Source organism: Rhodococcus sp. NPDC079359 (genome assembly GCF_040702585.1).
Classification (GTDB): Bacteria; Actinomycetota; Actinomycetes; order Mycobacteriales; family Mycobacteriaceae; genus Rhodococcoides.
On the sequence record NZ_JBFBLH010000007.1, the window covers coordinates 1 to 57,671 of the forward strand.

At 65.7% G+C, this 57,671-nt stretch carries 47 protein-coding genes and 1 pseudogene (1 of these 48 running past the window's edge); 21 read left to right on the forward strand and 27 right to left on the reverse strand.

Annotated elements, in window-relative coordinates:
• Positions 1–83: 83 nt before the first annotated feature.
• A pseudogene (locus tag AB0362_RS17120) lies at positions 84–602 on the forward strand (GNAT family N-acetyltransferase); the annotation flags it as partial.
• A 34-nt stretch (positions 603–636) separates the two neighbouring features.
• Here AB0362_RS17120 and AB0362_RS17125 read toward each other — a convergent pair.
• The 8 genes from AB0362_RS17125 to AB0362_RS17160 form a co-directional block, all read right to left on the reverse strand.
• The gene (locus AB0362_RS17125; RefSeq protein WP_068047669.1) at positions 637–1,830 is read right to left on the reverse strand and encodes an N-acetylmuramoyl-L-alanine amidase; all 1,194 of its coding nucleotides are present in this window, start codon (positions 1,828–1,830) and stop codon (positions 637–639) included.
• A 136-nt stretch (positions 1,831–1,966) separates the two neighbouring features.
• Positions 1,967–2,299: a thioredoxin gene (trxA, locus tag AB0362_RS17130; RefSeq protein WP_068047667.1), complete on the reverse strand. Its 333-nt coding sequence runs from the start codon at positions 2,297–2,299 to the stop codon at positions 1,967–1,969.
• A 34-nt stretch (positions 2,300–2,333) separates the two neighbouring features.
• Positions 2,334–3,323, reverse strand: coding sequence for a thioredoxin-disulfide reductase (gene trxB, locus AB0362_RS17135; protein WP_094638551.1), 990 nt, complete (start codon positions 3,321–3,323; stop codon positions 2,334–2,336).
• A 126-nt stretch (positions 3,324–3,449) separates the two neighbouring features.
• On the reverse strand, positions 3,450–4,178 hold the full coding sequence (locus AB0362_RS17140; protein WP_317532995.1) for a hypothetical protein: 729 nt from the start codon (positions 4,176–4,178) through the stop codon (positions 3,450–3,452).
• A 59-nt stretch (positions 4,179–4,237) separates the two neighbouring features.
• Entirely contained in the window at positions 4,238–4,819 is a 582-nt protein-coding gene (gene sigM / locus AB0362_RS17145) for an RNA polymerase sigma factor SigM (RefSeq protein ID WP_094687344.1), read from the reverse strand.
• Positions 4,820–4,918: 99 nt separating this feature from the next.
• Positions 4,919–9,112, reverse strand: a complete 4,194-nt coding sequence (locus AB0362_RS17150; RefSeq protein WP_317532996.1) for a lipid II flippase MurJ — start codon at positions 9,110–9,112, stop codon at positions 4,919–4,921.
• The gene (locus tag AB0362_RS17155) at positions 9,109–11,520 is read right to left on the reverse strand and encodes a glycoprotein (RefSeq protein ID WP_317532997.1); all 2,412 of its coding nucleotides are present in this window, start codon (positions 11,518–11,520) and stop codon (positions 9,109–9,111) included. Before AB0362_RS17155 ends, AB0362_RS17150 begins: the two co-directional genes overlap by 4 nt.
• Positions 11,517–12,077, reverse strand: coding sequence for an NUDIX hydrolase (locus AB0362_RS17160; RefSeq protein ID WP_068047657.1), 561 nt, complete (start codon positions 12,075–12,077; stop codon positions 11,517–11,519). Before AB0362_RS17160 ends, AB0362_RS17155 begins: the two co-directional genes overlap by 4 nt.
• 103 nt (positions 12,078–12,180) lie before the next feature.
• Here AB0362_RS17160 and AB0362_RS17165 point away from each other — a divergent pair, with 103 nt between their 5' ends.
• Entirely contained in the window at positions 12,181–13,647 is a 1,467-nt protein-coding gene (locus AB0362_RS17165) for a CCA tRNA nucleotidyltransferase (RefSeq protein WP_317532998.1), read from the forward strand.
• Between the two features lie 53 nt (positions 13,648–13,700).
• Here the strand turns inward: AB0362_RS17165 and AB0362_RS17170 are convergent, their stop codons facing one another.
• From AB0362_RS17170 to AB0362_RS17180, 3 genes are read right to left on the reverse strand one after another with little or no spacing between them, the layout of a single operon-like run.
• A complete protein-coding gene (locus tag AB0362_RS17170; protein ID WP_317532999.1) occupies positions 13,701–15,200 on the reverse strand; it encodes a DUF4185 domain-containing protein in 1,500 nt (499 codons plus the stop codon).
• Positions 15,201–15,259: 59 nt separating this feature from the next.
• Entirely contained in the window at positions 15,260–16,546 is a 1,287-nt protein-coding gene (locus tag AB0362_RS17175; protein WP_317549091.1) for an MFS transporter, read from the reverse strand.
• A gap of 24 nt (positions 16,547–16,570) precedes the next feature.
• Complete coding sequence (locus AB0362_RS17180; protein WP_317549092.1) at positions 16,571–17,503, reverse strand: NAD-dependent epimerase/dehydratase family protein; 933 nt, start codon at positions 17,501–17,503, stop codon at positions 16,571–16,573.
• A gap of 118 nt (positions 17,504–17,621) precedes the next feature.
• Between AB0362_RS17180 and AB0362_RS17185 the strand changes: the two genes are divergently transcribed.
• On the forward strand, positions 17,622–18,311 hold the full coding sequence (locus AB0362_RS17185) for a WHG domain-containing protein (RefSeq protein ID WP_317549093.1): 690 nt from the start codon (positions 17,622–17,624) through the stop codon (positions 18,309–18,311).
• Positions 18,312–18,366: 55 nt separating this feature from the next.
• Positions 18,367–18,984 (forward strand): YqgE/AlgH family protein, encoded by a 618-nt coding sequence (locus AB0362_RS17190; RefSeq protein ID WP_068047637.1) that lies wholly within the window; start codon positions 18,367–18,369, stop codon positions 18,982–18,984.
• Between the two features lie 11 nt (positions 18,985–18,995).
• Here AB0362_RS17190 and AB0362_RS17195 read toward each other — a convergent pair whose 3' ends face one another.
• The 4 genes from AB0362_RS17195 to AB0362_RS17210 are packed head-to-tail and all read right to left on the reverse strand — an operon-like array spanning position 18,996 to position 22,794.
• Positions 18,996–20,357 (reverse strand): glutamate decarboxylase, encoded by a 1,362-nt coding sequence (locus AB0362_RS17195; protein ID WP_317549094.1) that lies wholly within the window; start codon positions 20,355–20,357, stop codon positions 18,996–18,998.
• 36 nt (positions 20,358–20,393) lie between these two features.
• The gene (locus AB0362_RS17200) at positions 20,394–21,395 is read right to left on the reverse strand and encodes a bile acid:sodium symporter family protein (RefSeq protein ID WP_317549095.1); all 1,002 of its coding nucleotides are present in this window, start codon (positions 21,393–21,395) and stop codon (positions 20,394–20,396) included.
• 9 nt (positions 21,396–21,404) lie between these two features.
• Positions 21,405–22,385 carry a DUF1648 domain-containing protein gene (locus AB0362_RS17205; protein WP_317549096.1) on the reverse strand — a complete coding sequence of 327 codons (981 nt, stop codon included), beginning with the start codon at positions 22,383–22,385 and terminating at the stop codon, positions 21,405–21,407.
• Positions 22,386–22,389: 4 nt separating this feature from the next.
• Positions 22,390–22,794: an SdpI family protein gene (locus tag AB0362_RS17210; protein ID WP_094611645.1), complete on the reverse strand. Its 405-nt coding sequence runs from the start codon at positions 22,792–22,794 to the stop codon at positions 22,390–22,392.
• Between the two features lie 68 nt (positions 22,795–22,862).
• On the opposite strand from AB0362_RS17210, the gene leuS reads away from it, so the two are divergent.
• On the forward strand, positions 22,863–25,685 hold the full coding sequence (gene leuS, locus AB0362_RS17215; protein ID WP_317549097.1) for a leucine--tRNA ligase: 2,823 nt from the start codon (positions 22,863–22,865) through the stop codon (positions 25,683–25,685).
• A gap of 80 nt (positions 25,686–25,765) precedes the next feature.
• Positions 25,766–27,040 carry a lipase family protein gene (locus AB0362_RS17220; RefSeq protein ID WP_317809085.1) on the forward strand — a complete coding sequence of 425 codons (1,275 nt, stop codon included), beginning with the start codon at positions 25,766–25,768 and terminating at the stop codon, positions 27,038–27,040.
• Between the two features lie 20 nt (positions 27,041–27,060).
• Here AB0362_RS17220 and AB0362_RS17225 read toward each other — a convergent pair whose 3' ends face one another.
• Together AB0362_RS17225 and AB0362_RS17230 are read right to left on the reverse strand one after the other, a co-directional pair.
• Positions 27,061–27,486: a pyridoxamine 5'-phosphate oxidase family protein gene (locus AB0362_RS17225; protein WP_317549099.1), complete on the reverse strand. Its 426-nt coding sequence runs from the start codon at positions 27,484–27,486 to the stop codon at positions 27,061–27,063.
• A gap of 66 nt (positions 27,487–27,552) precedes the next feature.
• The gene (locus AB0362_RS17230; RefSeq protein ID WP_317549100.1) at positions 27,553–28,740 is read right to left on the reverse strand and encodes a TetR/AcrR family transcriptional regulator; all 1,188 of its coding nucleotides are present in this window, start codon (positions 28,738–28,740) and stop codon (positions 27,553–27,555) included.
• Between the two features lie 284 nt (positions 28,741–29,024).
• Here AB0362_RS17230 and AB0362_RS17235 point away from each other — a divergent pair, with 284 nt between their 5' ends.
• Positions 29,025–29,399, forward strand: coding sequence for a LuxR C-terminal-related transcriptional regulator (locus tag AB0362_RS17235; RefSeq protein ID WP_317549101.1), 375 nt, complete (start codon positions 29,025–29,027; stop codon positions 29,397–29,399).
• Positions 29,400–29,473: 74 nt separating this feature from the next.
• On the opposite strand, the gene AB0362_RS17240 is transcribed toward AB0362_RS17235, so the two are convergent.
• Complete coding sequence (locus tag AB0362_RS17240; RefSeq protein WP_317549102.1) at positions 29,474–30,145, reverse strand: SDR family oxidoreductase; 672 nt, start codon at positions 30,143–30,145, stop codon at positions 29,474–29,476.
• 13 nt (positions 30,146–30,158) lie between these two features.
• Entirely contained in the window at positions 30,159–30,674 is a 516-nt protein-coding gene (locus tag AB0362_RS17245) for a DinB family protein (protein ID WP_317549103.1), read from the reverse strand.
• A 106-nt stretch (positions 30,675–30,780) separates the two neighbouring features.
• On the opposite strand from AB0362_RS17245, the gene AB0362_RS17250 reads away from it, so the two are divergent.
• The gene (locus AB0362_RS17250; protein WP_149408122.1) at positions 30,781–32,118 is read left to right on the forward strand and encodes an amylo-alpha-1,6-glucosidase; all 1,338 of its coding nucleotides are present in this window, start codon (positions 30,781–30,783) and stop codon (positions 32,116–32,118) included.
• Positions 32,119–32,125: 7 nt separating this feature from the next.
• Here AB0362_RS17250 and AB0362_RS17255 read toward each other — a convergent pair whose 3' ends face one another.
• A complete protein-coding gene (locus AB0362_RS17255) occupies positions 32,126–32,812 on the reverse strand; it encodes a thioesterase domain-containing protein (RefSeq protein ID WP_317549104.1) in 687 nt (228 codons plus the stop codon).
• A 235-nt stretch (positions 32,813–33,047) separates the two neighbouring features.
• On the opposite strand from AB0362_RS17255, the gene AB0362_RS17260 reads away from it, so the two are divergent.
• Positions 33,048–33,722: a glycoside hydrolase family 25 protein gene (locus tag AB0362_RS17260; protein WP_262498630.1), complete on the forward strand. Its 675-nt coding sequence runs from the start codon at positions 33,048–33,050 to the stop codon at positions 33,720–33,722.
• A 73-nt stretch (positions 33,723–33,795) separates the two neighbouring features.
• On the opposite strand, the gene AB0362_RS17265 is transcribed toward AB0362_RS17260, so the two are convergent.
• Together AB0362_RS17265 and AB0362_RS17270 are read right to left on the reverse strand one after the other, a co-directional pair.
• Positions 33,796–35,853, reverse strand: a complete 2,058-nt coding sequence (locus AB0362_RS17265) for a PhoX family phosphatase (RefSeq protein WP_317549105.1) — start codon at positions 35,851–35,853, stop codon at positions 33,796–33,798.
• A gap of 72 nt (positions 35,854–35,925) precedes the next feature.
• Positions 35,926–37,038, reverse strand: a complete 1,113-nt coding sequence (locus AB0362_RS17270; RefSeq protein WP_317549106.1) for a beta-mannosidase — start codon at positions 37,036–37,038, stop codon at positions 35,926–35,928.
• Positions 37,039–37,326: 288 nt separating this feature from the next.
• Between AB0362_RS17270 and AB0362_RS17275 the strand changes: the two genes are divergently transcribed.
• Genes AB0362_RS17275 through AB0362_RS17290 form a run of 4 tightly spaced genes read left to right on the forward strand, consistent with a single transcriptional unit; the run spans position 37,327 to position 43,988 of the window.
• On the forward strand, positions 37,327–39,309 hold the full coding sequence (locus AB0362_RS17275; protein WP_317549107.1) for a hypothetical protein: 1,983 nt from the start codon (positions 37,327–37,329) through the stop codon (positions 39,307–39,309).
• 10 nt (positions 39,310–39,319) lie between these two features.
• Positions 39,320–40,840, forward strand: a complete 1,521-nt coding sequence (locus AB0362_RS17280; RefSeq protein WP_317549108.1) for a hypothetical protein — start codon at positions 39,320–39,322, stop codon at positions 40,838–40,840.
• A gap of 11 nt (positions 40,841–40,851) precedes the next feature.
• Positions 40,852–42,345 carry a glycosyltransferase gene (locus tag AB0362_RS17285; protein WP_317549247.1) on the forward strand — a complete coding sequence of 498 codons (1,494 nt, stop codon included), beginning with the start codon at positions 40,852–40,854 and terminating at the stop codon, positions 42,343–42,345.
• On the forward strand, positions 42,342–43,988 hold the full coding sequence (locus tag AB0362_RS17290; RefSeq protein ID WP_317549109.1) for a glycosyltransferase family 39 protein: 1,647 nt from the start codon (positions 42,342–42,344) through the stop codon (positions 43,986–43,988). The genes AB0362_RS17285 and AB0362_RS17290 overlap by 4 nt, the downstream gene beginning before the upstream one ends.
• A 10-nt stretch (positions 43,989–43,998) precedes the next feature.
• Here the strand turns inward: AB0362_RS17290 and AB0362_RS17295 are convergent, their stop codons facing one another.
• The 4 genes from AB0362_RS17295 to AB0362_RS17310 form a co-directional block, all read right to left on the reverse strand.
• Positions 43,999–44,727 carry an amino acid ABC transporter ATP-binding protein gene (locus AB0362_RS17295; RefSeq protein ID WP_068047565.1) on the reverse strand — a complete coding sequence of 243 codons (729 nt, stop codon included), beginning with the start codon at positions 44,725–44,727 and terminating at the stop codon, positions 43,999–44,001.
• A 1-nt stretch (position 44,728) separates the two neighbouring features.
• Complete coding sequence (locus tag AB0362_RS17300; RefSeq protein ID WP_094687327.1) at positions 44,729–46,537, reverse strand: ABC transporter substrate-binding protein/permease; 1,809 nt, start codon at positions 46,535–46,537, stop codon at positions 44,729–44,731.
• Between the two features lie 149 nt (positions 46,538–46,686).
• On the reverse strand, positions 46,687–47,457 hold the full coding sequence (locus AB0362_RS17305) for an LLM class F420-dependent oxidoreductase (RefSeq protein ID WP_269596245.1): 771 nt from the start codon (positions 47,455–47,457) through the stop codon (positions 46,687–46,689).
• A gap of 46 nt (positions 47,458–47,503) precedes the next feature.
• Positions 47,504–48,013, reverse strand: a complete 510-nt coding sequence (locus AB0362_RS17310) for a TIGR04338 family metallohydrolase (protein WP_317549110.1) — start codon at positions 48,011–48,013, stop codon at positions 47,504–47,506.
• A 98-nt stretch (positions 48,014–48,111) separates the two neighbouring features.
• Here AB0362_RS17310 and AB0362_RS17315 point away from each other — a divergent pair, with 98 nt between their 5' ends.
• From AB0362_RS17315 to AB0362_RS17340, 6 genes are all read left to right on the forward strand, one after another.
• Entirely contained in the window at positions 48,112–48,837 is a 726-nt protein-coding gene (locus AB0362_RS17315; protein WP_317549111.1) for an ATP-binding cassette domain-containing protein, read from the forward strand.
• Positions 48,834–49,580 (forward strand): ABC transporter ATP-binding protein, encoded by a 747-nt coding sequence (locus tag AB0362_RS17320; RefSeq protein ID WP_317549112.1) that lies wholly within the window; start codon positions 48,834–48,836, stop codon positions 49,578–49,580. The genes AB0362_RS17315 and AB0362_RS17320 overlap by 4 nt, the downstream gene beginning before the upstream one ends.
• Positions 49,577–51,091, forward strand: a complete 1,515-nt coding sequence (locus tag AB0362_RS17325; RefSeq protein WP_317549113.1) for an ABC transporter substrate-binding protein — start codon at positions 49,577–49,579, stop codon at positions 51,089–51,091. Before AB0362_RS17320 ends, AB0362_RS17325 begins: the two co-directional genes overlap by 4 nt.
• Before the next feature lie 3 nt (positions 51,092–51,094).
• A complete protein-coding gene (locus tag AB0362_RS17330; protein WP_317549114.1) occupies positions 51,095–52,846 on the forward strand; it encodes an ABC transporter permease subunit in 1,752 nt (583 codons plus the stop codon).
• Positions 52,843–54,108 (forward strand): MFS transporter, encoded by a 1,266-nt coding sequence (locus tag AB0362_RS17335; RefSeq protein ID WP_317809082.1) that lies wholly within the window; start codon positions 52,843–52,845, stop codon positions 54,106–54,108. The genes AB0362_RS17330 and AB0362_RS17335 overlap by 4 nt, the downstream gene beginning before the upstream one ends.
• A 279-nt stretch (positions 54,109–54,387) precedes the next feature.
• On the forward strand, positions 54,388–55,200 hold the full coding sequence (locus tag AB0362_RS17340) for a MerR family transcriptional regulator (RefSeq protein WP_149408107.1): 813 nt from the start codon (positions 54,388–54,390) through the stop codon (positions 55,198–55,200).
• Here AB0362_RS17340 and AB0362_RS17345 read toward each other — a convergent pair whose 3' ends face one another.
• Positions 55,201–56,019, reverse strand: a complete 819-nt coding sequence (locus AB0362_RS17345; protein WP_094668539.1) for a DUF2786 domain-containing protein — start codon at positions 56,017–56,019, stop codon at positions 55,201–55,203.
• A 189-nt stretch (positions 56,020–56,208) separates the two neighbouring features.
• Here AB0362_RS17345 and AB0362_RS17350 point away from each other — a divergent pair, with 189 nt between their 5' ends.
• Entirely contained in the window at positions 56,209–57,489 is a 1,281-nt protein-coding gene (locus tag AB0362_RS17350; protein ID WP_149408105.1) for an ABC transporter substrate-binding protein, read from the forward strand.
• A 14-nt stretch (positions 57,490–57,503) separates the two neighbouring features.
• Positions 57,504–57,671, forward strand: partial view of a sugar ABC transporter permease gene (locus AB0362_RS17355; protein WP_317809081.1) — the start only. The gene runs 879 nt beyond the window's last position; the window shows 168 of its 1,047 coding nt (coding positions 1–168); it begins with the start codon at positions 57,504–57,506; the stop codon falls past the right edge of the window.

A 57,671-nucleotide genomic window follows, 5' to 3' on the forward strand; every position in this document is an offset into this window, starting at 1 on the left:
CTCAGCTCGAAAGCGCCTAACATACAACACAACTCGTTGATCATGAACCGGATGGTTCACCGATCCGAATTACACCACCCCATGGGGCACTATCACAGTTGCTGTCCGTCGACGGCAAGACCATCGGCTGCGCGCTCTACTGCCCACCCCGAGCAGTTCCACGAGCCGGCACGTTCCCGACGTCGCCGGTGAGCCACGATGCAGTTCTATTGACTCAGCTGCGAATCGATTCGCCGGATGACGCCGACATGCATTCGGCCACGTTGATCCAGGCCGTCGTGGGCGATCTCGTCAATCGTGGAGTCCGCGCTCTGGAAGCGTTCGGCATTCGACGCAACGCCGACGATGCTGCGCCGGTGGTTCCGAACGCCACGGCACAGCTGATGTGTTCGGCGTCGACGTGCATGATCGAAGCAGACTTCCTCGAGAAGGTCGGGTTCGAAGTGATTGCGCCCCACCACAGATTTCCGAGACTGCGGCTCGAGCTCGATCGCGATCACGGCTGGAAGCAGGACGTCGAATCGGCACTCGAGCAGCTACTGATCGCAGCCAGCATCTCCGTCGTCGACATCGAGCAGAAGTCGACGGTCGGGGCGCGGTGACACCTCACCCGCCGACGCGTTCGCGCGCGGTGGTTCAGGGGCGATCGGAAGCAGCAAGTTCCTCGGCGAGCAACTCGGCGAAGGTGAACGTTCCGGTCGGCTGATCGTCCTGACCGAGTAGGTACAGACGCTTGACGGCGATCAGAATCGCTTCGGCGATGATGTCGCGGAAGCGCGGATCGCTGAGCACCTCGACGTCGGACTCGTTGGTGAGGTAGCCGAGATCGATCTGGATGGTCGGCATGTTGGTCAGACGCAACAGATCCCACGTGCGGCCGTGGCTGCGACAGTCGAGAAGTGGTGTGCGAGCGACGATTTCACGCTGTACGTAGCTGGTCAGTACTTGACCGATCATCGAGGTGGAGCCGTGCGAGTTACCGAAGTGGAAGCTGGCGACGCCGTTGGCCACAGGGCTGGTGCTCGATGCGCAGCGCAGCGAGATCATCAGATCGGCACCCCAGGCGTTGGCGGTCTCGGCGCGGTCGGCGACCGAGGGGTTGGTGCCGCGCGCACGGGACAGGAAGGTCTCCATGCCGGTCGCGGCCATGCGGCCCTCGAGTCGGCTCGCCATATCCCACAGGATCTCGGACTCGGAGACGCGGCCGAACGTTCCCTCGACGATGCGACCTGTGTCTGCTCCGCCGAGATCGGGATCGATGACGATGCGCTTGCCGGTCAACTGCGGTCCCGATTTACGGACGAGTTCTTCCTCGCTCATGGCGTGCGGGGATCCACCGGTGACGCGCGTGCCGAGAAGGTCGAGAGAGCGCAGAGTTGCCGGTCCGCAGATGCCGTCCGGGGAGAGGCCGATCTCGCGCTGGAACGAGGACAGTCCCTCGTGCGTGCGGGGACCGAAGAAGCCGTCGACGCGCTCGCTGTAGAAACCGAGGTCCTGGAGTCTCGTCTGCAACGAGGCGACGTCGTCGCCGTACAGCGGAGCGGACAGCTGGTAGATGAGGGTTCGAGCGCCGAGGCGGTACGACGCTTCTTTGAGTGCGCGATATGTGGCCGGGCCTACGACGCCGTCGACCAACAGACCGCGGTGTTGTTGGAATGCGCGGACGGCACCTCCGAGGGCACCGTCGAAGACGGAGCCGGGAGCCGTCCAGTGGCCGTCGTCCATGGGACCGGGGGGAACCACCGCTTCGTGGAGAAAGCCGAGAGCCGACAGAGTGCCGCGGACCTCGGCGACGGCGGGTCCGGAATCGCCGTGACTGAGTTCCTGCATCCTCGACAAAGCCTCTCGATCGTTCCGACGGCACTCACACCTTGCGGCTGATGTGCCGATGCCGAAGCATCGGCACATCAGATGATTGTCGCAGAAAGACTGGCTTCCGCTGCAATCCACACTGTGTGCAGGTGAGTCAGATAACGCCTTCGAGGTCCTTGAGCAGCGCGGCCTTGCCCTTTGCGCCGACAATTTGCTTGACCGGCTTGCCACCCTGGAACAGGATCATCGTCGGAATCGACATGACCTTGAAGTCGCGAGCGGCCTGCGGGTTGGCGTCGATGTCGAGCTTGGCGATGGTGAGCTTGTCCTTGTGCTCGGCCGCGATCTCCTCGAGAACCGGGGCGACCATCTTGCACGGGCCGCACCAGGTGGCCCAGAAGTCGACCAGGACGGGCTTCTCACTGGTCAGGACGTCGTCGGCGAACGACGCGTCGGTGATGGTGACAGTGCTTTTGTCGTCGGACATTTTCTATCTCCTCGATGTGGAAGTTCGGTGCCTGTCAGGCGTTGACGGCGTCGACCGGCTGGTCGGCGTGTTCGAGCGTGTTGCTGGTGATGTCGCCCTGCTCGGCCAACCACCGCTCGGCGTCGATCGACGCGGTGCAGCCCGTACCCGCAGCGGTGATGGCCTGCTGGTATACGTGGTCGACGAGGTCTCCGGCAGCGAAGACGCCCTCGACGGACGTGGCCGACGTGGGCGACGCGACCTTGACGTAGCCGGCATCGTCGAGCTCGACCTGGCCCTTGACCAGCTCGTTGCGGGGATCGTGGCCGATTGCGACGAACATTCCGGTCACGTCCAGAGTGGTCTTCTCGCCGGTTTCGGCGTGCTCGAGCGAAAGCCCGGTGACGCTGGTGTCACCGAGGACCTCGAGCACCTTGGTGTCGGTGAGGAAACGAATCTTGTCGTTGTTCTTGGCGCGCTCGAGCATGATGCGCGACGCGCGGAACTCGCTGCGGCGGTGCACGATCGTGACGCTGCGTGCGAAGCGAGTGAGGAAGGTTGCTTCCTCCATGGCCGAGTCGCCACCACCGATGACGGCGATGTCCTGATCACGGAAGAAGAAGCCGTCACAGGTGGCGCAGGCGCTGACGCCGCGTCCGAGCAACTTCTCCTCACCCGGGATGGACAGATAGCGAGCTGCTGCGCCCATGGCGAGGATGATCGCCCGAGCCCGGTAGGTCTCGCCGCCGGCGGACACCGTCTTGATCGGGCCCGTCAGATCGAGCTCCTCGACGTCCTCGGTCCGGATGTCGGCGCCGAATCGCGCCGCTTGCTCGCGCATCTGTTCCATCAGATCGGGGCCCATGATGCCCTCGCGGAACCCGGGAAAATTCTCGACCTCGGTGGTGGTCATCAGCGCACCGCCGAACTGTGTTCCCTCGAACAGGATCGGCTCCAGCTCCGCCCGTGCGGCGTAGACGCCGGCGGTGTAACCGGCCGGTCCCGAGCCGACGATGATGAGATCGTGAACCTTGGGGGTACTCAATGCAGACCTTCCGATCATGTGCGGCGTATACGTGCAGTCGACAACCGAGTGTTCAGCGCACACGCCGGTCGACGTACATCTGGTCAACACCACCCTAGAGGCAGTTGTTCCCCGGTGAGAGATCTGTCAGCCGATATCGCGACGCGTCAGCACGTCCGGGTTTGCAGTGCTGCAGTCGTTGCCCACCGCAAGGGCGATGAACTGTGAGGGCTGTTCTCCGGCGAGGACGAGCAGCGTTCCGTCTCGGCCGTCGACGCGCACTCGACTCGATCCGAGAACGGTGGTGGCCGGATCCACGTCGTTGGACTGCAGACAGGCAGCGAGGTCGGCCGGATCGGCCAATGCTCCGGGATCCCGCTTGCCGATGATGCCGAACGCGAAACCGGAGTCGAGGTCGGCGGAATCGAGCACCAGAGACGAATCCGGAGCCTGCGTGGGGTCGGCAACGATCGATTCGGGCTCGTCCGGAGTGAACACGGCCGCCGCGACAGCAACCGATCCGGCCGTCAGAAGCGCTGCGGCAGCGGCGGTTCCGAGAACCATACGACGTCTGCGCGGACGGAGCGGAACGACGACGTCCACCGGGGACGTCGATTGCTCGACCGTGTGCAGGGTGCGATCGATCTGTTGGGCGACGTCGGGCGGAATCGACAACGTCCCGGTGGGGTCCTCGCCCAACTCGTGCAGTCGAGCCGAGACGGCGTCGAGACCGGCGAGGATGCGCATCGAATCCTCGTCGAGGCGAACCAGTGGCCACAGTCGCCGACTGACGTCCTCGGGAAGTGCATCGGCATGCAGATCGGCGAGTAGCTCCGGCGAGAACGGGGCTTGTAGAGCGTCGGTGCTCGACGGCACGATCCTGCCTCCCTTCGCCGAGTCTGCTTTCTCTCTCACACGGTATAGACGCGAGGGGGTCAGATTCGGTTCCCTGCATCTTTCAAGTACGCGAGTTGCGTCGAGAGCTTGAGTCGACCGCGGGCGCATCGACTCTTCACGGTACCGGTGGGAACGCCGAGCAGGTCGGCAGCGTCGGCCACCGAATACCCCTCCATGTCCACGATGACGACGGCTGCACGTTGGTCGGGTGGCAACGTCATCAGAGCCTGTCGAACGAGAATGCTCGTCTCCGTCTCGGAAATCCGATCTCTGGGAGATACGGGCTCGTGACTTTCGTTCTCGCTCAACGGAACCGACGGGCGTGCCTTGTTCCTGCGGATGCGGTCGAGGCAGGCATTGACGACTATCTTGTGCAACCAGCTTCGGACCGCGGCGTCGGCGCGGAACGACCCGGCCGTGCGATGAGCGGAGAGCAACGCCTCCTGCAGAGCATCGGAGGCGTCCTCGGGCGTGTAGCTTGTGCGCCGAGCCGTCAGCCACAGGTGTTCGTGGTGTCGGTAGATCAGCGTGGCGAAGGCGTTCGGCTCTCCGGCCGCATGAGCAGCCAGAAGCTCCGCATCCGTGCGCTCCCCTGGCGCCGAATCGAAACGTTCGGTCATACGAAAACGGCTCCCCCCGTGTTAACGCATTGGGGGGAGCCTAGGCCATGAATACCGTGAAGTACGAAACGAGCCGGTATTGATTACCGAATGCCCGAATTAGGTGTCGAAACCGATCCCGGAGATCGAGGTGGCGATGCGGCCACCCTGTTCGCCGAGACTGGTGATCCAGACGAGGACGTTCCCGGTCGGCTCCGCGTCGTCGAGGGCGATGTCGGTTCGGCCGTTCTGCAACGTGGCCTCACCGAGCAGCGTGGTGTCGCTCAGGCTGGGTGAGTCGTTCGGGGCCGACCGGATCTCGACGACGGTTCCCGGAGACGTCGATTCGATCCATGCGTTCTGCAGCGTCGAGGACGGGATGGACACGAGCAGGCCGACGCCGTTCTTGAGAGCCGGGAACTGCTGGAAGTACGAGTCGGTCGTCCATGCGGTGCTGGGGTCGTTGTCGATCACGTTGGACGCGGTGCTCGGGTTGTCGGCGGAACCCTGGGGTGAGAAGACGCTGACGTCGTCCATCGCTACCGGGCCACCGGCTGGAGCCGGGGGGGCCGCGGAATCGGCTGCGGGCGGTGCCTCGGCCGGAGTCGTGAGTCCGAAGTCCTGGGTGTCGAGCGGAGTTTCGGTGTTGTCGCCTGCGATCGAGGTGAACAGCCAGAAGCCCGCGAACGCGAGCACGACGACCGTCAAGGCGCCGAGTACCGCGATGGCGATGTTGGTGCGCATCGACTTCGCCTTCTCGGCGGCGATCTCCTCGGGGTCGGCGAGCGAGTGCCCACTGGCGCCCGGTGCGCGTTGGCCCAGTCGCAGAGCCGGCATCAGATCCGTCTTGTCGTTGACCACAGCTGCTTGGTCCAGGACGTGCTGCACGGTGGCAGCGGTACGGATTCCGCTGTTCTGTTCCAGCGCCCGCACTGCGACGGCGGAGATCTCGAACGGAACATCCGGACGAACCTGCCTCGGCTCGAGCGGGGCACCCTTGTCGTCGCGGTCGGCCGGACGCATACCGCCGACGCTGCGTGCTGGAGCTGCGTCGCCGGGTACGACGGCGCCGCCGGTGGTGTCGGACAGGGGCCACTTTGCGGTGATCAGGGCGTAGAGCATCGCGCCGAGTCCGCGGACGTCCGAACTGGGGTCGGCGTCGGCCAGTGTTGCGGGGAAGGCGAGGACGGCATTGCCGCTGGAGCTGATGCGCACGCGATCGGGATGATCGATCGACAGCGCACCTCCGCTGCGGTGCGCGGCCTCGGCCGCTGCGGCGAGGACCTTGATCGCGCGTGCCGCGCCGGTGGGTGCAGGCACGGTGTCGGCCATCTCGCGCAGTGACCGGCCGGGCGTCCACTCCGCGACGACGATGCCGCCGGAGCTGCCACGCACCACGTCGAGCACGCGTGCGAGGCCGGGCGAATTGATCCGACCCAGACGCAGCGTGCGCGAGAGGATCGCCTGCGGTCCCTGAGTGCGGTCGTCGGTCGAGGCGGTGGATTGCTGGTCGGCGTCGACGAACGTCAGCGCGACCTCGCGATCGAGCTTGACGTCGTGGGCCTGCCAGAACTTGAGGCCGCGCGCGCCGCCGTGCGGTGCCAGCAGTCGGTACCGTCCACCGGCAACGGAGGCACCGGGAATGAGCGTCGGGCCGCGGAGCGTGCGCCCGGGAGCGCTCGCCGCAGCCGCTGCAGTGTCGACGTCGTCCGTGGAAGACGAGTCGTCGTTACCGGGTGTGGCCGGTACTGCTGCGGTCTTCTCGGAATCCGCATCCGCCGCGGGCTTCGAGTCCTGTGTGGACTTCTCGTCGTCGGTCTCGACCGGCAGATCGGCCTTGGAGATCGAGATGGTCTTGTCGGTCGGACGCGCCGCGAGAGCAGCCTTGGAGATGGAGACGGTCTTGTCGGCCGGCTTCGGAGCAGACTTGGCGGCAACGGGCTTGTCGACAGCGGGCTCGACGGCCGTTGGCTCGTCGGCGGACTTCTCGACGTCCTGCTCGGGAGCAGGTGCCTTCGACTCGGCTGCAGTCTTCGATTCGGACGCGGTCTTCGCCGGCGTCTCGGCGGGCTTCGGAGTCTTGGAGGAAGAAGCCTCGGCCTTCACGGGCTCGGTGCGGTCCTGGGTGTCGACCTCGACGCCGCCGCTCGTTCGGTCGGCTTCGCTTGCTGGAGATTGTGCCGGCCCCCCAGCAACTTCGTCGTCGGTCACTGTCACTCCTTCAGGCGAATATGCCCCGTGTTGATCTGCGAACGGTCGACCCTCATGAGCTTGTGCCCCCGGGTGCCGATGACCAGGGTACGGGAGCCGATCCCGCGCAGTGTCCCATGTGGGCTCGCTTCGAATAACCGGAATAACGCCGGTTTCTGCAGCGGCCAGATCTGCGTCCCGCGTGTCGGATCCGCCGCGGAACCTGCGGACGAGGCGGCTCAGGGCCACGGTGACCGCCAGAACTTCGGGAATCTTGCCGAACCAGAGGATCGAGAACGTGATGCCGAGCATGATGACGGCGTCGATCGCCACGCGGGCGAAGTTGCCTACCCAGCCGTTCATCATGGCGTCGAGCCCGAGGATCCGGTCGATCGCGAGCATGGCCGCGCCGCCGGCCAGTGAGGCGATGAGCACCAGCCAGACCGTCTTGCCGACGTTGGCCATCCGCAGACTGCCCAGGCTCTTGTGCAGCAGGTATCCGCCGATGATCGCGCCGACGGTGTAGCCCAGACCGGTCGCTGCGCCGAGGAGCAGCACCACCTGCTCCGGCGAGGACGCGACGATCGGGGCGAGCAACGACAGGCCGATCTTGACGGCAGTGATACCGAGGATGATCCACGTCGGCGTCCAGGCCTTCTCACGGGCGTAGAAGACACGCAGGTGGATCAGCACAAGGGCGTACGGGATGAGGGAGAACGCCGACCAGCTGACGGCCTCGCCGAGTCTGGGTGCGACCTCGGCGAACCGGCCGAAGCCGTACAGCGCCTCGCCCACCGACGGACCCGCGAAGGTCAGGAACACCACGATCGGCACCAGCGCGACCATCGTCAGGCGGGTCGCGACCGACAGATCGTCGACGACGGACGGAGTGTCACCGTTGGCGGCGTTGCGGCTGAGTCTGGGCATGATGGCCGTCAGTACCGTCACGCCGAGGATGCCGTAGGGCAGCTGCAGCACGATCCAGGCCTGCGAGTAGATCACGTTGCTCGCATCGTCGGTGCCCGACGCGATCCTGGTGGCGACGATCAGCCCGATCTGGCTGATGACGACGTAGAGCACGATCGCGGCGGCCATCGCGCCGAACTTCTTGAGTCGCTCGTCGAATCCCCAGAGCGGGCGCAGGTCGATGCGTTCGCGGCGCAAAGCCGGGATCAGAGCGAGAACCTGGGTGACGACACCCGCGGTCACACCGAGGCCGAGAACGAGGATTTTGGGGTTGCTCATCTCGATGGTGTTCGCGGTGATCTCGCCCGGGACGAAGGGGTACAGGGCGAACACCGCGAGCACGATCAGGTTGTTGAACACCGGTGCCCAGGCGCCGGGCTTGAAGTTCTGCCGGGTGTTGAGCACGGCCGTGAGCAGGCCGGACAGTCCGTAGAACATCAGCGCGGGCAGCACCAGATAGGTGAACGCGATGGTCAGGTCCTCGTTGACCTTCGGATCGCCGTCGAGCATCAGCCTCGCCAGCAGCGGGGCTGCGATCGTCGCCGCGAGCGCCACGGTTCCGAGCAGCGCCACTGCGATGGTGAAGAGGCGTCGCACGAATGCCCGCCCGCCGTCGGCGTCCTCCTGCTCGGCTCGGACCAACACCGGCACGACGATGGCTCCGAGCACTGCGCCGAGGACGAGCTCGGAGATCATGTTCGGCAGGATCGTCGAGACGGTGAACGCACTGGCCAGCGCCGCGCCGAGGGTGGCCGTCATGGCGACCTGCTTGGCGAATCCGGTGATGCGGCTGACCAGGGTCGCCACCGCGATCGAACCCGACGCGGCCAGCAGTGACTTCTGCGGCCGCGGCTCGGGCTGCGGTGCCGGGTCGGACCCGCCCGGCGGAACTCTCGTCGGCGGAACCGTTCCGGACGGTGCTGTGCTCGACGAAGGATAGGGGTAGTCCTCGTCCCGGAATCGCGGGATCATCTGCGTGACGGTGTCGTCGGCGGCCGGCTGACCGTCGAGCGACGGCGGTGCCGGGTAGGAGCGCAGCTCCGGCCGCGACTGCCGCTCCCAGGGGGCGGACCGCGGTGGCGTCGTGCGTCGGAACACCTGCGATGCGGGCATGCGTGACCGCGGCAGGTCGCCGTCGTACGGGACGTTGCCTGTCATGGTCTCTCGTACCCTTCGTCGGCCGGGTCGGGTTGACCTCTGAATCGGTGCCAGAGGCGTCGACCTGCAAGTAACAGTAGGAGAGCACCGGCGCAGGCGGTAATTATCGCCAGTGCCTGGCCGTATGCGTTCGATCGCACGGACACCGTCGAGACCTCACCGAGCCGGGACCCGTCGAGCGTCGTGACGGAGAAGTCGACCGACAGATTGCGCGTGTCGTCCACTTCGGCCGGCACGGTGATGGTCCGTGATCCACGGGCCGGAAGTTGGGTGACGCCGACGTCGCTGATCGTCATCTCCGGCGGCGCATCGACCCTGAGCAGCACGTTGACCGGGACCGGAAGGTCGTTGCGGGCGACGAGAAGCAGCGGACTCTGTTCCGAGGCGAGGGTGTAGACGCCGCCAGGGGCCAGCACGGTCACCGACCCGTAGATGGTGTCCAATCCGATGCGGATGGCGGCGAGTCGGTCACGCGCCATCACGCCGGTGTCGTCACTGGCGGCACTGGCACGACCGGCCGTCGACAGCGCTCGGAGCATGTCCTCGCGCAGCGGGGCGGTGTACAGGCGCGGGGTCAGCGCCGACTGCGGGTCCTCGACGAGTGATTGCATCAGAGTGTCGACCCGGGCGCTCTGCGATTGCACCAGGCCGATGGTGCCGGTATCGAGTTCGGTGGCTGCATCGATGCCGGTCACCGGAGGTCCGGACGTGGGCTCGGCGAGCAACTCGGCCAGTGGGCGCGGCGTGGCCAACCCCGAACGCAGCAGCGAGGACACCGTCGACAGAATGGCCGACGGTTCGTCGCCCCCCGCGGTCCAGTACTGCGGGGGCGCGACGGTGACGGTGCGCCCGGGCCGATCGGTGCCGACGAGCGCATGGAAGTTGACGGCTCCGAGCGCGTCCTGCAGGCGTGCGGTACGAGAGTCGGTGGCGAGGTCGAAGCGCTGCTCGGTGGGGGTCAGGGCGGGGGTGGACGGGGTGTCTCCGACGCCGGCCAGCGCCGCTGCGGTGGCGGCGTCGTAGTGGGTGGCGGCCAGCGTCTCGGTCTGCTGGGTGTCCGACGGTTGGGTCTCGGACGAGACCAGCAGCGATGTCGGGGCCGATGTCGGCGGGCTGATGCTGTTGTCGGCGACCAGTACGGTGCCGGTTCCTGCCGTGCGCAGGGCATCGGCGGTGTCCGCGTCCACGCCACCGGTGGTGCTCCAGGTGAAACCGCGCGTCGAGGTGATGCCGAGGATGCCGTCGACGATGTCTGCCGGGGCGCTGACCGCACTGCTCAGCAACGTGGGATCGCCGATGTCGGCCACTGCCCCCAGATCCGTCTGGGCGAACGGCATCGCCGTCACGCAGGTGCTCGACGCGACCGTCTCGAGTCGGGACAGCCACTGGCCTGCGGCTGCGCTTCCGGTGCCCTCACGCGTCGTGCTGGCGGGATCGGCCGGGTTGTCGACGACGAGGTAGCCGCGGGTCATGTTCGAGACGGTGACGAGCAGGTCGGGGTCCAGGCCGATACACAGGCTCGACGCCAGTCTGCCGTCGGGATCGAGGCCGGGTTGCGTCGCGAACTCGACGGCCTTGAGGAGGGTGTCGAGTCGCCCGCCGGTGGCGAGTTCGCCGGCGAGCTCGTCGTCGATCAGTCGCACACGCTCGTCGACGGATCCGGGAATTCCGGCAGCGAGGCGAGGGATGTCGGCGAGCGGCCACAGGACCGTCATCGCGACGGGGTTGCGGGTGTTCGGGGGCAGCGGCAGCGCGCCCGGTGCGGTCGGGTCCATCTCACCCGGGTTTCGGGGCAGTCCGACGACCGGGAGCAGGAAGCGAGCGTCGTCGAGTCGTGCGGTTCCGCCGTACTCGGGGGTGCCGTTGACGTTGAGCAGCAGCGGGTAGACGCCTGGCGCCTCGATTCCCAGTGAAGGTTCGGTGGTGCTGCGCAGCTGCATCGACATGTCGAACTGGCGGCTCTCGTCCTTCTCCAGTGAGTCGGCGACCGTGACGAAATCGCCCACCCGCTCGAATCGGTCCTGGTCGAGAGTCAGGGAGGTCCGCAGGCCCGCGGTGGTGTCGACGGCGGCAGCGGCCTGCATCCGGACACTGACGTCGTCGACGCGGCGGTCCCCGGTGTTCGTCACCGTGGCGCGAACGGTGACGAACGGGTCGCTGCTGGTGGTGACAGTGGAGGGGGCGACGGTCTCGATGCTCAGCGTCAGGAAGGGGTTGCCGTCCTGCGTCATCGGAGTGTCCGGAACGGCGCTGGTGGTGCCGGACGCATCGCCGACGGAGGAGTCGGGTTGGGCCGCGGCGTTCGGAAGCTGCGCGGGGACCAGTGCTGCGGAGCCGACCGACGGAGCCACCGCAAGAACGAACGTGGTCAATGCGGCGGCAGCGACCTTCCGGGCCCGCACGATCACTTCCCGCCGGGGATGGGTGCGCCCGAGTTGCCGCTGCTCATGTCCTCGATCAGACGGGTGGCGATGGCGGCGAGCTTGCGTTCGTCGGCGTAGGCGAGTCGAGAGGGCAGTTCGGTCAGCGGGACCCAGGCGACCTCGGTCACCTCGAGGTCCTCGTCCGACAGTTCGCCGCCCAGGAATCGGAGCAGGTAGTGGTGGACGGTCTTGTGGACGCGTCGGCCCTCGGTGACGAACCAGTAGTCGATGCTGCCCAGCGAGGCCAGGACGGTACCGCGGATGCCGGTTTCTTCGGCGACCTCGCGCATGGCCGTCTGCTCGGCGGTTTCGCCCTGTTCGATGTGACCCTTGGGCAGGGACCAGAGGAGGCGTCCGCGGCGGTCGGTGCGGCCGATGAGGGCGGCGCAGCGCTTGGCCGGCGGCCCGTCGAGGCCGTCGACCACCAGGCCGCCTGCCGAGGTCTCGCGGACGGTCCGCAGCTTGGGTGCTTCGGTGTCGGCGCGTGCCTGACGCCGCCGCGGGTTGCGGCGGCTCCTGTTCGCACGTTCGGCAGCAGACACCCGATCCATACTAGTTGCCTGTGCGCACTCTTCTACCGTGCCGCACCGCGGGGGGTGAAGGCCGGAACAATCGATCGGCTCGGCGCAAGTAGGCTCTCCCACCGTGGCCGATCAGTCCCTGTCCTCCGTTTCCGCCGAGCAGACCGATGCCCGCCGGGAGAGGTTGCTGGCGGGAGCTGCTGTGACGCTGCGCGAACTCGCTCCGGTGTTGACTCCGCTGGGCGCACTGTTCGCCGCGGCGGGGCACCAGCTCTTCCTCGTCGGTGGCTCGGTGCGCGATGCAGTTCTCGGTCGACTCGGAACCGATCTGGATTTCACCACCGACGCCAGGCCCGAGGACGTTCAGGCGTTGCTGTCGGGCTGGGCGGACCATCAGTGGGACACCGGCATCGCGTTCGGGACCATCAGCGCGGCCAAGGACGGCCAGACGATCGAGATCACCACCTATCGCACCGACTCCTACGATCAGGTCTCCCGCAATCCCGAGGTGCAGTACGGCAACAGCCTCGAAGAAGATCTCGCTCGACGCGATTTCACCGTCAACGCCATGGCAGTACGTCTCGGAGCGGACGGTGCCCAGGAATTCGTCGATCCGCTCGGCGGCATGGACGCGCTGCTCGAGGGCGTTCTCGATACTCCCTCGGCACCGGAGGTCTCGTTCGGAGACGATCCCCTGCGCATGCTGCGGGCCGCGCGGTTCGTCTCTCAGCTGGGGTTCACTCTGATGCCACGGGTGCACCGGGCCATCGAGGACATGGCGGAGCAGATCGACCGCATCACCGCCGAGCGAATCCAGGTGGAGCTGGACAAGCTGATCCTGGGCGAGCACCCGATCGACGGCATCGACGTGATGTGCGAGACGGGCCTGGCGCAGCGGATCATCCCCGAGGTGCCCAACATGAAGCTCGAGATCGACGAGCATCACCAGCACAAGGACGTGTACACCCACTCGCTGACTGTGCTGAAGCAGGCCATCGATCTCGAGGACGGCGATCCGGACCTCGTATTGCGTTGGGCCGCATTGCTGCACGACATCGGCAAGCCCGATACCAAGCGAAACGAGCCGGGCGGCGGAGTCAGCTTCCATCACCACGAGGTCGTCGGTGCCAAGTTGGTGCGAAAGCGCATGCGCGCCTTGAAGTATTCCAAGAAGATGATCGAGGACGTCTCGCATCTGGTGTTCCTGCATCTGCGTTTCCACGGCTACGGCAAGGGCCAGTGGACCGACTCCGCCGTGCGGCGCTACGCCACCGATGCCGGTGAGCTACTGCCCAAGCTGCACAAGCTGGTTCGGGCCGACTCGACCACCAGGAACAAGCGTCGAGCCGCCGCGCTGCAGGCCACCTACGACGATCTCGAAGAACGCATCGCCCGTATCGCCGAGCAGGAGGACCTGGCGCGGGTGCGGCCCGATCTCGACGGCAACGCGATCATGGAGTTGCTGAACATCCCGGCCGGACCCGACGTGGGCAAGGCGTGGAAGTTCCTGAAAGAACTGCGTCTCGACCGGGGACCGCTCTCCCGCGAGGACGCCGAGGCCGCGCTGCTCGAGTGGTGGCCCACGCAGTAGGAGCGGCTGCGCCGCATGTGAGTAGAACCTCGTAGCCTGCTACGAGTTTCCGCTCACGACGAGCGAAGCTCGGCCTTGACCAGATAGACGTTGTAGCTGTCCCATTCCGAGACGGTGAAGTACAGCTCGTTCGCCGTCGACCACGGGTGAACGAAGCCGCCGTAGGTCTTGGGGTACTCGGCGGTGTCGATCAAGGTGGTCGGCGCGGTCCACTGCCCTTGCGGTGAATTCGATTCGCGCAGAACGATATCGCCGCGCAGCGGATCGAGATACGTCATCCGCCAGAGGCCTCGGGCCTCGTCGTGATGGACCGACAGTTCCCCGGCCGTACCGTCGGCGATGGGGGTGGCCTCGTTCGATCCGACGGGAGCCCAGGTGCCGTTCACCCAGTACTGGTAGGCGGTCTTGTTCAACACCTCGGCCTTCGGGACGCGGGCGAGCCCGACCTGTCCGGCGCGTCCGTTGACGGTGCCGAACATGTAGACGTACTCCCCCGCCGGAACCATCGTCGACACCTGGAACTTGGAGAAGCCGAAGAGGTTGTCCCACTTGGCATGCTCGTCTTTGACCCAGGTGGAACCGTTGTCGTCCGAGTAGGCGATGCCGCCGTAGTTGGTCCACCACATGCCGGGAATCGTGCTCCAGCGCCTGATGGACATGTACGACATGTACTGCCGGTCGTCGATGGCGAAACCGGACGTGGGGATGACCGTCGTCTCCCAGTTCTTTATCTTGCGCGACGGCAGCAGTTCGGCTGCGTGACAACGGGAATCCTGCACCATGGAGTCCAGGGTCATGCCGTCGGACAGGTCGGTGTCGGTGCTGTGGCCGAGTGCGTTGGAACGCCAGTCGTCGCCGCCCACGACGCCGAACTCCCACCCCTTGCCGAAGGAATCGCCGAAGGCGACGGCGACCTCACCGGGCTTGCTCTCCCACATGATGCCGAGGTCGGTTCCGTTCACCTGCCAGCGCTTGTCGGTGCGGTTCTCCGATCCCGGTCCGGTCAGCTGGGAGACGACCTCGACGGTTCCGACGGCGGGTGCTCCTGGCGGGACCGTCGTGGGTCCTGGCTCCGCTGGGTTGACGGCGGGCGCGGGCGGCGGCGTTCCCGGGGCAGCGGGGCCGGGAATCGGGATCGGAATGGTCTCGGGTTGCGGGTCGATCTCGATGCGCGGGAACGGCAGATGGTCTGCCGAGCCCGTTGCCGGCGTCGGTGAATCGGTGTCGTCGGTGAGATCGGGGCACGGGTCCGCACACGGGTCGGTCAGCGGTTCGGCCTGTACGCGGGTGTTGTTCGGGGCCGGATCGGGAACCGGTACGAGTTCGATCGACGGATAGGGCACGGGGATCACCACACGATCCGGCAACGGCGGCAGCTGTGGTGGATTGCCCGGTCCGATGGGCTCGGGTGGGTAGTCCTTGGGGTCGAATCCTGTTTCGCCACAGGAGTTCACCGGCGGAGGCGGCGCCGCGAACGCCGGTGGCGCAGCGAGAACGGCCGTACCTGCGGCAACCGCGAGTATGCAGCCGAGTGACGTCAAGCGGCCGTGCATGCGGTGCCCCCGTGTTCTCCGACGAAACCCATCGGTCCGATACGGAAAGATACACCACGTCAGCGGCGTGTGCGCCCGGTGTTCACCACCGCTGCGGCCAGGCCGAGGGCGTAGATACCTGCCCCGACGAACACCAGGATGTGCGCGGTGGGGTCCTGGCTCAGATCGGTCGTGTCGGGGCCGACGGCGAAGGCCGCAGCAGCGAGGGCGGCGACGAAGGCGACGTTGAACACGGTGTCCTGCAACGCGAAGACGCGTCCGCGATGGGCGTCGTCGATCTCGATCTGCATGGCAGCGTCGCCACTGAGTTTGACGGTCTGCCCGGCGATACCCAGGAGGAAGGCTCCGAGCAGCAGGCTGGTCTGCGTCAGGCCCGAGACGGCACCGAGTTGCGCCACGATGGCGAGCACCAGAGCGGCAGCGATCGTGCGGGTGCGCCCGAACCGGGGAACGGCGAAGGGGGTGATCAGGGCGGCGAGGAACATGCCGACCGCCGAGGCACCGACGGCGATGCCGAAGCCGGCAAGGCCGCCGGGCAGGGTGCTGCTCGTCGTTTCGCGGAGAACCAACACCATGATCAGTGTGTTGATGCCGAACACGATGCGGTGCGCGCCGATGCCGAGCATCGCGGTCGTGACACCGGCGGAGCGCCAGACGGCCTGAGCACCTGATTTCAGTCCTGCAGCAACGTCTTTCAGTGGACTGTCGGTGCGGTTCTCGATGCCCGGTCCGAGGGATCGTGGTCGGAACCGCGCGGCGGCAACCGCCCCGACGACCGACCCGGTGGCCGAGAGACCCACGGCGACACCCGAGCCGAAATCCCCGGCACCGATCACTCCGATCACCGCTACGGCTAGACCCGCACCTGCCGCTGCGAAACCGGATCCGACGGTGGCCAGCACCGAGTTCATCGGTACCAGCCACGATTGCCGAACCACGTGCGGCAGCGACGCAGACGCTCCCGCGAGCACGAACCGACTGAGCCCTACGGTGGCCAGAGCCAACAGCAACAACGGTGTGGCATCCACCCCGGCGCACAGCAGGATTGCGGTGGCGACGATCAGCACCATACGAACGATGTTGGCCCACAGCAGGACCGACCGGCGATCCCAGCGGTCGAGAAGCGCTCCGGCGAACGGACCCACCAAGGAGTACGGGACCAGCAGCACCGCGAATCCGGCCGCGATCTCGGCCGGATTGGTCGCGCGCTCGGGGTTGAAGAGAATGGCACCACTGAGCGCGGCCTGAAACAACCCGTCGCCGAACTGACCGGCGAACCGAATGGTCGTCAGCTTGCCGACCCCCGGAGACTCACGCAGTCGGGTACGGAAGGAAGCGTCGCTCACCGACGGGACTTTAGCCCCCGCCCGTCATGCGGAGACGGCGGGCGTCGAGGCTGTCCACCACGCCATCGTTGCGGTTGTGCCGTCGGCGAGTGGGGTGGGCTGCTGCCCGAGGATCGCCTCGCTGCGACTCGAGTCGAGAAGGTAGGGGTAGCGGAACTGGTAGAGGGTGTCGCCGAGCTCCTTCATCGGACCGGGTACCGCGCTCAGCAGTCGCAGTGCCCAGGCCGGAATGGCTCCGACCTTCGGAGTCGGCAGATCTGCAGCAGCCGAGAACATCTCGATCATCGTGCGCTGCGAGACTGCGGGCGCGGTGGGTGCATGCAGGACGGTGTTCCACATCGACGGGGATGCCGCGGCCGTGAGCATGGCGGTTGCCAGATCCGGGACGTAGGTGAACGAGTGAGGAAGGTCGGCGGAGGCGAGGACGCGGACAGTATTTCCGGCGAGAATCGGCGCGATCACCCGCTCACCCATGTGCGAAGTGATCACCCGAGGTCCGTAGAAATCCGAGGCGGCGACGCTGACGGTGGGGGTCGCGTGAGCGTCGCGCGCGGCGAGGAGCTGGGTGCGCACACCCAGCTTGCGGAACGTCGCCTCGCGGGGTGAGTCCTCGCGGATCGGTCCGTCGACTCGGCCGTAGGCGTACAGACTTTCGGGAAACGCGACGACGGTGCCCGCGGCCGCGTCGAGCACGCGGTTCTCCATGGCGACGAGCTTGTTCCGCCACACCGTGTTCTCGTAGGCGACGTGGGTGCAGTGGTAGACGGCGGTGGCACCGTCGAGGTGTCGACGAAGATCGTCGGATTCGATGTCGACGGCGCGGCGTTCGATTATCGGGTGCTCGGGCCCGCTGCCGGATCGGGTCAGGACCCGCACCGAATGACCCTGTGCAGCAAGCTGTTCGGCAACTGTCCAGCCGACGGGCCCGGCTCCGGTGACGACGTGAAGTTCGGTCATGATCGCTCCATTCGAGGAAAACGAGAGCGGTGCTCTCTGTTATGAAGAGTGTGCACCCGCGGCGGCGATAATGCAAGAGCACTGCTCTCTGATAAGAGCAGCAGTTACAGTGGCAGCCATGGCGAGCACTCCCCGCACCCGGGCCCGCGTTCAGACCTTGGCCGATATCACGCGGATCGGCCGCGAACACCTGGCCGCCGACGGCGCCGCGGCCCTGTCGTTGCGCGCTGTCGCGCGGGACCTCGGTGTCGTCTCCTCGGCCGTCTACCGATACGTCGCCAGCCGCGACGAGCTGCTGACACTGCTCGTCGTCGACGGATACACCGAGCTCGGAGACACCGTCGACGCAGCGGTGGACGCAGCGGACGGACCCAAGGAGAAGTTCCTGGCTCTCGGCCGGACGGTGCGGCAGTGGGGACTGCGGGAGCCGGCGCGCTACGCGTTGCTGTTCGGCAGCCCGGTGCCCGGATATCACGCCCCTGCAGAGCAGACCACAGGGCCGGGCACCAGGGTGATCACCACCCTGGTGGCCGTCCTGCACTCGGCGTGGCAGACACGTCGACCGGACGTCGAGACCGACCCGCCCGAGTTGGCGTCACTGCACGGCAGCTTCGAGGACATCCGTGCGCAGATGGAGATGGATCTGCCCGACGGGCTGATCGCACTGGGCGTCATGGTGTGGGCGTCGCTGTTCGGGGCCATCAGCTTCGATGTGTTCGATCAGTACGGGGCCACGACGTTCTCCAGCAGGGACGCGTTGTTCGAGTACCAGTTGGGATTGTTGACGAAGATCGCCGGGCTCGATTAGGTCGCCAGGACTGGCCGCATCGCTTGCGCCACATCCGGCGGTGGGCGGTGCCACAATGACTAGCGTGGCAGCGCATGCGGAGGAACCCGAGGACCAGACGGCATCGGCCTTGCGCGATGTCCGTCCCGGCAGTCTGTTGGTGTCGTCCATCGAACTGGTCGAGCCCACGTTTCGGCGCACCGTCATCTACATCATCGAACACAACGATGCGGGCAGCCTCGGTGTCGTGATCAACCGTCCCAGCGAGACGGCGGTGCAGAACGTGCTGCCCAACTGGTCCGAGCTGGCAGCCAAACCGCAGGCGCTGTACGTCGGTGGCCCGGTCAAGCGCGATTCGGCTCTGTGCCTGGCGACGCTGCGGACCGGTGTGTCGATCGACGGAGTACCCGGTCTGCGCCGCGTCGACGGCCGAGTGGTGATGGTCGATCTCGATTCCGATCCTGCCGATATCGCCCCACTCGTCGAGGGCGTGCGCATCTTCGCCGGATACTCGGGCTGGACGTTCGGGCAACTCGAAGGTGAACTCGACCGTGACGACTGGATCGTGTTATCGGCTTTGGCATCCGACGTGATCGGTCCGCCGCGGATCGACCTGTGGGCGCACGTACTGCGTAGGCAGCCGATGCCCTTGGCGCTGCTGGCATCTCATCCGATCGACGTCGACCGCAACTAGTGCCGCAGGCACTAGTGAGCGAAAGCCTGCGCCGTCGAGTGTCCACCTGACTTCAGGCCGGCGAGCACCTCGTCGATGGCGATGCACAGCATTCGGCCCAGGTCCGCGCTGAAACCCTCTCGCACTACGACTCTGAGCACGGCGACGTCGGTTGCGTTGTCGGGCATCGTGTATGCCGGCACCTGCCAGCCGCGGGCGCGTAGTTCGTGGGAGACGTCGAAGACGGTGAACTCGCAGTGGTCCTTCAGCATGAACGACAGGACCGGGATGGCCGATCCGTCGGTGATGACCTCGATGTCGGGGTGTTTCGCGAGGTGACGGCTGACGCGAACTGCGGTGTCGCGCAGCGCTTTCATGATGTCGGTGTAGCCGGATCTGCCGAGGCGTAGGAAGTTGTAGTACTGCCCGATCACCTGGTTGCCCGGCCGGGAGAAGTTCAGCGTGAAGGTGGGCATGTCGCCGCCGAGGTAGTTGACGCGGAACACGAGGTCCTCGGGCAGGTCTTCCTTGGTTCGCCAGACGGCGAATCCGATTCCCGGATAGGTCAGTCCGTACTTGTGGCCGCTGGCGTTGATGGACTTGACGCGAGGCAGCCGGAAATCCCATTCCAGTTCCGGGTACAGGAACGGTACGACGAATCCGCCACTGGCTGCGTCGACATGGACCGGTACGTCGGGCCCGCCAACGCCCGCGATCTCGTCCAGTGCAGCGCAGATCTCCTGTACCGGTTCGAGTTCTCCGGTGAACGTGGTGCCGAGGATGGCGACGACGCCGATGGTGTTCTCGTCCACTGCATCTCGAACCTGCTCCGGGGTGATGACGTAGCGTCCGCGCTCGACGGGCAGGTACTTGGGCTCCACGTCGAAGTAGCGGCAGAACTTCTCCCACACCACCTGAACATTGCTGCCGAGCACCAGGTTCGGAGTGCCGGTACCTGCTCCCCTCGCTCGCCAGCGCCACTTGAGTGCCAATCCGGCCAACATGACGGCCTCACTGGAGCCGATGGTCGAGACCCCGGTGGCCGTCGACGGGTCCTCCCGGTCGAGTCCGGGGGCGTGGAACAGGTCGGCGACGATGTTGACGCAGCGTTCCTCGATGGCGGCGGTGGACGGGTACTCGTCCTTGTCGATCATGTTCTTGTCGAACGTCTCGGCCATGAGTTTCTCGGCCTGCGGATCCATCCAGGTGGTGACGAAGGTCGCCAGATTGAGGCGCGAGCTGCCGTCGAGCATCAGTTCGTCGTGGATGAAGCGGTAGGCGGCGTCCGGATCGAGCTGTTCCTCGGGAAGTCGCAGTGCGGGTACGGGATTGGTGGCGAGGCGGCCGGTGTAGGCCGCAGAGACGATACCGTCGGCATGGATTTTCCTGGTCATCGTCTTCTCCCGTGATCGGTTCGAGTGACACCCAATCTAGTCCGCGACGCTGCCCACCGGGCTCTGTTCCGATTGCGGTCGTCGCGCGAGCTGCTGGGCGATCACGGTGCACACCATCAGCTGAATCTGATGGAAGATCAACAGCGGCAGCACGATCAGTCCGACGGGTTGGCCGACGAACAGCACTGCGGCCATCGGCAGCCCGCTGGCCAGGCTTTTCTTGGATCCGCAGTACAGCAGCACCACCCGATCCTCGAAAGCGAAGCCCAGCCACTTGCCTCCGTACCAGGTGATCGCCAGCACCACCGCGAGCAGCGCAGCGCACACTGCGACGACGATGCCGATGCGCCACACCGGCACCGAGGACCACACGTTCTGGTTCATGGATTCGCTGAACGCGGCGAACACGACCAGCAGGATCGAACCACGGTCGACGAGTTTCGTCGGCGCGCTGTGCCGGGTGAGCCAGCCCGTCACCCAGGGCCGGATCAACTGTCCGACGGCGAACGGAAGCAGCAGTTGCAGGGCGATATCGAGTACGGAGCTGGGGTCGATGGTCACGGAACCGGTCGTGGTCATCAGGGCGATCACGAGCAGTGGGGTGACGAACACTCCGATGATGTTGGAGAACGAGGCGCTCACCACGGCACCGGCGACGTTGCCGCGGGCGATGGAGGTGAAGGCGATCGAGGACTGCACGGTCGACGGGACCAGGCAGAGGAACAGCATTCCGGTGTAGAGGTCGTCGCTGATCACGCCGGGGACGAGAATCCGCAGGGCCAGCCCGAGTGCCGGGAACAGCAGATACGTGCACCCCAGGATCACCGAGTGCAGCCGCCAGTGCTTGACGCCGTTCCAGGCGTCGCGCGGTGAGAGTCGAGCGCCGTAGATGAGGAACAGCAGGGCAATGGCGATGCGCGTCACCCAGCCCAGGACGTCCTCCGCTGTGCCAGTGGCCGGGAACAGGCTCGCCAGCGCTGCGACCGCGAAGATGCCCAACAGGAAGGGATCCAGCACGGTATCCCGCAACAACTTCACTTGGCTAATTTAATCCACCGTGGCGTTGCGAGTGCGGGCGGTCAGGGTGTTGAGCGTGCCCGCGATCTTCTCGGCGTGCACGGATCCGATGGTGAGCCGGTCTCCGTTGGCGAACGTGACGAAGGCTGCGGGGCCGGCGTCGGTGGCGACGGCGTAGTTCCCGCGGCCCTTGGCCCGAAGACCCCAGCCCCCGAACTCCTTCGACGGATCGACCGCCCGCACCGACGCACCGGTGATCTCGTCGATGTCGTAGTCGAATGCCGCCATGCCCAGGCTGGAGACGAAGAGGCCGTCGCTGTCGATGTGCACCGTGAAGCGCAGCAGGGACAGAATCAGAATCGTCAGTGGGGCGAACAGGAAGATCGGCCACAGTGAGCCGGACAGCCAGCACGTCAGAGCGGCTCCGGCCAGAGAGACTGCCACGACGGTGATGCCGGCGACCCGGCTGGCTCCGACGCGGACCACCAGCGGCAACTCCGGGCTGCAGCGCGGGAGATCTGCGTGCGGCGGTGATGTGGCGTCGACGCGTTCGCGGTAGTCACGCAGCCTGGACGCACCGAACAACCCGGCCGCGAATCCGACGACGGTCCCCACCGCGATCGCCCAGCCGGGGATGGTCACGCTCTGTTCGGACGCCATGTCCAGCTCTCGGACGAGGGTCGCGATCTGCAGAACACCGATCGTTCCGACGACGGTCAGCCCGATGATCAGCATGGTTCGACGCATGATCAGCAGCACCCGAGTCAACGACGCGACGGCACTGCACCCGCCGCCGACCAGCACGATCACGATCGCGAGGGTCCAGGCGTTGGAGAGTGGATTGGAGAAGTCGTCCGGTTCGGTGCCGCTGAAGTGAGTGGCGACCTGTTCGGGCAGACGGCCTTGCCACAGGTACGCCAGGACGAGTCCGAGTGCGGCGACGACAAGGGGGACGGCAACGCCGAACACGACCCCGGCCGGGTCGAACGTGCGTAGTGCCTTCGCCTTCATCTGCTCAGCTCGGCTGGCAGGCGTCCTTGAGGCTGCACGAGATGCACGAGCTTCCGCATCCGTCCGCCTCGGCGGGTGGCGGAACGGCCGCTGCTGCGCGGGCCCCGATGGATCCGCCGGCTGCGGCGATGAACAGCGCGGCCACGAGGGCAACGACGACGCCGACGACGGCGGCGATACCGCTCAGGGCGAGGGCGGCCACTGCGCCGATGGCCAGTACCAGCGCCGATGCGGCTGTGGTGGGACCGGCGACGCGATTGGCGAGGGTGAACGTCTCGTCGTCACGCATGGCCTCGGCGGTGCGGACACCGGCGAAGCGGTTGCGTGGGAGCCGACCCAGCAGCGACAGGGCAGCGACAGCGCCGACGACGAGCGCGAGCACGAACAACACAACCGAGACGATGACCACCTGGCCAGGATACGGCGCAGCGAGGTCCTGGTACCAGGCGGGCCGCGTCACACTTTAGGCTGGTAGGTGTGACCGATTCCGTTGAAGCACCCACCGAGTCCGCCCCCGAGTACCGCTACACGGCCGAACTCGCCGGGCACATCGAGGAGCAGTGGCAGGACCTGTGGGAGACACAGGGCACTTTCGACGCTCCCAACCCGGTCGGAACCCTCGCCGGAGAGGTCCCGAAGGACAAGCTGTTCGTCCAGGACATGTTCCCGTATCCGTCGGGCAGCGGCCTGCATGTCGGTCATCCCCTCGGCTACATCGCCACCGACGTCTTCGCGCGGTACCACCGCATGCAGGGTCGTAACGTGCTGCATGCGCTGGGCTACGACGCGTTCGGTCTGCCGGCCGAGCAGTACGCCGTGCAGACGGGCACGCACCCGCGCAGCACCACCGAGAACAACATCACCAACATGCGCCGCCAGTTGCGTCGGCTGGGCCTCGGGCACGATCGCCGACGGTCCCTGGCGACGACGGACGTCGACTTCTACCACTGGACGCAGTGGATCTTCCTGCAGATCTTCAACTCGTGGTTCGACGCGGACCTCGGTAAAGCCAGGCCCATCTCGGAACTGGAGGCGGCGTTCGCCTCGGGTGAGCGCACGTTGGACGACGGCCGCTCCTGGGAATCGCTGACCGTCGGTGAGCGGCGTGAGGTGATCGACGGCTTCCGTCTGGTGTACGAGTCCAACTCGATGGTCAACTGGTGCCCCGGTCTGGGTACGGTGCTCGCCAACGAAGAGGTCACCGCCGACGGACGCAGCGATCGCGGCAACTTCCCGGTGTTCCGAAAGAACCTGCGGCAGTGGATGATGCGAATCACCGCGTACTCCGACCGTCTTGTCGACGACCTCGAGTACCTGGATTGGCCCGAGAAGGTCAAGACCATGCAGCGCAACTGGATCGGGCGATCCCGCGGTGCGCAGGTCTCGTTCTCGAACATCGAGGTGTTCACCACTCGCCCGGACACGCTGTTCGGTGCCACCTACGTGGTGCTCGCCCCCGAACACGAACTGGTCGACGGGTTGGTTGCTCCCGAGTGGCCTTCCGACGTGTCCGACAAGTGGACCGGCGGAGCCGCAACTCCCGCGGAAGCCGTTGCGGCATACCGTGCTTCGATTGCCGCAAAGTCCGATCTGGAGCGGCAGGAGAACAAGGAGAAGACCGGCGTCTTCATCGGTGCCTACGTGAGCAACCCGGTCAACGGCGAGCAAGTTCCGGTGTTCATCGCCGACTACGTGCTGACGGGCTACGGTACCGGCGCGATCATGGCCGTCCCCGGACACGATGCCCGAGACTGGGAGTTCGCCACGGCATTCGATCTGCCTGTGCGCGAGGTCATTTCGGGTGGAGACGTCACCGAGGCCGCGTACGTCGGCGACGGTGCCCTGGTGAACTCCGACTTCCTCGACGGTATGCCGGTGGACGAGGCCAAAGCCGCCGTCATCGCGCGGTTGGAGGCAGACGGCACCGGCCGCGGCACCATCCAGTACAAGCTGCGCGACTGGCTGTTCGCTCGCCAGCGCTACTGGGGCGAGCCGTTCCCGATCGTCTGGGACTCCGAGGGCAACCCGCACGGATTGCCGGATTCTGCTCTGCCGGTGGAACTCCCGGAGGTCGAGAACTACGCACCGGTCTCGTTCGATCCGGACGACGCCGGCTCCGAGCCGTCCCCACCGCTGGCCAAGGCGTCGGACTGGGTCGAGGTCGAACTCGATCTGGGCGACGGGCTGCAGACCTATACCCGCGACACCAACGTCATGCCGCAGTGGGCGGGCAGTTCCTGGTACCAGCTGCGCTACATCGACCCCACCAACTCCGAGGCCTTCGCGGACCCGGAGAACGAGAAGTACTGGGTCGGACCGCGTCCGGAGATCCACGGACCTCACGATCCCGGCGGGGTCGATCTCTACGTCGGTGGCGTCGAGCATGCGGTGCTGCACCTGTTGTACTCGCGCTTCTGGCACAAGGTGTTGTTCGATCTCGGCCATGTCAGCTCGAGCGAGCCGTACCGTCGCCTGTACAACCAGGGCTACATCCAGGCCTTCGCCTACACCGATGCTCGCGGGGTCTACGTGCCCGCGGCCGAGGTGATCGAGCGCGACGGCGGCTACTTCCACCAGGACCAGCCCGTCAACCGTGAGTACGGCAAAATGGGTAAGTCCCTGAAGAACTCGGTCTCCCCCGACGAGATCTTCGCCGAGTACGGTGCCGACACCCTGCGGTTCTACGAGATGTCGATGGGCCCGCTGGACACGTCGCGGCCGTGGGCGACCAAGGACGTCGTCGGCGCGCAGCGATTCCTGCAGCGGGTGTGGCGACTGGTGCTCGACGAGGTGACCGGCGAGGTCCGCGTCACCGACGCCAAGCCGACCGAGGACACACTGCGCGTGCTCAATCGTGTGATCGATGGTGTGCACGCGGATTACGCTGCGCTGCGCGACAATACGGCCGGTGCCAAGCTCATCGAGCTGACCAACCACATCACCAAGGCGTACCCCGACGGTGCGCCGCGCGGGGTCGTCGAGCCGCTGATCCTGATGCTCGCTCCGCTGGCTCCGCACCTGTCCGAGGAACTGTGGAGCAAGCTCGGCCACGAGAAGTCGCTGGCACACGGTCCCTTCCCGCGCGTGGAGAAGAAGTGGCTCGTCGCCGATACCGTCGACTACCCCATCCAGGTCAACGGCAAAGTACGCAGCCGCATCACCGTCCCGGCCGATGCGACCAAGGACGACGTCGAGAAGACTGCACTGGCCGACGAGAAGATCGTCGCCCTGCTCGACGGCAAGGCCCCGACCAAGATCATCGTGATCCCGGGTCGAATGGTGAACATCGTCCTGAAGTAGGCCCCGTCGAGCTCGAAGTTATGGATGAAAATCTGGCGATTTCCGTCCATAACTTCGAGGTCGGGGCTTTAATTTGTTCCATGTCACAGGTCGGTAAAGGATTCGTGGTGAGGCTGGTGGCCTCCGTCGTCCTGGTTCTGGGGTCCGTCACGCTCGTGAGTGTCCCTGTTGCACAAGCAGATCCGGGGCCCGGCTCACCGATTCCGGCCGACGATCCGTTCTACGATTGGGACGGCGGCCTGGACGTCTCCCCGGGGACGGTGCTCCGGTCGAGGCCCATGACCTTCCGAACGCCGAACCAGCCGACGCCGGTCACCGGTAGCCAGGTCCTGTACAGGACTACCGACCAGCAGGGCGACGCCGTCGTCACGGTCGCCACGGTGCTGCGGCCCCTGATCCCCGGCCCGACGCGAATCGTGTCGTACCACATGGCATACGACGCCCTCGGGTCCCAGTGCAATCCCTCGTACACCCTCAGCGGCGGGTCCACGAGTCCTATTGCCGGCGCGGAACAGGTGGTCATTGCCGGTTATCTCGCAGCCGGTTACACCGTCGTCGTGCCGGATTACGAGGGCGAGGAACTCGAGTGGACGATCGGACGGCAGTCGGGGTACGCAGCTCTGGACGGCGTTCGCGCGGCACAGTCCTTTCTGCAGCTTCCGTCGAACACCCCCGTCGGCATGGTCGGATACTCCGGAGGCTCCGTCCCGACGCAGTGGGGTGCCGAGATTGCCCCCGAGTACGCACCCGAGCTGAACCTCGTCGGAGCGGCGGCCGGCGGGCTGCCGGTCGACCTGGCTCACAACCTGCCGTACGTCAGCGGAAGCAAGGAGTGGGCGGGCGTCATCCCGGCACTGATCGTCGCCTACCAACGCGCCTACGGTCTCGACCTGGACGATTTCATCTCCGACTACGGCCGCCAGGTGATCGATCAGGTCGATCAGGAGTGCATCGCCCAGTTCGCCGACGACTACCCGACGCTCACCGACGCGTCGATGGTCAAGGCTCCGTACACCTCCATGCTCGACGTACCCGAGGTGGTGGCGGCGATCGACGACAACATCATGGGTAGCCAGGGCACTCCGCGGACGCCGATGTTCCTGGCTGTCGGGCAAGCCGATCCGATCGGCGATTCCGTCATGATCACCGCAGATGTACAAGGACTGGCGTACGAATACTGCGGCCGGGGCGTCGATGTGCAGTACGCGCAGTACGACGGCTTGTCGCACAGCGAAGCCTTCCCGGCTTTCGAGGCTCAGAGTCTGCAGTTCCTGACCGAGCGGTTCTCCGGTGGGCCGACGCGCAGCAATTGCGGAACCATCCCGCCTGGAAACAGCCTGGCACCGACTCCGTAGTACGCACCCGGGTGGTTCTGTCAGATCGCGCCCAGATCGGCCGACAGCCAATGCTCCGGCTGCAGGTAGAACACCACGTTCTCTTCGTGCTCACTGTCGGCCATCTCGAGGTAGCCGTCGACCTTCTCCGGCGGTAGATAGCGCGCTGCCATGGTGCGCAGTAACTCCGGTGTACTCGGCTCTTCCCGCGCAACGGGTCCGTCGACCGAGACGTACCTGATCCTCGGGTCCGACTGCTCGATCATGAGCGTGAATCGCCCTGCAGCTCTGATCAATTGAGCCTTCTTCGACGTCTTCCCGGTGAGGACCCAGGCCTGAGCGCCGGGGGTGTAGTCGTACCAGATGGGGACAGTCAACGGCCCGCGATCAGGGCCTGCAGCGACGGACAGCGCGGCGATGTGGGGTTCGGCCAGAAACTCTTCGCGTTCTGCCTTCGACAGTGCCATGAAACAACCGTAGGACTTTCGCAGACCAAGTTCTAGACCTGAGACGAACCCTGGGGCCGGGTGACGTCAGGGCGTCCTGGTCGAGATGCCGGGCATGAGTAGTCGGAGAACGCCGTCGGCAACGTCGGTTGCCGATTCGTTCGGCCGCGTCAAGCATCGGAAGAGAACGTTGTTGGTCAGCATGACTGCCGCCTCGATCGTCGGTGCCTCGTCGCTGAAAACGCCGGTTTCGCGACCGCGTTCGAGGATGGGGACGACGGCGGCAGGTAGGTACAGGTTCTCCATCACGGTCGTGATCGTGCTCGGCTGTTGGAACTGCTCGAAGCTGAGCGCGAGGAGCATCCCTGTGCTCATCGCGCGGTTGTCGATCACGAACTCGCCCACCGCAATCAACGTGCGCTGCAGAGCGATTGCGGGCTCGATGCCGAGGCGTTCGTCGGCTCGGCGCAGTCGTAGGACGCGATCGAACTCGGGTTTCAGTGCGGCGACGATGATGTCTACCTTGCTGGGAAACAGGCGTCGGAGATCCTCGACTCGAATCTTTGCTGCTGCGGCGATGTCGGCGAGCGTCACCAGGAAGTATCCGTTGTCGAGGAAGAGCGCTTCCGTGGCCGCGATGACGTCGGCCTCCAGGTCGGGGCGGAGGGAGGCGGCATCGTCGAGCGCGCCGACGGGGTCGGGTTCGGTCGAGTTCCGATCGGAATGCACTGGGTCGACGGCCCAACGCAGGATCGAGGTGACTGCCTCGGCTACCTCGCTCGTGGCAACGGAACCGGGCGTGAGCATCTCGCGAAGAGCGTAGCCGTCGAGAAGTGCGCCCAGGGCAGTGGACAGGGACGTCAACGACAGCGGCCGACGCACGGACCCGCCCTGAGCTTGGATGGCCTGACCCACCATGGTGCGCAGGTCGGCATTCAGGCGCTCGAATTCGGGGGTGACGGCTTTGCGTGCCCCGTCGTGGTCGCTGGCGAGCAGGGTGGCGACCAGGCGCCGACGCATCAGGCCGGAGGTCAGGTCCTCGAACAGGGCGGACATCGGTGCGGCCGCGTCTCGCAGCCCGGCAGGCGGGTCGATGGGCGTCGTGCCGGTGTAATTCACGGTGAGGTTTTCGAGAAGATCCGCCACGAACGCTTCTTTGCCGCCGGAACCTCCACTGCGGGAGTTGCCTGGGTAGGTGTTGTGGAACGTTTGATGCGACAGCCCAGCACCGTCGACCACCGCCGAGATGGACAGCGAACGGGCGAGGCCGGTCATGTCCACGTCGTTCAGGAGCCGGTATCCGGCGTGGAGAAATTGTTCACGCGGGACGGGCCTGGGGTTCAACGTCGACCGCCTTCACTGGACTTCACAGCACCTGAATGGATCACGAACCATAGCAATCGAGTGACCGAGCTCGCAGTGTTTAGTTCTAACTACATGTCTGTGTAGTCGAAACACTCGAATCGATGTTGTTCTCGAATTGGTTTGTGTTGCAGGGGGTTCGCGGGCCGTGGTCCGATACTCATCGGCCTCAAGGCCGGTATCTCGAGGAGGACCCGATGGTGTTGATCGATCGTCGACCCCAAGTCCAGACGCGCGTCGCAGTGCCCGGGACAGTGCGTAACCCTCTCGGCCCGAGGCCGCCCGTCACCCGTTCCACTCTTGCATCGGGGCGAGTCCATGGCCGACGGCCAACGCCGACGTACGCGTCACCCGGACTGACCGAGCGTGAAGTTGCAGTCCTGAAGGTCTGGTTGGACTGCGACTCCAAAGTCGAAGTCGGTGCGCGCCTCCACATCGCCCTGGGAACCGTCAACACCCACCTGACACGAATTCGAGACAAATACTCCCGCGTCGGTCGGGCAGCACCGACCAAGGCGGCACTCGTCGCCAGGGCCCTGCAAGACGGCATAGTGAAACTCGACGACCTCTGAGCGCTGTGAGCGGAAACTCGACCCCTGCTACGAGGCCGGAGTGGAGTGTGCGCAACGACCGAGGGGACTTTCGCTCACCTGGTGCGCAGCACCACTTCGGTGGGATGTGCGTCGGCAGGAGTATCGATGGCGTTGCGTACTGCACGGGCAACGGTGCTGGGCTGCAGGAACTTCGAGCCGTCGTATTCCCCACCCTCGTGCGCGACGATCTCCTGCTGCATCTCGGTGTCGATGCGTCCGGGATGCACCGACGTCACGCGTAGCGACGGTTCCTCCTGTCGCAGTGCATCTCCGAAGGCCCGGAGCGCGAACTTGCTCGCCGCGTAGCCGCCCCAACCGGGGTTCGCACGAATACCCGCACCCGAATTGATCAGCACCACATGGCCGTTCGCCTTTCGTAGTGCAGGAAGAAGCAAACGAGTCAGCTCGACGACGGCGATCACGTTCACCTCGTACTGCCGCCGCCAGTCATCGGCAGTCGACTCCTCGACCGTCCCCAGCGCCGCGACTCCGGCGTTGTGCACCAACACATCCAGAGAATCGATGCCCGACGCGGCCGCCGCAACCGCGTCGGGATCGGTCAGTTCCACCGGCCACGGGGTAGCTCCTGCCAGTTCCGACGCGATCGGCTCGAGAGATTCGGCCGATCGTCCGCCGAGCAGTACGTGGTGATCCGGCGCGAGAAGTCGGGCGATATGGGCCCCGAGGCCACGGCTTGCTCCGGTCACCAACGCAGTACGAGTCATGAAAGCAGGTTACTCAAAAGCTCATACCGGCTTCGGCTGCCCAGGTCCGGGTGGTGTTCGCTCCGTCGAGTTCTTCACGAATGATGTCCGCATGTCCCGCGTGCTGGGAGATCTCGCGCAGAATGTGAAGCACCGTGAATCGTGCGCTCTGCCAGATGCGTTCGGGTGCCCATGGTGCCGTCGGCACCGGGACCGACAGGTCGAGGTCCAACGTCTCGAGCGCAGCCGAGGTGGAACGCGCAACCTCTTCCCATTCGGCGATCAACCCCGCGACGGTTTCGTTCTCGGCCATGACGTACTCGCCGCCGGCGCTGGCCATGTCGAATTCCGCGTTCTCGTCCAGGTCGGCGATCACCTTCATCCAGTGCCGTTCGTTGCTGATCACGTGATGCAGCAGCCCACCGAGGGTCAGCTCGCTCGTGGTGGTGCGGGTGCGCGCCTGTTCCTCGGTGATTCCGCGGACGGTGATGTGAAAATTGGCGCGTTGTTCGTCGAGCATCTTCACGATGTCGGTGTTCTCGGTGGTCATTGTTCCTCCTGGTGGTTGGTGATGTTCACAGTAGGAGCGATCGAGGACAGGTTCGGTCCGCAATTTCAAACGAGCGGAATGTCGCCTGTGCACGCAAACTGTCTGCATGGGCGATCGAGGTTTCACTTCCACGCAGCTGGCAGCGCGCGCGGCATATCTGCTCAGGGGCAACGACCTGGGCACCATGACCAGTGCGGCTCCGCGGCTGTATCCGCACATGTGGAGCTGGGATGCGGCATTCGTCTCCGTCGGACTGGCTCCGCTGAGCGTGGAGCGGGCCGTGGTGGAGATGGACACCTTGCTCTCCGCGCAGTGGAAGAACGGGATGATCCCGCACATCGTGTTCGCCAACGGTGTCGACGGCTACTTCCCCGGGCCGGCGCGGTGGGCCACCGGCACGCTCGCGTCGCACGCACCGATGAGCCCGCAGACCTCGGGCATCACGCAACCCCCGGTCCACGCGATCGCGGTGCAGCGCATCCTGGATCACTCCAAGCGCCACGGACGCACGACGCGTGCCGTCGCCGAGGAGTTTCTCGATCGCCGCTGGGGTGATCTGGTGCGGTGGCACCGCTGGCTCGCCCAGGCCCGCGATGTCGACGACAACGGAAGAATCGCGGTTTTCCACGGCTGGGAGTCGGGGATGGACAACTCGCCGCGGTGGGACTCGGCCTACGCGAATGTGGTTCCGGGAGAAATGGATCCATACTTCCGGGAGGACAAGGCGGTCATCAGCGACGCCTCCCAGCGGCCCAGCAATCTCGAGTACGACCGCTACATCTGGCTCGTGGAGGAGATGAAGCAGGTCGGGTACGACGACGACGCATTGAAGACGAAGATGAGCTTCGCCGTCGAGGATGTGTTCGTCAGCGCCATCTTCGCGGTGGCCTGCGATGTGCTCGCGACCATCGGCGAGGACCATTCGCGTCCGCACTCCGATGTTCGGGAGCTGCGGTCGTGGGGGGAGAAGTTCCGCAAGGGAGTGATTGCGACGACGGACGCGCGCTCCGGCGGGGCCCGCGACTTCGATCTGCGGACGGGCCAGTGGATCGGCACCGAGACCATCGCGATGTTCGCGCCGTTGCTGTGTGGCGGCCTGCCCCGCGAGCAGGAACGCAATCTGCTTCGGATCTTCGAGGGCACGAGATTCTGCGGGCACCCGGATCTGCGCTACGCGGTTCCGCCGTCGACGTCGCCGGTCTCGAAGGACTTCCGTGCCCGTGAGTACTGGCGCGGGCCGGTGTGGCCGGTGATGACGTGGCTGTTCTCGTGGGCATTCGCGCGTCGTGGGTGGTCCGAGCGGTCACTGTCGTTGCGCGACGAAGGCCTGCGCCAGGCCAGCGACGGCAGCTTCGCCGAGTACTACGAGCCGTTCACCGGCAAGCCGCTCGGCAGCATGCAGCAATCGTGGACGGCCGCGGCCGTGCTGGATTGGCTGGGGTAGAGCGAGATCAGCTGAGGTAGCTGTCGACCAACGGGCCGACGACGTCGAACGAGGTGGCGTCGGGCACGAGGTACTTGGCGACGGTGCCGCAGACGAAGGGATGCCACGCGGAACCGGAGTCGGTCCCCAGGGACGAGACGGCCAGGATGTCGCCGAAGTAGATGCCGGGCAGGTGGCGCTGAACGAGTTCGTCGTTGTGCGAGGCGACGGCGAGCAATTCTTCGACATGGCTGCGATCGATCTCGTCACCCATGGCGGCGAGGAGATCGGCACCCTCGGCGCGGGCCCGGACAGGGTCGCTGTCGAGCAGCGTCAGTGCGCCGACCGTGACGTTCCGATTCTGCAGTTCGACGGCGATGGCGTGAGCGAGAACTCCACCGAACGACATGCCGAGGAGGTGGACGGTGCCGTCGGTCTGGATGCGAACGATGTCGTCGGCGTACCGCGCAGCCAGTGCCGCGAGGGATTCGGCGCGCTCACCGGACGCGGGTACCTGGACGCCGTAGATGGGGCGGTCGTCGTCCACGTGAGCGGTCAGGCCCGCGTAGCAATCGACGAGACCCACCAAGGGGTGGATGCAGAAGACGGGGTCGAGGTGTCCGGTGGTTCGGATCGGTGCGATTGTCGGCACCGCGTAGTCGGACGGGTCGAGCTCCGTGAGAGCCAGATGCGAGAGATCGTTCACGACAGTCATGGGTGCGCCTCCGAGCCAAGAGATGTAGTTCGTGTTTCCATTGGACTTGTTTGTTCGTGCCGACTCTGGGTATGTCGCCATCGGCAGCGTGAGTGTTACCCACGTCTCATCACCGACGACTCAATCACGTCTGTGGACAGAACGCATTAGTGACTGTTCACCATTGAGTGCCCAGGTCCGGGCCCCTAACCTCACCCGGGTGGTCTTCTCCCGCACGGTGCGTGCCCTGTTCGGATTGTTCTCGGTCGGCGTCATCGCCTGCTCTGCGCCCGGGATCGCGTCCGCTGTTCCGCAGGGTCCGGACGTCTCGTCGTGGCAACACATCGACGGCACCGCGATCGATTGGCATGCCGTCGAGGCTGCGGGCCACGGCTTCGCGATGGTCAAGGCCACCGAGGGGCTGGATTACGTCAACCCGTACTTCGTCGAGGACTCCATCGTCATGCGCACGGCAAACGTGGCGCGCGGGGCGTACCACTACGCCGATGTGACGTTGTCACCCGAGCTGCAGGGCGCGTACTACTCGGCACTGGTGTTGGGCATCAACGGTCCAGGCGATCTGCCGCCGGTGCTCGACCTCGAAGATGCCAAGGGTAGGTCGCCGGCCGAGGTGATCGACTGGACGCACCGGTATCTCGATACCGTCCAGACGCTGACCGGACGTCAGCCGATCATCTACACCTATCCCAACTTCTGGCGGACGGCGATGGCCGACACCCACGAGTTCAACAACTATCCGCTGTGGATCGCCGACTACGGCGACGAGCTGGGGCCGCTGCCCGGCGGCTGGACTGACTGGTTGTTCTGGCAGTTCACCGACCGCGGCACGATTCCCGGAATCGACGGGCGTACCGACATCAACCACTACGCGGGCACATCGGAATCGTTGAGGACATTGGCTCGCTGGTAGTCGACCCCACCACGCCGTGATCGCCGCGAAGGTCCATGACCTCGCGGCGATCCGGCGCTGACGTGTACCGCTACTACGCCGACTTCCACACGGCGACGACGGAGGGCCGCGGCTGGGTGTCGCCGCCGTCGGGCCAATGCGAGATCGGCGCGTCGGCGGTGGCGTCGTCGCTTTCGCCGGGGTGCTGCACGCACACCACGACCCGCTCGTCGGAGATGATCGGGCCGCAGGTCTCGCCTCCAGCGGGAACGGTCAGGAACTGGCGGGTCTCTCCGCGGCGGGGGCCGTCGAGTACCACGGCGAACAGGCCGTCGTTGGAGTCGAGTGCGTTTCCGTCGGTGGAGACCCACAGGTTGCCCTTGGCGTCGAACGCGAGGTTGTCGGGGCAGGAGATGGGGCTGACCTGGCTCTTGTCGAAGCCGCCGAAGTACGTGTCGGCCTCGTTCGGGTCACCGCACACCAGCAGCAGGTTCCAGGTGAAAGACGTACCCGCGTGGTCGTCGTCGAGCTCGAGTACCTGGCCGTTCTTGTTGGTGTTGCGAGGATTGGCCGTATCCGCCGCGGCCTTGCCCTCGGTGCCGCGGTTCGAGTTGTTCGTCAGCGCAACGTAGACCTTGCCGGTCACCGGGTTGGGCTCGAAGTCCTCGGGGCGGTCCATCTTGGTCGCGCCCACCTTGTCGCCTGCCAAGCGGGTGAACACTGCGACCTCCTCGGCGGACATACCGTCGACGAGCGACGTGCCGCGGCCGTCCTCGCCGGTCTCGAGCAGCGGGACCCACGTTCCGGTGCCCTTGAACTCGCCGCTCGGGGGGAGACTGCCGGAGCCGTCGATCGCGTCCGGGGAGTCACCGGTGAGGGTGGCGACGTACAGCGTGCCCGCGTCCAGCAGTGTCATGTTGTTGCGCATCGCCGCTGCGCCGGTGCCGGGCATCATCTTTCGGCTCGAGACGAACTTGTACATGTAGTCGAAGCGCTCGTCGTCACCGCTGTAGGCGACGACGGTGCCGTCGTCGGTGACGTAGATGGTGGCGGCCTCGTGCTTGAAGCGTCCCAGCGCGGTGTGCTTGATCGGAGCCGACTGCGGATCCCACGGGTTCACCTCGACGACGTACCCGAATCGGTGGGGCTCGTTGGGCTCCTGCGCGATGTCGAAACGCTTGTCGAAGGTCTCCCACTTGCGGTCGCTGGCGGCACCCTCGATGCCGTAGCGGGCGAGTCGCTCCGCGGCCGCGGTCTCGGTGACCGACTCGGCGTTGCCGAAGTACTGGTTGAAGTTCTCTTCGCCGGAAAGCACAGTGCCCCAGGGCGTCAGGCCACCCGAGCAGTTGTTGAACGTGCCGAGCACGCGGGTACCCGTCGGATCGACGCTCGTCTTGAGGAGGTCGCTGCCCGCGGCGGGGCCGGTGACGACGAACTCCGTCGTGCCGGTGATGCGTCGGTTGTACCGGCCCATCGCAGGGGTGAGCTTGCCCGAGTTACCCTCGCCCTGAACCTGAACCACGCTCAGGCCGTGTGCGGCCAACGCGATCTCGAACTGCTCGCGCGTCGGGTTCTCTTCGTCGTAGCCCTTGAACATCGCAGGCTCGGTGGAGTACTCGTGATTGACGACCAGCAGGAACGCGTTGGGGGTGCCCTCCACCGGCAGCAGACCGGCGAAGTCGTTGTTGAAGCCGAACTGCATCGCCTGGGCGGCCGCGGTCTGGTTGTCGAAGTCGAATGCCGGAGCGCCCTCGACCACCGGATCGCCCCAGCGGATCACGACGGCCTGCTCGTGGCCCTCGGGGATCACGACGGCGTCCTCGGTGTTCGGTTCGACCGCAACGAAATCCACACCGTCGACGGGCGGGGTGTCGGCACCCGACGTGCTCGAGGTTCCGCTTCCGGTGGTGGCGGGCTCATCGGTCGAGCACGCCGCGAGAGCGCTACCGGCACCCACGGCGAGCACCGCCATGGCACCGCCCTTGATCACACCGCGCCGCGACATGGCGGTCTTGACGATGTCGCCGAAGTACTGACCCTTCGACGTGTTGGGAACCTCGTGGAAACACGCATCCCCGCACTTGTACTTGCACGTCAATGCTGACCGCTTGGAGCTTCCGTCGTGAACCGCGAACAAGGGTAGTGGCTTCATGTCACGGCACGCTGTCACCCAAAAGCGAAAGTAAAGGAACGCTCAGGTGAAGTCGCGGACAACGAGGATGCCCTAACGTCCGATCGTCTGCCACAGCGGATCGCCGGGTCCGATGTCGTAGGTGCACTCGCCCGGCCGCGGGTCGGGTACGAAGGCCCACAGCAGAGCTCCGGCTGTGCCTGCGGCGCGTTGGCCGTCGATCTTGGTGGCGATACTCGTTGCGCGAGAGCCGATATCGCCACAGGAACCGGCGAGTTGGCCGATCTCCCCGACCAGGAGGGGTTTGCCCACCGCAGCGCTCTGGGTGATCCGCCGCTGCAGCCCGTTCCACTGATCTCCGGGCAACGGCACACCGTCGAATCCGTAGTCGTGGTACTGCAGCACATCGACGAACGACGACTGGGCGAGGTACTCGTACTCGTCACCCTGGCTACCGCACTGTCCGCCGCCGGTGAGACCGGCGGTGATCAGGGTGCGGGGATCGACAGTGCGGAGCTGCTGCCCCGCGGTGTCGAAGAAGGAGCGCAGAACCTGGGCGGCGTCGGCGGTGCATGTCCGGGTGGTCCACGAGCACGCCGCGTCGGTGCACGAGCTGGTTTCCGGTTCGCCGACCAATTCCCATGCCGCCAGCGCGGGCGAATCCTTCCACCGGTTCACAGCGGTGAGCATCCACTGCTCGAAGCTCGTGACCGCATTCGTGTCGGCGACGGCAGGGGGCGTCGTCCATCCATCGATGTACCACTGCCTGCCTTTGAAGACGTTTCCTTCGCAGGCCCCGTCCTGGGGCGAGAGAACCGGGACGACCAGTTGTCCGTGCGCCTCGGCCGCCGCGAAGACCGCGTCCATCGGGCGAAAGTCGAGTGCGCCGGTGAATCGGTTGATCGCCAGCGCCTGGAATGCGTTGAACCGCGTGAGGGAATGTGGAGGCAGGGCACCGAAGTAGCCGTTCAGGTCCACCATCGCTCCACAGCCTGCGTTGGCCGACCAATCGGTGGCAAGCTGATAGGCGTTGAATCCGGTCGGCCACCAAGGATTTCCGTCGAGTGCGAGACCGTCGGCGCTTGCCGTGACGCGGGCACCGGACCCGGGGGCTGCTGCCGCGTCGGGCACACCGGTACTCAGCGCGAGGGACAGCACTATTGCTGCGCCCACTGCGCACCGTGAAAACATCGAAACGATCCGCATCGGTGTAATGCTAGATGTCTGCTGCGCGAATTTCTAAAATCGTGAATTCGACGGCCCCTGGACGGAAATATCACCGTATTCGTACAATTCGACGAGCACCGTTGTGTCGGAATTCGATTCCACCGGGCCGAGCCGCTCATTGAGTCGAACTTTCGTGTCGCCCAGTATGTTTCTGGCTGCATTTCGATCCAGATGGGTAAATGCACGACTTTCCGATGTACCGAAGATCGGGAATACGCAGTACAGTTCGGGTTTCCGTTTCATTATGCGAAAGCTGGAAATCCCCCAATGCGAATCGCATACGTTGCATCGACGGCAGTTCTCGTCGCAACTACGTTTCTGCTTACGGCCCCGTTCGTATCGGCGCAGCCGATCGATGGAGAGCAACAGGATTATGTGGACCGCTTCACCTTCGGCGAATTGGGACTGGGTCGGTCCACCACCGTGGACTCGACCGGACAGACCACCAGACTGACCGTGCCGTCCCCTGCAGGCTCGGTGCCCTCGATGCTCGATGCAGTGTTGACGGTGCCTGCCTGGCTCGACCGGGGGTGGGTCGACGTCGAATCGGACGGTCGGCCGATCACCCGCCTCACACTCGACAACACCGCACCGACCACCGCGGTGTCGATTCCACTGGCTGCGGTGCCGACGGTCGACGGAGCAATCGCCCTCGATCTGATCCCGTCCCTCATTCCCGACGATCGATACTGCCCCGATCCTGCGTCCGATGCGGTCCGATTGATCGACGCGACCGTGGCCTACCAGGGGCAACCGGCGGTGCCTGGGACCATTGCGGACTTTCTGCCGGTAGTGCTGACGACGCTGACGCTGTTCGTTCCATCGGACGGGGATCGCGAAACCATCACCGCCGCAACGATTGTGGCAACCTCGGTGATCCACCACTACGGGGCGCAGCCGGTCCGGGTGGCCGTGCGGCCGGACAGTGAGCTGGCAGGGGCGGCACCGGACGGACCGTTCGAGAGGTCGGTCGTATTGGCGAAGAACTCCGACGCCGGTGTGGAACTGATCTACCCCGTCGACCAGGCTCCACCACGGATGTACCTCACCGGTACCGGATCGGATCTGACCGATCAGGCCCGCCTCATCACCAGTGATCTCTCCGACATCGCAGTCTCCACGGCTGCTTCGGCAGGACCATCGTCGGCAACAGCGCAACTTCCGCCCGAATCGATCACGCTCGACGACCTCGGCATCGGCACGGTGACCGGTTCGGGCGGTGCCACGGCGACCGCGTCGATCACGATCGATCAGACCCGGCTCGGCCGATCTGCATCGAACCTGTCCGTGCACCTGATCGGCAGCTACACACCGGGCGCAGGATCGGTGCGGGCCACGGTGAACGGGTCACCGCTCGCAGTGTGGGAGGCCGACGACACCGGTCGGCTCGATCGTTGGATCGACGTTCCGAATTCGGCACTGTCCCGCGTCGAGACACTCGACATTTCCGTCGACCATCCGTCGACCACGGGTGGCGGTGGTTGCTCCGCGGCCGCCGATACGAGTGTGACCGTGGACGGTTCGACTCTGGTGCGGTCGTCGGATTCCACGACACCGGTCCCGCTCGGCCTGCGATCGATGCCGCAGGCGCTGATGCCGCAGTTCGAGATCGCGATGGCCGACGAGTCCTACGCGGGAGTCGTCCGAGCGGTCACGATGGCAACCGGACTGCAGCGTCTGTCGAGTCTGCCCCTCCTCCCGGAGGTCGTGTCGATGGAGCAGGCGCTCGACGGTAGCGCCCCCGCGCTCGTGATCGCGCCGGTCTCGGAATTGCCGGACACGGTGACGCTGCCGCTGTCGTCGATCGACGAGACGACATTTCGGGTCGCAGATCCGGAGTCCGCCGGCGGTGCCGTCGAATTGACGGTCGACACCGACGAGCCCTTCGCGACGGTGCAGGTGACGTCGGTGCAGGACAACGCAGTTCTCGTCGGATCCTGGAACTCGGCTCCGGACCGATTCGACGCGATGCTGTCCTGGCTCGACGACGACCCGGCTCGGTGGTTCGCGCTCGACGGCGACATCGTGTTCGCCGCGCAGAACACCGAACCGATCTCCCTGTCGAGCGCGGCACTGTCCGGTGCGGACGACACCGTAGCGGCACCCGAGAACACAACCGACCGAACGACGGTGCTGGTCGTGGGAGTCGGTCTTGCGGTCCTCGCAGTCGCAGGCGTGGGCGCACTCGTGCTTGCGCTTCGAGCGCGCCGGTCGACGACCGAGCCGAGCCGGCACAGCGACTCGACATGAGCGACTCGACATGACAGTGGACATCGCCCCGAACACGGGCGCGGAGCCGACCGCGCCGCCTCGGTGGCGAGCACGGCGTCCGCTCGGCATCCTGGTCGTGCGCTGGGTGGTCCTTCTCGCCTGTGTCGTTCTCGCGTTCCTTCCCACCTGGGTGCGGCTGGCGCAGGAGGCGTCCGACGGTGCCATCACCGCGTACATCTTCGTGTTGCCCCTGCTCGCTGTCGTTGCGGCGCAGGGGGTAGCGCGGCGTAGGGCAGACGAGTTGCCCATTCACGACCGGCAGACCGACAACATCGTCGGCGGTATCGGCTTGTTGGTGTCCATCGCGATCAAGGCGCTGTGGCTGCCGCGCTACGCCGACCAGTACGAGCTTGCGCACCTGGATGTCCTTGCAGCGCTGGCATTCTTCTTCGGTGGCGCGATCCTGATGTTCGGACTGCGGCCGGTGGGTCGGTTCTGGTCCGTCTGGCTGTTGCTGCTCGCGTTGAGTCCGCTGGGCTACCGGTTGGTCGCCATCGGTTTGGGCGGAGGCCGTTTCGCTTACGCGGCGGTAATGGTGCTCTTGGCGGGAATAGCCGGTGCCATCGCCGTCGGCCGCACCAGGCGGCGCGGATGGCTCGGGTTCGTCTGCACCGTCGCGTCCGGATTGGCAGTTGCAGCAGCGATGTTGACGGTGTGGCCACAGATCGACATCGTCTGGCTGCAGCTCGTCCCGACCGTCGGCGCGGCAGCAGTCACCGGAAGCGCCTTCTATCTCGCTGCTCGTCGCGGCCGATTCGACGAGCGTCGGCCGCGCCGCCTCGCTGTCCCGACGGCGAAATGGTCGCCGAGCTCGATCGTCGTCGCGATCGTGGCGGCAGCGGTCCTGGCTCTCGTTCCCCTACCCGACCGCACCCCCGTGGCGGCACCGGCGGGACCACCTGGTGCGGCATCTGTTCCCTTGGTTCCGCCGGTCGGTTTCAGCGAGATCGACATCGAGCAATTCGATTGGGTCCGTGCGTTCTTCGGAACTCGAGCCACTCTGACTCGGCAGACGATGCGCGCCGACGAGGGCAATTCCGCCTGGGACCTGCGGTCGAGACCACGGACCGTGGTGGTCGACGTTCTGTCGACGACCAATCGGGCCAGTCTGGCCGTCTATCCGGAGAGCACCCTGTATCGCTTGACCAACACGCGCACGAGCCAACCCCTGACCGTCGATCTCGGACGCGGGGTGACGGGTGCGCTGTACACCTCGGTCAGCGACGCACTGCTGCTCACCTGGACCAAGCTCGTGTTCCAGTGGCAGCGAGGCGATGTGTTCCAACGTGTGACCGTCATCAGCGTCGACAATCACGACCTCGACGCCGCGTTCCCGCAACCGATGCCGTCGATGGCATCGAATCTCGGTACGGCGATCGGCACCTTGCTGCGAGGCAACGCCATCTCCATCGACGACGATCCGGAGTACAAGGATCGTGAGCTGTTGACGACCTTCGGCACCGGACTCGTTCGCCAGCAGTGGGCCCTGGCGGACGGTGCGCCGCTGTGACCACAACTCCCATGGAGAGACGACCGACGCCCCCGCGTGTCGGAACGGAAACCGAAGAGTTCCGAGCAGCTGCGCTCTACGACGCGATCAACGGGTTGGCCGATCGAAATCCGCTGGCGTCGGCCGCAATTGCGTTCGTTCCCTGGCAGAAGTACACGGCGATCGGGGCTGCGCTGTCGCTCCTCGCCTGTGGAGTGTTCGCCCCGGTCGGAACGCTGCTCGCGGTCACGGTCGTCTGCACCATCGGGTATCTGCTGGCGATGATCGACCGCCTACTGCTGTTCTCCCGTGGTCTGGACGCGTCGGCGATCGTCACGGTGACCGACGAGGAAGCCCGAGCCGTTCCCGATGATCGGCTGCCGTACTACACCATTCTGGTTCCGGCGTACGACGAGCCGGAGGTGGTGGGTGACCTCATCGCGGCGATGACCGGACTCGACTATCCCGCCGACAAGCTGCAGGTTCTGTTGCTGCTCGAAGAGGACGACGAGGTCACCATCGAGGCGGCCGCGCGCAGCGGCGTCAGCGATTCGGTGGACGTGGTCCTGGTCCCCGCAGGCGACCCTCGCACCAAGCCGAAAGCATGCAACTACGGATTGCATTTCGCCACCGGGACGATCGTGACGATCTTCGATGCCGAGGATCTGCCCGAGCGACTGCAACTGCGTCGCGTCGTCGCTGCTTTCGAGCGGCTGCCCGACACCGTCGCGTGCGTGCAGGCGAAGTTGGCTTTCCACAACGGTTCTCAGAATCTGCTGACCGGGTGGTTCACCGCGGACTACGCACTGTGGTTCGGGTATCTGCTGCCCGGTCTGATGGCCAGCACCTCGCCGATTCCCCTCGGCGGAACATCCAATCATCTGCGCCGCGATGTCATCGACGAGGTGGGGGCCTGGGACGGCTTCAACGTCACCGAGGACGCCGATCTCGGTGTGCGCATCGCGGCCTCGGGCTACTCGACGGCGGTGCTGGACTCCACCACTCTCGAAGAGGCCAACAGCGATCCGATCAACTGGGTTCGCCAGCGCTCTCGTTGGTACAAGGGCTATCTGCAGACGTGGCTGGTGCACATGCGCAGACCGGTCGCCACGGTTCGTGCCCTCGGCCCGGTCGGCACCTACCGCTTCACCTTGTTGCTCGCGGGAACACCGATCACCGCATGCATCAACATGGTCTTCTGGTTCACCACGGCGGCATGGATTCTCGGCCAGCCGGCATTGGTGGCCGAGCTCTTTCCGCCGTACATCTACTACTTCTCGTTGCTGTCTCTGGTGGTGGGCAACATCGCCACGGTGTACATGTACCTCATCGCGAGCCGAGAGAGCGACAACGCGTACCTGCTCGTTCCCAGCCTCACGATGCCCCTGTACTGGGTGATGATGAGCGTGGCCGCCATCAAGGGGTGTTGGCAGCTGGTTCGCAATCCGTCGTACTGGGAGAAGACGTTCCACGGCCTGTCCGGCCCCGCCGCGCCGCCGCCGGTCGGCGAAGAGCAGAACACGTGAATCGGCGCACCCCCTGGATCGTGTTCGGCAGCGCGCTGGCGGGCTACCTGGCGGTGGGGCTGACTCTGAGCATGCGTTTCGGCTATCTCCTCGGCGACGCATTGTCGCGAACCTCGGCCGCGCAGGCGGTGCTGCTCAGCCGCGATCCGCACGTGTCGGCCATCGGCTTCATCTTCACGCCGTTGACGGCCCTCGCACAGTTGCCCATGGTCGCCTTCGCATCGTGGTGGCCGGCGATCACCCGGTGGAACATCTCGGGCATCGCGGTGTCGGCGGTGTTCATGGCCGGTGCAGTGGTGATGATCCACGGGATCTGCCGAGACCGCGGACTCCCCGGCCGATACAGCCTCCTGGTCACCGTCGTCTTCGCGATCAACCCGATGATCGTCTTCTACGGAGCCAACGGCATGAGCGAGGCAGGCTTCCTGTTCTTCCTCTGCTGGGCTGTACGACGGTTGATTCGATGGATGAACACCGACGACGTTCACGATCTCCTGTTGGCAGGCGTCGCATTGGCTCTCGCCTTCCTCGCTCGCTACGAGGGCGTCGTCCCGATAGCTCTGGCCGCGGTCCTGGTGGCGGTCGTGACGGCTCTTCGTCAGGGCCGGCTGTATTGGAAAAGCATGCGCCGCAGAGCAATTCTGGACGCAGTACTCGTGGCAGGGCCCGGCACGGCAGTGTTTCTGGTGTGGATCAGCACGAGCTGGCTGATCACCGGTGAGGCGCTCGCCCAGCTGTCCTCGAGCTACGGAAACGCCGCAATTCTGACGCAGTCCGGCGGGCCCAGCGGTGACCTGATCGGCACCGGCCTGTTCTCGCTCGGTGCCGTCGTCGTGCTGGGACCGGCGTTGCTGGTGACGCTACCGCTGGCCGCGATGCTGGCGCTGCGTCGCCGAGACCTCGAATTCCTGGTGGCACCACTGCTTTTCGGTGGGGTGCTCGGATTCCAGGCCGCAAGCTACATCACCGGTTCGACGTTCGGCTTCCTGCGATTCTTCATTTGCGCCGTTCCATTGGCCGCAGTCGTTGTGGTGCAACTGTTTCCGGCTTCCGGAGAACGGCCGACCCGGCGCGCAGGGGCCTACCGGCGGCACCGCCCGGTGCTCGCGCCGCTGCGTCCTGCCGCCGCGGCGGTGGCAATGACGGTCTGTGCGCTGGCTCTTCCTGTGACGGGGTGGGCGATGGTGCAGCCGGGTCTGTCCAGTCAGCAATACGCCCTCGGCAGTCTCCTCGACGAGAATCCCCGAGCCGACGATCCCCAGGCGATCGCGGCCCGTCGAGTCATCGATTCCTTCTCCACCGAACGTCGACTGGCGTCGTACCTCGACGGCCAGAACCTACCCGAGGGCTCGATCCTCCTCGACACCGTCTACGGGTTCGCCGTCGTGGCAGCGTCGGAACACCCGAAGCGGTTCGTGGTTCCGTCCGACCTGGACTTCACCGAGATCCTCAACAACCCGGCATCGGCGGGCGTGCAGTATCTGCTGACGGTGCCCAACGAGGGCCGCGGAGTGTCCGACGCGGTCAACCGGCGATATCCGACGATCTACGACAACGGAGCCGACCTGTATCCACTCGTTCTCGAAGTTCCGAACGACGGTGCAGATCAACCGGATTGGCGTCTGTACCGGGTACCGGGCTGACCGACACTCGCTACAGCACCTGCGACAGAAACGTTTTCAGCCGATCGGTGTGCGGATCGTCGAACAACTGCTCCGGCGTTCCGGTTTCGACGGCGCTGCCGTGGTCCATGAACAGCACCCTGTTGGACACCGATCGCGCGAAGCCCATTTCGTGGGTCACCACGACCATGGTCATTCCGCCCTTCGCGAGGTCGGCCATCAGCGCCAGTACGCCTTTCACCAACTCGGGGTCCAGAGCGGAGGTGGCCTCGTCGAAGAACATCACCTCGGGCTTCATGGCCAGGGCCCGGGCGATGGCGACACGTTGCTGTTGCCCACCGGACAGATTGCCCGGACGCGAATCCGCCTTGTCGGTCAGTCCCACCAGCTCGAGCTGATCCATCGCCGCCGCACGAGCCGCCTCCTTGGACAGGCCGAGCAGCTTGCGCGGGCCCAGAGCGATGTTGTCCGCAACGGTCTTGTGCGGAAACAGGTTGAACTGCTGGAACACCATGCCGATGCGCTGACGCAGCTCGTCGGGGTTGTCCTTCAGCACCGACTTGCCGTCGAGCAGGATGTCTCCCTGCTCGGGCTCGTGCAGTCGATTGAGAGCACGCAGCAGAGTCGACTTACCCGAGCCCGACGGTCCGATGACCGTCGTCGTCGTGCCCGCCGGAACGTCGATGCTCACCCCGCGTAGCACCTTGTTGGTACCGAAGGACAGGTGAATGTCCTTGCCTACGAGCGAAACAGAAGTCATGTCAGCCTCTTTCCACGACGACGGCCTGCTCGACCGGGTCCAGCGTCTGCTCGGCCTTGCCGGTGCGCAGTCGCTTGTCGATGTAGTTCACGAGATGGGTGAGCGGCACGGTCAGCACCAGGTAGAACAATCCGGCGGCGACGAGCGGGGACAGATTTCCGGTCTGTGCGTTGAGATCTCGACCGACTGCGAACAGCTCGCGTTGAGTGGCGAGCAGTCCGAGGAAGTAGATCAGCGACGAGTCCTTGATCAGTGAGATGAACTGGTTCATCAGCGCCGGCAGAACGCGTCGGACACCCTGTGGGACGACGACCAGGTTCATCGACCGGCGACGGCTGAAGCCCAGTGCCCGCGCAGCTTCCATCTGACCGGCCTCGACGCTCTGGATGCCGGATCGGAAGATCTCACCGATGTACGCGGCGGCGAGCAGTGACAGTGCCGCGGCACCGAGCCAGTACGGATTGCCGCCGGTCACCCCCTGCACCACCGGTCCGATTCCGAGTCCGATGATCAGAATGATGACCACGGCCGGCAATCCGCGGAAGATGTCGGTGTAGACGCGCGCCGGCCAGCGCAGCCAGCGTGTGCGAGACAGCCCGGCCAGGGCCAGCAACATGCCCAGGACCGTACCGATGATGCCCGACGCCAACGCCAGAATCAGCGTGTTGGGCAGGCCCACCTTGAACAGGTCCGGGATGGCGGACTTGTACAGCGACCAGTCGAAGAACGTATCCCCCAGCTGTGCCAGCGTGGATTTGGGTTGAACGGCAACGGCTTCGGGAGCGTCGGCGTCGTTCTGTGCTGCGATGGCAGCGAAGTCGGGTAGCTCGGGCTCGGGGGCGGCCTTGCTGCCGGGCTTGAAGCCGTCGGGCAGCTCGCGTGGAACCCAGTCGGAGTACAGGGTCGCCCAGGTGCCGTCGGCGATCACCGCATCGAGCCCGGAGTTCAGCGCGTCGATCAGCGGCTGATTGTCGCGAGCGACGGCCCAGCCGACGAAGTTGTTCAGCGAGAACGTGTTCTGCGTGATCGCGGTGCCGTCTTCCGGCTTGACCAAGCCTTCCGCCTGTTGGGACGGGGCCACCCAGGCGTCGATCTGCCCGGTGCGCAGGTTCGCGTACGCGGTGTTGTAGTCCGGGAACTTCACCGGATCGAGGCCGAGCGTGTTCACCACGTAGTCGTCCTGCACGGTGCCCTGCACCACGCCGATCCTGCTGCCTGCGTTCAGGTCCTCGAACCTGGTGATCGGACCGCCGGTGGTGGCCACGAGGGAGAAGTAGCCGAAGTCGTATCCGTTGGTGAATCCGACGGTGTTGCGTCGCTCGTCCGTCGTCGTGATCGAGGACGACCCGACGTCGAAGCGGCGGCCCGCAACCTGCGCGAGCAGACCCGAGAACTCGGTGCCCGAGAAGTTGATCTGCAGACCGAGCTTCTCGGCGACAGCCTTCAGCAACTCGTTGTCGTACCCGGTGTACTGACCGGCCGAGTCCAGGCAGATGCTCGGCGGCGCATCGGACAGGGTTCCGACGGTCAGCACTCCCGGCGTCGCCAATCCGAGGGACGCGGTGTCGATCCGGTCCAGCGGGGTGACATTGTCCGTCGTGTACCTGTCCTCCGTCGCGGCCGCTGCGGCGGCGTCGAAGTTCGTCGGGGTGGACGACGCACTGTCGACTCCGGGAGGGGCGCACAGGTCGGTCGGACCTGCCGCCGCCTGATCATCGGAATTCGACGTGCCACACGCGGCGAGCGTGAGGGCCATCAACAGTCCGAGAACGAGAACCACGAGCGCGCGTGAGGCGCGTACGGCAACCATGTACAAAACCCTAAGCGGACCAGGGCCCACTCACCCAAACGCGCCACGCGCAAGGGTTTCGCTCAGCGAACTGGAGTGGGCTGCGTAACTGGTCGTTCCGCAGGCTCCACTCCTGCGTAACTGGTCGTTCCGCAGGCTCCACTCCTGCCCTACTTGTGCGCGTCCCGCCACGCGATGGCCTGGCCCAGTTCGGCCAGGTCGTACTCGGGTCCGTTGACGCCGACGGTGAACAGGGTGGCTCCGGCGTCGACGAAGTCCTGGGCGGTGTCCGCTCCCGGCCACGCGACCGAGCGGGTGATGACCGAGACGTCGCGTCCGACGGTGGTGCCGTGCTCGGCGAGGATCTCGGACTTGCGCTTCAGCGCCTCGAGGTCGGCGAAGCTGTGCCAGATGTGCGCGTATTCGGCCACCATCTTCAGGGTCTTCTTCTCTCCGCCGCCGCCGATGAGGATCGGGATGTCGCGGGTCGGTGCCGGATTTCCGACGTCCAGTCGGTGGCGGATTCTGGCGAGGCTCTCTTTCAGCAAGGCCAGTCGCGAACCGGCCGTGCCGAACTCGTACCCGAAGTTGTCGTAGTCCTTCTCGTTCCAGCCGGCGCCGATGCCGAGGATCAGTCGGCCGCCACTGATGTGGTCGACGGTGCGTGCCATATCGGCCAACAGGTCCGGATTGCGGTAACCGCCGCCGGTGACGAGTGCGCCGATCTCGACGTTCGACGTCTGCTCGGCCCAGGCCCCCAGCATCGTCCAGCACTCGAAATGCGCGCCGTCGAGGTCGCCGTACAGCGGATAGAAGTGGTCCCAGTTGAAGACGATGTCGACGCCCGCATCCTCCGAGCGCAACACCGCGTCGCGGATCAACTGATAGTCGGGAGCGTGCTGGGGCTGAAGCTGAACACCGATCTTGACGGTCATGGACATCTCCTCGTCGTGTGGGCTGCGTCTCCCATGATGCACCCGAACGGCATCAGCCGATGCGGACGCCGCTCTCGGCCATCATCGCGCGCAGTACGAACCCGGCCTCCGAGCCGACGATCTCGCCGACGAGAGTGATGTAGCGGTCGACGAATGCGCCGCCGTGCTGCTCCTCGTTCTCGTCGGCGAAGTGGTGCGCGAGCTCGTGCAACACCACCAGTTCCCGCAACGCCCACGCCCTGTTGCCCCGATGCAGGGGCACCGCGATGGTGGCGGTGTCCGATTCGTAGTGCGCCGCAGCCGAACCCGATCGGGCTCGGACGGTGACCACACGACCGGCATCGGGCCACGTTGCGGCAACCCAATCCAGAGCGAGCACCGCATCGACATATGCCTGCACCGAGTCGATGGAGGCAAACTTGCGCTCGATAGGCAGCGTGATCTGCGAACCCATCACCTGCACCATGCGAAGGTCCCGCTCCTCGGCGCGATCGAACATGGTGCGAACCAGTTGTTCTGCGTCGTAGACGGCCGCTCGTTGCGCGTCCCTCGCCCTGCTCATTCGGTCAGCCTAATTTGTGTCGTCCTCCCGACTCGCCTACAGTCGTCTATCGACAACGATTGTCGAAGTCGTTCCCATTTCTATCCTCAGGAGAATCCGTGCTCGCCGTCGATGACCTCTGCATCGACGCCGGACGCGCGCGGATCGTCCGGAACGTGTCCTTCGAGATTCCCGACGGCCGACGCCTGGGCCTGCTCGGCGCGTCCGGATCAGGAAAGTCGCTGATCGCGTCGGCGTTGGTCGGAGCGCTCCCGCCGGGCATCACCTGCACCGGCCGCATCGTCGTCGACGGCCACGGCGTCGCCGGAGTTCCGACGCCCCGCCGGCCACGCCCCGCCCGTCCGGCGATGGTCTTCCAGGATTCGGCCACCGCACTGAACCCGATGGTCACCGTCGGCAAGCAACTCCGCACACCCGACGCCTCCGCGCTGCTCGAGCGCGTGGGTCTGCGCGACACCGAACGCATCCTGGCCTCGCACCCGCTCGAGCTGTCCGGTGGGCAGCGTCAACGCGTCTGTATCGCAGTCGCATTGGCGCGTGAGAGTCCGCTGGTGATCGCGGACGAGCCCACGACGGCCCTCGACGTGATCAGTCAGGCGCGGGTGCTCGACGCTCTCCGTGAGGTTGCGTCGCTGCTGCTGATCACGCACGACATCGCCGTCGCCGCGCAGCTGTGCGATCACCTGATGGTTCTCGACTCGGGCAAGGTCGTCGAATCCGGTTCCACGGCAGCAATTCTCGACAGGCCCGAATCCGATCTCGTGGTGCGCATGCTCGATCGGGCTCGCGCCGCCGATCCGTTTCGTCAGCTGGTCGCGCCATGACGGGCTTGGTGGCCACGGACATCACGCGCACCTACGTACGGCACGGCTCTTCTCGTACCGCGCTGGACGCTGTCTCGTTCACGCTGCCACCGGCCGGTCGCATTGCCGTGGTCGGCGAATCCGGTTCGGGGAAGACGACGTTGCTGCGCATGCTGTTGGCGCTGGATGTGCCCTCCGAAGGGGCCATCGAATTGGACGCCCGCACAGTACGTCCGGGTTCCGCGCGATCGCTTCGGTGGTTTCGCAGACTCGTGCAGTACGTACCCCAGGATCCGGCCACCAGCCTCGATCCACGCCGCAGTGTGCTGGATCTGGTGGCGACGCCGCTTCGACTTCTGGGCGTCGACGGCGATCATCGAGCCAAAGCAGGTGCCGCAGTCGCCGCTGTCGGGCTGGACGAGCGTTATCTGCAACGCCGACCGACGGAACTGTCCGGTGGTCAGAATCAACGCGTCGCCATCGCGCGCGCGGTGGCATGTGAACCGCAGTATCTGCTGGCGGACGAGCCGGTCAGTGGGCTGGACCCGGATCTGCGTGAGCAGGTCCTCGCAGTCCTGGCCGGACTGCCCAGCGCGTTGCTGATCGTGAGCCACGACCTGTCTGCAGTCGCTCGACTCTGCAGCGACGTATCGGTGATGCACGACGGCCGAATCGTCGAAACCGGCAGCGTACGAGGCATTCTCACCGAACCACAGCACTCCTACACCCGAGACCTGATCGACGCCGTACCCCGGCTTGCATGACCACCACAGGAGATCCATTGACCACCACTCTGTTGTCTACCAACGTGTTCCGTATCGGCGCCCTGGCAGCGGTAGGTGCCCTCACACTCACCGGCTGCTTCTCTTCGGGTGCCGCCGACGACACCGCAGATCGAGCCCGCGTGGCGATGCTGCAACCACCACGATCGGGGCTGTCGCAGTTCAGCGATGATGCCTTCAAGCTGTCGCGCTGGTCCACCGCCGAAACCCTCGTCACCCTCGATGATCTCGGCGACACCGAGCCCGCGCTGGCCACCGCCTGGAATCGCGTCGACGACCGGACCTGGAGTTTCGACCTCCGGCCCGACGTGAGGTTCCACAACGGTGCGCCACTCGACTCCGCCGCAGTTGTCACCGCACTGACTGCTGCCACTACCGCCGCGCCGAAGCCGCGCATCCTCGACGGTGTCGAGCTGACGGTGACCGCCACCGACGACGACACGGTGGAGGTGGCGACCGAGGACATCGATCCGCTCGTGCCGCAACGCCTCTCGAGCCCGCAGCTCGCCATCCTTGCGCCCGAGGCCTATTCCGCCGGCGGCAGCAACCCCGTCGGAACCGGCACCGGACCTTTCGTGCTCACCGCAGTGAACGGCACGTCCAGCGCCACGCTGGACCGCAACGAGAACTACTGGGGTGAGCCCGCGAAGCTCGCCGGCATCGACGTCGACTTCGTGCCCGACGGTACGGCCCGCGCAGCAGCGCTACGTAACGGCACCGCCGATGTGGTGGAGGCGATTCCGGTGTCGCAGGCCGCCAACATCGACCAGTCGCTGGTGCACGAGGTTCCGATGCCGCGCACCAACACCCTGTACCTGAACACGTCGTCCGGAGTGTTCGCGGACCCCGCCATGCGCGCCGCCGCACGGGAGTCGGTGGACAAGGATCGTCTGGTCGAGCAGGTGTACGAGGGTCGCGCCGACGCCGCGAACGGACTGCTCGGCCCCGCGCTGCCGTGGGCGGCGGACCGTCCGGCGCGCACCGAGACCCCGGCGGGCGATGCCACCGGCAAGAAGATCACCCTCGCCACGTTCACCGACCGCGCCGAACTTCCCGAGGTCGCCGTGCTGCTGCAGCAGGAACTCGAGGCGAAGGGCTTCGTGGTCGAGCAGGTGGTGCGCGAATACCAGTTCATCGAAACCGACGCGCTCAGTGGTGCATTCGATGCCTTCATCCTCTCCCGCGCCACCGTCCTCGACTCCGGTGACCCGGTGGCATACATGTACTCCGACTTCGCCTGCGAGGGATCGTTCAACATCTCCCAGTTCTGCGACCCGCAGGTCGACGCGGCGCTGGCTGATGCCTCGGCCACCGAACCCGGAGACGACCGCCGCGCCGCGATCCTGGACGCCGAGAAGCTCATCCTGGAGAAGGATGCGGCCGTGCCGATGCTGCACGAACGCGTCATCCAGGGTGAATCCGAAGGCCTCACCGGTGTCGCCCGCGATCCGCGGGAACGCATGCTCATCACCAACCAGACCGCCTTCGAGTAAGCAGTGAGAACAGCGGTCTCGCGGCTGGTTGCCGTCGCCGGTGTGGTCCTGATCGTCGGGATGCTGCCGTGGCTGTCGAACCGCGATCCGGCACTGAGCATTCTGCGGGCCCGCTCGGCCGAACAGGAAGCAACCCCCGAGGCCCTGGCGGCCATTCGCCGCGACCTCGGTCTCGATGCCGGGCCGCTGCGGATGTTCTGGGACTGGCTCACCGGCATCGCGTCGGGCAATCCCGGAACATCGTGGAACACCGGCAAGCCCGTACTGCCCGGTGCCCTGGATGCATTGACGGTCTCGCTCACCCTCATGGGCTTCGCGATGCTGGTTGCGGTCGTCACGGCCGCCCTGGTCGTGCTCCCCAGCGTGCGGGCGGGGTTGCGTGGCACCCCGAAGCGAACCGGGGGTGGCGTCGCCGCAGCGCTCACGTCGATGCCGGAGTTTCTGCTCGCGTCGGTGCTGGTCCTCGTCGGAGCCGTGTGGCTGTCGTTCCCGGCGTACGGCTGGAACGGCCCGGAGTACGCGGTGTTGCCTGCACTCGCGCTCGGGTTGCCTGCAGGCGGGCTGATCGGACGCCTTCTCGCCGACGCGATCGCCGTCACCTTCACCGAGGGCTGGGTCATCACGTGGACGGTCGCAGGCTTCTCGCGGCGGCAGATCGCCGGTGCGGTTCTGCGACGTGCCCTCCCCGGGCTCGCCTCGCAGATCGGGCTGATCATGGTCGCCATGACCGGTGGCGCAGTGGCCGTCGAAAAGGTCTTCGCCATACCGGGATTGGGCCGCACCACTCTCGGCGATGCGCAATCACAGGATCTTCCCGCCCTGCAGATCGACATCATCCTTCTGCTGGCTGTCAGCGCCGTCCTCGGGATCACGGCAGAATTGGCCCGACGGCTACTGCTCGGCAGCGCCCTGCACGAGAAGGCGATGCCCATCCCGTCCGGCGTCTTCCACCCGTCACCGCGGCGCTGGGTGGTGCCGATCGCGGCGGCGTCGGTCCTGCTGACCATGGTCGTGGCCGGACTCCCACGCGACGGCCAGGCGACGACGCGGGAGAAGTTCGCAGCCCCGTCATCGGCACACCCCTTCGGTACGGACGCGTCGGGCCGAGATCTGTTGGCCCGCGTCGCCGACGGCGCACTGCGCTCCATCGGACTCTCGCTGGCGGTGACGTTCGCGGCCCTGGTGGTCGGCGTGCTGCTGGGACTGATTCCGCGGGCCTCGCGTGGTCTCGTCGAGGTCACCAATGCGGCGCCGCCCGTCGTCACCGGCATTCTCATCGCGGCGATCTGGGGTCCGAGTGCAGGCGGGGCGGCCGTTGCCGTTCTCATCGTCACGTGGGCTCCGCTCGCCGCGCACACTGCCGCTCTGGTCGAGGAGACTCGTGCCCGGCCGTACATCTCCATTCTGCCGACACTCGGGGCAGGCAATGCGCGCATCCTGTTCGGATCCATCGTGCCCAGCGTCGTTCCGGTAGTGCTGCGGCACGCCATGATTCGGCTTCCCGGTGTCGCTCTCGCTCTCGCGGCCCTCGGATTCCTCGGCCTCGGTCCGCAACCCCCCACTGCGGATTGGGGATTGATACTGTCCGACGGGGTCGCCGCCGTCGAGCGGGCACCGTGGGTCACCGCCGCTCCCCTCGCGTCCTTGATCGCACTCGCCGTTCTCGCAGTCTCGCTCGCCGGTGCCACCTCGGGGCGTGTGCGCAAGACCGGTAGCGTCATCGAGAAAGTCGACGCAGGAGGGCGCAGTACGTGAGCACGAGGACCGACGGATCGCCGACGCGATGGCGGTGGTCGTTTCTGGTCGATCTGCGACGGGCCACCCCCACCGTCCGCTTGCTCGTCCTCACCCAAATGACCTTCAACATCGGCTTTTTCATGGTGTTGCCCTATCTGTCGGTGCATCTGACGAGCGACCTCGGGCTCGGTGCCGCGCTCGTCGGAGTGGTTCTCGGAATCAGAACCTTCTCGCAGCAGGGACTGTTCTTCGTCGGTGGCACCCTCGCCGATCGGTGGGGTATCAAGCCGGTCGTCCTCGTCGGTTGTGTTCTGCGGGTGCTGGGATTTGTCGGTCTCGCCTTCGCCGATTCTCTGCCTGCCGTATTGATCGCCACGGTGATGGTGGGATTTGCAGCCGCATTGTTCTCCCCTGCAGTCGAATCCGCAGTGGCGATCGAGGCGGGCAAGAGCGAACGCGACGGCGGACCCACGCGCGTGGAGAGCTTCGCGCTGATGTCGGTGTGCAGCCAGATCGGCTCCTTCACCGGCCCGCTCGTCGGATCGGTGTTGCTGCTCGTCGATTTCAGGATCGCGTGCCTCGTAGCCGCGGCGATCTTCGTTCTGGTCGTCGCCGCTCACGTGCGGTGGCTGCCGCGTGAGCGCGGCGAACATCGCGACGACCCATGGCTCTCGGGCTGGACCGACGTGGTGCGCAACCGAACCTTCGTGCTGTTCGCGGTGGCGATGAGCGCGCAGTTGGTGGCCTACAACCAGCTGTACCTGCTGCTGCCCCTCGAGGTCGAACGCGCCTGGGGTTCGCAGACGGTGCTGGGGTGGTTCTTCGCGATCTCGGCAGTACTGGTGGTATCTGCACAACTGCCCATCACCCGACGCGTCGCCGCGGTATCACCGCGGATCACGCTGCCGATCGGATTCGCCGTCATGGCAGTTTCTTTCGCCCTGGTCGCGGCATTCAGTCCCTTCGAGTTGGAAGGTCTGGTGGGTCTCGTCCCGGCCGCCCTGTTCGTTCTGCTGCTGGCGCTGGGGCAGATGATCGCCATGCCGCAGGCCAGGGATCTGGTGCCGCGCATGGCCGCCGAACGTCGACTGGGTTCGTACTACGGCTTCATGGCCTCGCTCGGGGGCATCGGAGTACTGATCGGATCGACCGCACTCGGTGTGGTGATCGACGCCTCCCCCGACACCGGCTGGGGCGCAGCCATCCCATGGCTGGTCGCGGCCCTGTTCCCCATCGCCAGTGTCATCGGACTGCGCGTGGTGCTGGCTCGCCTCGACTGACCTGACCCACCACCCCCGAGCCCCCGCCGCCCCTGAGTCCCCCCGCCCCCGAGTCCCCCACCCCCGAGTCCCCGCAAATGCGCGCGCGTTTGTCATACGCGAGCAGATTCGTCTCCGATTCGACGCGATTCCCCGCGCACCTGGCGAATGCGCGCGCATTTGCGACAAGCCCCGGCTACCCACAAATCCCCAGCATCGAAGTTTGGCCGTGAACCGAGTGTCATCCCTGTCCAAGGCAAGAGTTCACTCTCCCGCAGGGGGAGGGGTCAGAATGTCGACATGAACGGTTTGCTGACGATCGGTGAGTTCTCTCGGATCACGCACCTGTCGGTCAAGACGCTGCGGCGCTATCACGAGTCGGGTCTGCTCGAGCCTGCGACCGTCGACGACTACTCCGGTTATCGGTACTACGACACCGATCAGGTTGCCACGGCGCAGGTCATCAGCCGGTTCCGCACTATGCAGATGCCCGAGCGTGAGGTGCGGGCGATCATGCACACCCCGGATCCCGACGCCCGAGCCCGACTGATCACCGAACACCTCACTCGGCTCGAGCGGCAGTTGGACGACACCCGATCAGCGGTCACGGCCCTGCGGCGACTCCTCGACCCGACGCCACCGACCATCGAGGTTCGACGCATCCTCACCGAAGAGTGCTCCGTCGCAGCAATTTCCGAGATGGTCGACGCGTCCCACGTGTTGGACTGGTACTCCGACGCGATGGCCGAGATCGACGCAGCCGTTTCCGAAACCGCCGGACCGCCGGGTGGGTTGTACGACAACGACTTGTTCACCGAGGGTCGCGGCGTCATGACGGTGTACGTGCCCACGCTGGATCCGTTGTCCGTCAACAGGATTCGGCCGATGGTGTTGCAACCCACCGAACTCGCAGTAACGGTTCATCACGGGCCGCACGACGATATCGACGTCACTTACGGCGCTCTGGGGATCTACGTGGAGACCAACGGCCTGGCCATTGCGGGGCCCGTTCGTGAGGTCTACGCCGTCGGGCCGCGTGATACCGAGGATTCGTCGCTGTGGCGCACGGAAATCGGATGGCCGGTCTTTGCGGCATCGCCGCGAACTCGGTAGTCAGCGACCCAACTGCCGGCTCGCGGCGTCGATTTCGGCATGACCGCCGATCTTCGCGTTTCGCCCCGCTCGATCTCCGGCCTTTCGGGCACCCTCGGAGTAGCCGGCGTTCGCGCTCTGGCCGCGCCAATGTCCGCGCGCGGTCGAGGTCTGTCGGTAGTAGTCGCGCAGTTCGATCTCCTTGTTGCGCAACACAAGCGCCGTACCAGCGCCCTGTTGCTCCTGTGCGATGGCCTTGGCCTCGGTGTCCTTCTTCACGTCACCGAGTCGTTGACCGATGCGCGACGCGAATGCGGTCTGGAAGTTCAGCCGCGCCGTCACCGCAGCGACGGGCACTTCCTCACGCCGGGTGTAGCGTCGGCGATTCTTGATCTCGGTGACGGTACGGATGGCCGTCTCGGATTTGTAGGCACCGGACTTGATGTACGCGTCGGAGGCTCGCACCATCTGGATCAGCAGCGAGGAGTAGAGGGCTTCGGTCGTCTCGATGTCGGAGTCGAAACCGTACGCGAACACCTGCGTCGACGATCGGGACACATCGCATTGGACGTCGTTGGCGTGCGCGATGGACACGAACAGGTGCACGTAGGTCTTGAGTCCACGCTTGCCCGGTTCTCCGATGGGGATCACCTTCTGGCTGGGTGTTGCCTGCCGTTCCCGCGACGCGCTGTGCGAACGAGCCACTGCCAGATCGACCGACGCCGACGTGGCCAGACGCTGAGCTGCCTCCATGAAGGCCTCGGCCTCGTGTGGATTGTCGGTGGACTCGGCCTGGCGCAGCAGCCCGCCGATCCGCGTCAGCATCTTGTCCGAACTCATGAGCGAAAGGCTACCGGCCCCTTACGACACGTCCTGGTTGACCGATTCAGGAACGCAATAACGACCACTGCGCGGTGCGATGTGTGCCACAGTACCCATCGACATATGTGTCGGGGGGAGCATCACAGCGAGATTCTGCGTGCCCATCTCCGGGCTCATACCACCGCGTAGAAGTAAGTGGAGAGAACAATGGCGTCTTTGATCACGAAGGTGGCGGTGGTTGCAACGGCAGCCACGCTGCTGACGCTCACCGGATGTTCGAGCGACAGCGGCTCGGGCGGCGATTCGGGTGCTGCATCCGAAAATGCCGACGGCCGTGGACCTATCACCTATGTAGAGGGCCAGGACACCACCGAGACCGGTGTCGTCCAGCAGATCATCTCGGAGTGGAACTCCAGCCACCCCGACGAACAGGTCACCTTCAAGGAACAGTCCGCCGACGCCGATCAGGCCCACGACGACTTCGTCCAGCAGCTGCAGGCTCAGCAGAGCGACTACGACGTGATGGCACTCGACGTCGTCTGGACCGCCGAATTCGCGGCCAAGGGCTGGCTCGTGCCGCTCGAGGGCGAATTCGCGCTCGACAACGCAGGCGTTCTGCCCGCGACCGTCGCCAGCGCGACCTACAACGGCACGCAGTACGCCGCACCGAAGAACACCAACGGCGGACTGCTCTACTACCGCAGTGATCTGCTCCCCGAGGCGCCCACCACCTGGGCCGAGCTCACCGAGGACTGCCAGGTCGCCCGGGACAACAACATCGACTGCTACGCCGGGCAATTCGCCCCGTACGAAGGTCTGACGGCCAACGCGTCGGAGATCATCAACGCGCACGGCGGATCCATCGTGGACGAGGACGGCAAGACCCCCACCGTCGACAGCCCGGAGGCGAGGGCAGGACTGCAGACCCTCGTCACCGCGTTCGAGACCGGCGTCATTCCGGCTCAGGACACCACGTTCAAGGAGTCCGAGAGCCAGCAGGCATTCCAGGACGGTCAGACCTTGTTCCTGCGCAACTGGCCGTACGTCTACGGCACCGCGGCCGAGGAAGGATCGACTGTGGCCGGAAAGTACTCGGTCGCACCGCTTCCCGGAGTCACCGGAGTCGGCACCTCGACGCTCGGCGGATACAACGCCGCGATCAGCGCGTACTCCGAGAACAAGGCCACCGCTGCCGACTTCCTGCGATTCCTGCAGGGCGAGCAGGCTCAGCGCATCATCGCCGAGGGTGCACTGCCGCCCGTGCTCGCATCGCTGTACGACGACCCCGCACTGATCGCCGCGATGCCGTACCTTCCCGCACTGAAGGAATCCATCGAGAATGCAGTTCCGCGTCCCGTAACCCCGTTCTACCCGGCTGTATCGAAGGCCGTGCAGGACAACGTGTCTGCCGCGATCAAGGGTGAGAAGAACGTCGACCAGGCGATCACGGACATGCAGGCCGGCATCGAAACCGCCGGCGCCAACTGATTTCGGGAGAACCAATGGCTGTACCTGCTGGTGTGACCAGTGGGGCCGGCGCAACCACCGCGGCCGGGGGCTCGTCCCCCGGCCGCGGTCGGCATGTGCGGTCCAAGAACAAGCGCTTCGGCCTGACGCCTGGTCGGGCCTGGCTGCTGATCGCACCGACGATGGTGATCCTCGCGATCGTC

Bases quoted from the DNA above. Each gene is read 5' to 3' on its own strand.
- AB0362_RS17125 (WP_068047669.1), bottom strand. From the start codon at position 1,830: ATGCAGGAACTCAGTCACGGCGATTCCGGACCCGCCGTCGCCGAGGTC.
- trxA (WP_068047667.1), bottom strand. From the start codon at position 2,299: ATGTCCGACGACAAAAGCACTGTCACCATCACCGACGCGTCGTTCGCC.
- sigM (WP_094687344.1), bottom strand. From the start codon at position 4,819: ATGACCGAACGTTTCGATTCGGCGCCAGGGGAGCGCACGGATGCGGAG.
- AB0362_RS17150 (WP_317532996.1), bottom strand. From the start codon at position 9,112: ATGACAGGCAACGTCCCGTACGACGGCGACCTGCCGCGGTCACGCATG.
- AB0362_RS17170 (WP_317532999.1), bottom strand. From the start codon at position 15,200: ATGCACGGCCGCTTGACGTCACTCGGCTGCATACTCGCGGTTGCCGCA.
- AB0362_RS17180 (WP_317549092.1), bottom strand. From the start codon at position 17,503: ATGACCGAACTTCACGTCGTCACCGGAGCCGGGCCCGTCGGCTGGACA.
- AB0362_RS17185 (WP_317549093.1), top strand. From the start codon at position 17,622: ATGGCGAGCACTCCCCGCACCCGGGCCCGCGTTCAGACCTTGGCCGAT.
- AB0362_RS17190 (WP_068047637.1), top strand. From the start codon at position 18,367: ATGACTAGCGTGGCAGCGCATGCGGAGGAACCCGAGGACCAGACGGCA.
- AB0362_RS17195 (WP_317549094.1), bottom strand. From the start codon at position 20,357: ATGACCAGGAAAATCCATGCCGACGGTATCGTCTCTGCGGCCTACACC.
- AB0362_RS17205 (WP_317549096.1), bottom strand. From the start codon at position 22,385: ATGAAGGCGAAGGCACTACGCACGTTCGACCCGGCCGGGGTCGTGTTC.
- AB0362_RS17220 (WP_317809085.1), top strand. From the start codon at position 25,766: ATGTCACAGGTCGGTAAAGGATTCGTGGTGAGGCTGGTGGCCTCCGTC.
- AB0362_RS17225 (WP_317549099.1), bottom strand. From the start codon at position 27,486: ATGGCACTGTCGAAGGCAGAACGCGAAGAGTTTCTGGCCGAACCCCAC.
- AB0362_RS17230 (WP_317549100.1), bottom strand. From the start codon at position 28,740: ATGACCGGCCTCGCCCGTTCGCTGTCCATCTCGGCGGTGGTCGACGGT.
- AB0362_RS17235 (WP_317549101.1), top strand. From the start codon at position 29,025: ATGGTGTTGATCGATCGTCGACCCCAAGTCCAGACGCGCGTCGCAGTG.
- AB0362_RS17240 (WP_317549102.1), bottom strand. From the start codon at position 30,145: ATGACTCGTACTGCGTTGGTGACCGGAGCAAGCCGTGGCCTCGGGGCC.
- AB0362_RS17245 (WP_317549103.1), bottom strand. From the start codon at position 30,674: ATGACCACCGAGAACACCGACATCGTGAAGATGCTCGACGAACAACGC.
- AB0362_RS17250 (WP_149408122.1), top strand. From the start codon at position 30,781: ATGGGCGATCGAGGTTTCACTTCCACGCAGCTGGCAGCGCGCGCGGCA.
- AB0362_RS17255 (WP_317549104.1), bottom strand. From the start codon at position 32,812: ATGACTGTCGTGAACGATCTCTCGCATCTGGCTCTCACGGAGCTCGAC.
- AB0362_RS17265 (WP_317549105.1), bottom strand. From the start codon at position 35,853: ATGAAGCCACTACCCTTGTTCGCGGTTCACGACGGAAGCTCCAAGCGG.
- AB0362_RS17270 (WP_317549106.1), bottom strand. From the start codon at position 37,038: ATGCGGATCGTTTCGATGTTTTCACGGTGCGCAGTGGGCGCAGCAATA.
- AB0362_RS17275 (WP_317549107.1), top strand. From the start codon at position 37,327: ATGCGAATCGCATACGTTGCATCGACGGCAGTTCTCGTCGCAACTACG.
- AB0362_RS17280 (WP_317549108.1), top strand. From the start codon at position 39,320: ATGACAGTGGACATCGCCCCGAACACGGGCGCGGAGCCGACCGCGCCG.
- AB0362_RS17285 (WP_317549247.1), top strand. From the start codon at position 40,852: ATGGAGAGACGACCGACGCCCCCGCGTGTCGGAACGGAAACCGAAGAG.
- AB0362_RS17295 (WP_068047565.1), bottom strand. From the start codon at position 44,727: ATGACTTCTGTTTCGCTCGTAGGCAAGGACATTCACCTGTCCTTCGGT.
- AB0362_RS17300 (WP_094687327.1), bottom strand. From the start codon at position 46,537: ATGGTTGCCGTACGCGCCTCACGCGCGCTCGTGGTTCTCGTTCTCGGA.
- AB0362_RS17305 (WP_269596245.1), bottom strand. From the start codon at position 47,457: ATGTCCATGACCGTCAAGATCGGTGTTCAGCTTCAGCCCCAGCACGCT.
- AB0362_RS17310 (WP_317549110.1), bottom strand. From the start codon at position 48,013: ATGAGCAGGGCGAGGGACGCGCAACGAGCGGCCGTCTACGACGCAGAA.
- AB0362_RS17320 (WP_317549112.1), top strand. From the start codon at position 48,834: ATGACGGGCTTGGTGGCCACGGACATCACGCGCACCTACGTACGGCAC.
- AB0362_RS17325 (WP_317549113.1), top strand. From the start codon at position 49,577: ATGACCACCACAGGAGATCCATTGACCACCACTCTGTTGTCTACCAAC.
- AB0362_RS17340 (WP_149408107.1), top strand. From the start codon at position 54,388: ATGAACGGTTTGCTGACGATCGGTGAGTTCTCTCGGATCACGCACCTG.
- AB0362_RS17345 (WP_094668539.1), bottom strand. From the start codon at position 56,019: ATGAGTTCGGACAAGATGCTGACGCGGATCGGCGGGCTGCTGCGCCAG.
- AB0362_RS17350 (WP_149408105.1), top strand. From the start codon at position 56,209: ATGGCGTCTTTGATCACGAAGGTGGCGGTGGTTGCAACGGCAGCCACG.